Here is a 56150-nt window from a genome sequence, read left to right as displayed (position 1 = left end):
CAAGACGATCGGCTCCTATCAAGCCGTCGCACATCTGCTCGCCGAATCGCAGGCGCTGATCGAAGGTTCGGTCAGTGTGCTGCGCTACGCCGCCTGGGGTGTGGACGAACTGGCGCCCGACGAGGCGGTGCGTGCCGCTCGCATCGCCAAGACCTACTGCGCCCGCGCCGCCCGCACCGTCTGCGAAACCGCCATCCAGGTGCACGGCGGCATCGGCAACACCTGGGAATGCCTGGCGCACCTCTATCTTCGCCGCGTCCTGGTCTCGACCGAACTGTTTCCCGTCCGTCTGGAGGAGATCGCCCGTGGACTTTCGTGACTCACCGGCCGAGGCCGAATTCCGGGATCGGTTGCGCCGCTGGCTGTCCGAGGTCGCGGCCGACTTCCCGACGTCCGGGGACGAATACTGGGCCCGCCAGGGAGAGTGGCATCGCGCGTTGTACCGGGCCGGCTTCTTCGGATCGTCGTGGCCGAAGGAGTTCGGCGGATACGATCTGCCGCCGGTCTACGACGTGATCGTCGACGAGGAACTGGCCCGCGCGGGCGCCCCGCCCCGGCCGAGTCTGGGCTATCTGGTCCAGGGGCTGGGCCGCCACGGCAGCAAGGAACTACAGCAGCGATTCCTGCCCGGCATGATCGACGGCACCGAACGCTGGTGCCAGGGCTTCAGCGAACCGGGCGCCGGATCGGATCTCGCCGCACTCACCACCAGCGCCACCCTCGACGGCGACCACTACGTGATCCACGGCCACAAGATCTGGACCAGCTACTCCGATATCGCGGACTGGTGCCTGCTCCTGGCCCGCACCGATCCGCAAGCACCACGGCACAAAGGGATTTCGGCTTTCATCGTGTCGATGAAGCAGCCGGGTGTGCGGCAGCGGCCGCTGCGCATGATCAGCGGCATCACCACCGAATTCGGGCAGGTCGGTTTCGATGGCGCCACCGTGCCCGCCGACCGCATGGTCGGCGCGCCGGGTGAAGGCTGGAAGCTGGCGATGACCGTGGTCGGTCACGAACGGGAACCGTCGACACTCGGTTATTCGGCGCGCTACGCCAAGACGGTGCGGGTGCTGGCCGACCGCGTCGACGGGCCGGTGCCCGACGAATTGGCCTGGGCGGCGGTGCAATCGGAGATGCTGCGGCTGCATGTGCGGCGGCGTCTGTCCGAACAGCTGGACGGCGTCTCGCACGGCCCCGACGGTTCACTCGACAAACTACTCATGACCTGGGTGGATCAGGCCGTCGGCCATGCCGCGCTGACCGTCGCCGGCACCGACGACGCCGACATGTTCGGCACCTACCTCTACAGCCGTGCCCAGAGCGTCATGGGCGGCACCTCGCAGATTCAGAAGAACATCATCGCCGCCCGCATACTCGGATTGGGAGCCTGACATGTACGACCTGCCCGCCGAAGTCGACGTCCGGGCCGAGGGCCCGATTCGCGTCATCACCTTGAACCGTCCCGACGCGCTCAACGCCGTCGACGACGCGCTGCACACCGCGCTGGCCCGGCTGTGGCCGCGTCTGGGCGAGGATCGGCAGGCCCGCGTCGCGGTGCTCACCGGCGCCGGGCGCGCCTTCTCCGCCGGGGGTGACTTCGCATACCTCGGCGAACTGAGCCGCGACGCCGAGCTGCGCGCGAAAACCATTGCGCACGGCCGCGATATCGTGCTCGGGATGGCGCGATGCCGGGTGCCGATCGTGGCCGCCGTGAACGGGCCCGCCGTCGGCTTGGGCTGCAGCCTGGTCGCCCTCAGCGATATCGTCTACATCGCCGAGCACGCCTATCTGGCCGATCCGCACGTGCAGGTGGGCCTGGTGGCCGCCGACGGCGGCCCGCTGACCTGGCCGCTGCACACCAGCCTGCTGCTGGCCAAGGAGTACGCGCTGACCGGCGACCGGATCACGGCCCTGCGGGCGCGGGAGATGGGCTTGGTCAATCACGTGGTCGCCGATCCGGTCGCCGAGGCACGCGCCTGCGCCGAGCGGATCCTCCGGTTGCCCAGGCAGGCAGTCGAATCCACCAAGCGGATCCTGAACCTGCACCTCGAGCGGGCGGTGCTGGCCACCCTCGATTTCGCCCTCACCGCCGAGGATCTGACCTTCCAATCGGAGGATCTGCGCGCCAATCTGGCCCGGTTGTCGGCGCCGAAGAACGGCGCGAGGAAATAGCCGTGGCAGACGGGGCCGGGGCAGAAATGGGTGGGGCAGAGAAAGATGGGCCGCAGACAGATGGGCCGCAGTGGTACCTGTTCCTCCCGCAGATCCGGCTCGACATGGCCGATATCGTGGCGCGGGCCCGGGCGGCCGAGGCCGGCGGATTCGACGGTATCGCCTTCATCGATCATGTGCGGGCTCCCGGCGCCGAACAGCAGCCGCTGTGGGAGGCGATGACCGTCGCGGCCTGGGTTGCGGCCCGCACCGAACGGTTGCGCATCGGCCACTTGGTGCTCTGCGACGCGCTGCGCCATCCCGCGATGCTGGCCAAACAGGCGGTGGCGCTGCAGGAGGCCAGCGGTGGCCGGTTCGAACTCGGACTCGGTTCGGGGTCGGTGCCGAAGGAGCTGACCGATTTCGACATCAGCCACGAGGACGGCCCCGCCCGCCGGGCCCGGCTGGAACACACCCTGGCGCTGCTGCCGCGGTATTGGGCGGGCGAGGGGGACCTCGCCCTGGCACCCGCGCCGGCCTCCCGGATCCCGATCGTGATCGGAGGGTCCGGTCCCGCCACCATGGCGCTGGTGCGCCGGTACGCGGACTGGTGGAACCTGCCGGCCCATCGACTGGACCGGCTGCCGCGACTGCGAGCGAATGCGGGGGCGGCGCGTGTGTCGACCCAGCAGTTGGTGGGCTTCGCAGGCCGCGGCGCCGATCCTGACCAGGTGCGTGCGCTGAGCCTGCGCCGATTCGGCTATCTGGCACGCGGTGTGGTGTGCGGACATGCCGAGGAGCTGATCGCCCACTTCGCCGCTGCCGTCGATGAGGGCGTCGAACGGTTCTACCTCTGGTTCACCGATTTCGCGCAGCCGGAGACCCTCGCCGAATTCGGTGACGCGGTCATCGGTGGCGTGCGAGCCGCTCGGTCGTAGTGCCGGGAGGGGCGCTACCGTTGTGCCAGTAGCACTTCCGACTGCTGGACCGATCCGGTGATGCCGCTCGCGTCCTGCCCGGCGAGCAACACCGCGGCCTGCGCCATCGTTTCCGGTGGCTCGACCATCTCCGCCGGAATCCGCTGTCCGCCCCCGCCCGCCTGCCATCCTTCGGTGAGAACCACCCGTGCGGGGCACAGGCAGTTCACCGCGATATTGTCGGCACGCAGATCCGCCGCCAATCCCAGATACATGCGTTCCACCGCGGCCTTGGATATCCAGTAGGCGTTGGCGCCGCGGTCGAGCATGCCGACACCGGTGGTCGTGATGGCGATCATCGAACCGCCGCCGCGGGACCGCAGCAGCGGGATCGCGGCCCGGGTGACGTGGAAGACGCCGGTGAGGTTGACGTCCAGGCAGCGCTGCCAGCGCGCGTCCGGGGTGGATTCGATCGGGCTCAGGGCGAGTACCCCGGCATTCGCGACGACGATGTCGACTCCGCCGAATGCGGAAACCGTTGCCGCCAGGGCAGCATCGACCGATTCGGCGTCGGTGACGTCGCAGGCCACCGGCAGGGCCCGGCCGCCGGATGCGGTGATGCGCTGCGCCACCGAGTGGATGGTTCCCGGTAACCGCCCCGGTTCCCGCGAGCGGGCGGCGACGGCCACCTCGGCCCCCGCCGCCGCCAGACCGTGCGCGATCGCGGCGCCGATACCACGGCTGGCACCCGCCACGAACGCGACTCTGCCTGTCAGAGCGGTCATTTGGGCGGGAAGCGCAGCGCGCCGTCGAGGCGGATCACCTCACCGTTGAGGTAGTCGTTCTCCACGATGGACTGCACCAGTTGCGCGTACTCCGGGGAACGGCCCATCCGCTTGGGATGCGGAACCTGTCTGCCCCAATAGGTTTCCAGCTGATCGGCGGCCTTACCGTAGGCCGGGGTGTTGAACGTGCCGGGTGCGATGGTCACCACCCGGATACCCAGCGGCGACAGGTCACGCGCGGCGACCAGGGTCATGCCGACCACGCCGCCCTTGGCCGCCGAATACGGCAACTGCCCGATCTGACCCTCGTAGGCGGCGATCGAGGCGGTATTGACGATGACACCGCGCCGGCCCTCCTCGCCCGGTTCGGACTGCGCGATCGCCGCGGCCGAGAGCCGCAGCACATTGAATACGGCGGTGAGATAGAACTCGATCGTGGTGCGGAACCCGTCCAATGCGAGCGGGCTGCCGTCCTTGCCGACCAATCGGCCACCGCTGGCCGGCCCGCCGTGCGCGTCCACCGAAATGCGCAGCGGGCCCAGCGATTGCGCCTCGGCGATCGCCGCCTGCACCGACTCCTCGCTGGTGGCGTCGGTGTGCACATAGCGGATGCCGAGTTCGGCGGCCAGCTCCTTGCCCTTGTCGTCAGCGACGTCGGCCACCACCACCTTGGCTCCCGCGGCATGCAGCCGTCGCACGGTCGCCTCGCCCAGTCCGCCGGTTCCGCCCACCACGATCGCGGAGCTACCGCTGATCTCCATGACACTGCCCTCTCTTGAAATCAATACTCTCTTCTTGAGAGAATAATGTTCTCATGAACATTAGCATGATCCTCGAGATGGCGGCCTCGGCCGGAAACCGGCCGGTGATCACCGTCGACGGCCGATCCCTCACGGCGGCGCAGCTGCTACGGCGGGCGCGCCGCGCGGCCGCGGACTTCGCCGACAGTTCGGCGGTGCTGTATCTGGGCGCGAACCACCTGGCCTATCCGGTGGCGCTGTTCGGCGCGGTCCTGGCCGCGGTGCCGTTCGTGCCGCTGAACTATCGGCTCGGCGAACATCAGCTGTCGGCACTGCTGGCACGGCATCCGGGTGCGCGGGTGCTGCGCCCCGAGGATCTGGATGCCCTGGTGGAAACCGATGCGGCACAGCCTGATCCGCAACCACGTCCGGCGCCGTGGGACGGGGAGGCGGTGGCCGCGATCATCTACACCAGCGGCACCACCTCCGAACCCAAGGCGGCGTTGCTGCGGCACCGGCATCTGATGGCCTACCTGTTGAACACGATGGAATTCGGCGCGGCCGCGGAATCCGACGCCTCCCTGGTGTCGGTGCCGCCCTATCACATCGCCGGCCTCACCAACCTGCTGTCCAATCTCTACAGCGGCCGCCGGGTGGTGTATCTGCCGGCGTTCGATCCGCAGCGGTGGCTGGACACCGTTCGGGCCGAACGGATCACGCATGCCATGCTGGTGCCGACCATGCTGGCCCGCATCGTCACCGCCGCCGACGGCGCCGAGGCGGACACACCGACACTGACGAGCCTGGCCTACGGCGGTTCGCGGATGCCGCGGCCGGTGCTGGAGCGGGCGCTGGCGATGTTCCCCGGCACCGGCTTCGTCAATGCCTACGGTCTCACCGAAACCGCCTCCTCGGTGGCGGTGCTCGGCCCGGAGGACCATCGTGCCGCGCAGGCGGCGACCGACCCCGCGATCCGCGAGCGGCTCGGCTCCGTCGGCCGCGCGCTGCCCGGCGTCGAATTCGACATCCGCAGCGCCGCCGGGGAATCGCTGCCCATCGGGCAGACCGGCCTCGTATTCGTACGCGGCGAGCAGATCTCGGGGGAGTACGGTGCCCGCACCGCACTCGACGCGGACGGCTGGTTCGGCACCCGCGATCTGGGCAGGCTGGACGACGAGGGCTATCTGTTCATCGAGGGCCGCGCCGACGACACCATCATTCGCGGCGGGGAGAACATCGCACCGGCCGAAATCGAGGACGTGCTCCTGGCCCATCCCGGGATCAGCGAGGCGGCGGTGATCGGGGTGCCCGACCCGGAATGGGGGCAGCGGCTGGTCGCGGTCGTGGTGGGCGCCGGTGATCCCGAAGAGATCAAGCGGTGGGTGCGGGAGCGGATGCGGTCCTCGAAGACCCCCGACACGATCGTGTTCCGCGCCGAACTGCCCAAGACCGAAACCGGAAAACTGTTGCGCCGCAACCTTGTCGCCGAATTGGAGAGTTCCCATGCCTGAAGCCGTCATCGTCTCCGCCCTGCGGACCCCCATCGGCACCGCGCGCAAGGGCACGCTGCGCGACACCGACGCCTTCGACCTCGCCCACCACGTGGTCGCGGCGGTCGCACGCGATATCGACCCGGGCCGGGTGGACGACGTCGTCCTCGGCGAGGGCCGCTACGGCGGCGGGGTGCTGGCTCGCCACGCGGCGGTCACGGCGGGGCTCACCGCGGTCCCGGGACTGGCCGTCAACCGGCACTGCGCGGCGGGAATGGCGGCCGTGCAGAGCGCGGCGGCCGGAATCCGCGCGGGGATGGACGAACTCGTGATCGCCGGGGGCGTGAATTCCGATTCGACCGGGCCGCGGGCGCGGTTCCGGGTCGGTGCCGACGAATGGATCGACCCGTGGGTCTCGCCGTCGCATCCGAACCGCCCGGACGCGCCGAATCTGGACATGTCGATCACCGTCGGCTGGAATACCGCCGTCAAAGCAGGGATTTCGCGCGCGGAGATGGACGCCTGGGCGCTCCGTTCCCACCGCAACGCGATCGCGGCCATCGACGAGGGCCGGTTCAAGGAGGAGATCGTCGCGATCGAGACGCCGCACGGCGAATTCTCCGTCGACGAACATCCACGCCGCGACACCAGCCTGGAACGCCTCGCGGGACTGAAGGTGCTGCATCCGGAGATCGAGGGGTTCTCCGTCACCGCGGGTAACGCCTCGGGATCCAACGACGGCGCCGCCGCGCTGGCCATCGCCTCGGATCGGCTGGGCCTGCCGGCGCTGGGTGTCATTCGCTCGTGGGCCTCGGTGGGAGTCGACCCGGCCGACACCGGCCTGGCGCCGATCGAGGCGATCACCACAGCGGTCGCGCGGGCGGGTATCTCACTGTCGGAGGTGAAACTGATCGAAATCAACGAGGCCTTCGCCTCGGTCCCGCTGGCCGCGGTCAAGGCGCTGGACCTGGATCCCGAGCGGGTGAACTACAGCGGCAGCGGCTGCTCGCTGGGGCATCCCGTGGCCGCCACCGGCGCGCGCATGATCGTCACCCTGGTTCACGAATTGCGCCGTCGCGGTGGCGGATTCGGTATCGCTGCGCTGTGTGCCGGCGGTGGGATGGGGGCGGCGACCGTGGTCGAGGTGCCGGCTCCGTGACCACCGCCGGGCGGGAGGCCAAGCGGCTGCTCGCCGCCGCCCGGGACGGTTCCCTGCGAGCCACCGGGCGGCTGCTGAGCATGGTCGAAAACGGCAGCCGCGACGAGGTTCTCGCGCTGCTCGGTTCGGCCGCCACACCTCGGGTCCTGGGCGTGACCGGGCCGCCTGGCGCCGGAAAGTCGACCACGGTGGCGGCGCTGGTCGGCACGTACCGGGCGCAGGGGGCCAGGGTCGCCGTCCTGGCGGTGGATCCGTCCTCGCCCTACAGCGGCGGCGCCCTGCTCGGTGACCGCATCCGGATGTCGGCCCACGTCGGTGACCCCGGCGTGCTGATCCGCTCGGTGGCCACCCGCGGGCATATCGGCGGCCTGGCCGCGGTGGTGCCGGCCGCGATCCGGCTGCTCACCGACCTCGGCTACGAGCGGATCATCGTCGAGACGGTCGGGGTCGGGCAATCGGAGATCGAGGTCGCCGCGGTCGCCGATCCGACTGTGGTGATTCTGAATCCCGGTGCGGGAGACGCGATTCAAGCCGCCAAGGCCGGGCTGCTGGAGGTCGCCGACATCCTCGTGGTGAACAAGGCCGACCGGCCCGGCGCCGACCGGACGGTGCGGGAGCTGCGCGGCGAATCGTCGGCCCCCATCCTCACACTCGTCGCCGAGAACGGGACCGGGGTGCCCGAACTGGCCCGGGCCATCGACGCGCACCAGCGCAGCGACAACCCGGAACGGCGGATTGCCCGCGCCCGCGTGCAGATCCTGTCGCTGGTGCACACCCGAGTGCGAGCCCACCCGGATCTGGACCGCCTCGCCGCGGACGTCGCCGCCGGGGCATTGGATGCCTATACCGCCGCGCAACGGCTGGTTCCACGCTGCGCCGCCGTTCCGGCGCCGGCCATCCGATGGTGAGCGCGTCGCGGGTGGCTGCTCACCATCGCGGATCGCTGCGGTAGATCGCGCGATACTCCCGATCGAAGCTGCGACGCCCGAGCACCCGCCAGGCCAGGCGTGCCACCGGTGGCATCTCCGCGAGAAGTTTGCGCCGCTGGGATTCGGACGCCGTGAGCATCATGAAGCCGAGAAAGACCAGTTGGCGGTTCCTCGGCATCTGCGCGCGGCCGCGTTCGCCGAGAGCCCGCCACTCCGCGACGGTCATGACCTCCTCGACCACGGGCAGGACCTGGCGTTCCTCGTCGGCCAGGTGCTCGTCCAGCGCGGCGGCGAGCGCCCGCAGTGTTTCGGCGAGCCGATCGCGCACCGAAGCCGCGGCGGCGGTGACGAATTCGCCCGCATCGCGCCGCGCGCGCCGAACCAGCTCCGCGATGCGCTCGTGCTGTTCCTCCATGCGCAGTATCGCGCCGGCATGCGTCGGGGCGCGGTCGAGTAGCAGCGGCCACATCAGCTCGTCCTCGCCGGCGTGATGCTCGTGCAGCCCGGTGCACAGTTCGTCCAGGAATGCCGCGAGCTGCCGGGCGCGCTCGACATCGCCCGCATCGACCTGGGCGACGAGGCCGGGAAGCGCGCGGAAGTGGCTGCGAAAGGCGTTGTGCACGACGAGCATGTCGAAGGTGTCGGGGCGGGTGGACGCGAGGGCGGTGGGCATGGCGGCTCCTGTCGGTGTCGAGAACTGCGACGAGGGTGGCGCCGGCCGCTTGCAGCCGACTCGAGACGCACTTGGTGGCCGCCGTCCTGGACTTTGCGCATCATGATTGACTTTGCGCATCATGATTCGGATTCGGGTCCTCGGCGCGCTGACCGCGTCGGACGAGCACGGTGAACTCGATCTCGGCGGTCCGCGGCAACGCGGCGTGCTGGCCCGGCTGCTGGTCGCCCGGGGCGAGGTGGTGCCGGTCGACCGATTGATCGACGATCTGTGGCGGGGCGAGCCGCCGCCGCGGGCGCTGGGCTCGCTGCAGGCCTACATATCCAATCTGCGGCGGCTGCTGGAGCCGGACCGGGCGCCGCGCGCACCGGCGACAGTATTGGTCAGCCGCGCCCCCGGATACGCGCTGCGGCTCGACACCGAGGCGGTCGATGCCTGGTCGTTCGGCGCGGAGCTGGATCTGGCCGCACGACAGCCCGATCCGCAGCGCCGGCGCCGCGCACTCGAGCAGGCGCTGGCCCGGTGGCAGGGTCCCGCGTACGGAGCCTATGCGCAGGAGGCCTGGGCGACCGCCGAGGCGGCGCGGCTCGAGGAATTGCGACTCAGTGCGCGCGAACAGCTGGCGGAGGCCCTGCTCGATCAGGACGAACCCGCGATGGCGGCGGCCGAAGCAGAAGTCCTGACCCGGGAACATCCGCTGCGTGAGGAGGCCTGGCGGCTCACCGCGCTGGCACGCTATCGGGCCGGACGTCAGGCGGACGCACTGGCCGCCCTGCGGCAAGCGCGCGAGATCCTCGCCGACGAACTCGGCATCGATCCGGGACCTGCCCTGACGCGGTTGGAAGCCGACATTCTCGCGCAGCGAATTCCGGTGCAGGAGAAGGTGATCGCGGAGTCGTTCCCGCCGCGCGACCCGGTTTCGGCGCCCGGGGTGACCGTACTGTTCGGGCGCGACGCCGAACTCGCCGCGCTGCATGCGGCCGCCCGGGGCGACGGACCACGGACGGCGACCGTGGCAGGTGAGGCGGGCAGCGGGAAAACCGCTCTGCTGCACCGTCTTCGCGACGACTTGCGCGACGCCGGATATCTCGTGGTGATCGGTCGCTGCCCGGAAGACGAGGCCGCTCCGTCGGCATGGCCGTGGGTCGAGATCCTGCGTGCCCTGGCCGGCGAACACGATCCCGGGGAACTGGCGCCCGCTCTCGCTCCACTGCTCACCGACGGGGCGGGGCCCGATCGGGCCGACCGCGCGCACGGCCGTTTCCTGCTGCACCGTGCGGTGATCGACTATCTCACCGCTGTCGCGCACGGGCGGCCGCTGGCGATCCTGCTCGACGACGCCCATCGGTGTGATGCGGAGACCGCGGCGCTGCTCGCCGCGGTGGCCACCCAGGCGCCGGTCTTCATGGTGGTCGGCTACCGACCGGACGAGGTGCCGCCCGCGCTGACCGATGCCCTGGCCGGCTCGGCGACCACCGTCCGTTCGCGAACCCGGTTGCGCGGCCTCGGGGTCGCCGACAGCGCCCGGCTCGTCGGCACGCTGATCGGACGCGCACCCGCGGATCCGGTGCTGGCGACATTGCACGATCGCACCGGCGGCAATCCCTTCTACCTCATCGAGATCGCGCGCCTGTTGCAGAGTGAGGGCGAGCTGGTCGCCGCGTCCGAGGTCCCCGACGGCGTACGAGATGTGCTGCGCCGCAGGCTGTCCCGGCTTCCCGAGACGGACGTAGCCGTGTTGCGCCTGGCCGCGGTGATCGGCCGGGAGTTCGACCTCGCGGTTCTGGTGCGGGCCGCGGAGGTGGGGGAGGAGGCGGTGCTGGACGCGGTCGAGGCCGGAGTGGTCGCCGGGCTCCTGAACGAACCCGCCAGCGGGCGGGCGCGTTTCGCCCATGTCCTGGTGCGCGACACACTGCTGGGGGATCTGTCGCGGATCCGCCGCGACCGCTGGCATCGCCGCATCGGCGCCGCGGTCGAGGAGATCGATCCGACAGATCTCACCGCCCTCGCCTACCACTACGGGGAATCGGTGACACCGCAGACCGCGCGGCGAGCCGCCGACTACGCGGTGGCCGCGGCGCAGCGGGCCGAGCGGCGCTTCGCCCACGACATCGCCGCCGCCGGATACGAACGCGCGGCCCGCGCGCTCGAACGCCATCCCGGCGGCGACACCGTCGACGAGCGGGTGGCATTGCTGTGCCGAGCCGGACGCAGCCACCTCGTCTGCGGCGCCGGCCTCGCCGCGCGCGCCGCCCGCGACCGGGCCGCGACGCTGGCCGAGGACGCCGACCGGCCCGACCTGCTGGTGCGGGCGTTCACCGCCTGGGATGCCCCGACGCCCTGGATGAACCGGCGCTACGGTGTCGTCGACCACGCCGTCGTCGCCCGCGTCGAGACCGCGCTGCGGTGTCCCGGGCTGGCACCCGCCGACCGGTGCCGGCTGTCGGTCGCGCTGGTCGAGGAGATCGGTGGCGCCGAACTCGACCGGGCGCGCCGGGTGGCCGGTGACGCCGAGGCCCTCGCCCGCGACCTCGGCGACGACACACTGCTCGCACCGGCGCTGCAGGCCCGGGCTTCGCTCTACGACAGGGCGGATCGCGGTGCGCTCGGCGCCGAACTGATCGAGATCGGGCAGCGCAACGATCACCATGCCTACCTGCTGCTGGGGCACACCATAGCGCTGCAGGCCGCCGTCTTCGCCGGCGATCTCGAGGCGGCCCGCGCACATCTCGAGGCGGCCACGGTGCCGGCCGACCGGTATCAGTGGCGCCAGGCCCAGGCGGCGAACGCGATGGCCCGGGGACTGCTGGCTCTGGTGGGCGGTGACGCCGACGACGCCGAGCGGCGCTATCTGGAGGCCGCCGAATTGCTCTCCCGCACGGGCATTTTCAACGCCGGCACGCTCCCGCTCATGGCGCTGTTCACGGTCCGCCTGTATCAGGGCCGCGCCGGGGAACTGGCCGAGACGATCGCGGAATTCGTCCGAAGCGCGCCGGCGGACACCGCGGACGCGACCGTCGACTTCCACGCGCTCGTGCTGCTCGCCGCCGGTGACCGGGAAGGGGCGGCCCGCGTCCGGCGCCGGGCGCGACCGGTACCGGAAGACCTGTTCCGCTCGCTGTTTCTCACCCTGCGCGCCATGGTGGTCGTGGCGCTGGGCACGGCGGAGGAGGCCGTCGCGATCTACCGGGACCTGCTGCGATATCGCGATCGTCTCGGTGGCGCCGACACCGGGTCGTTCACCGTCGGCCCGGTCGATCTCGTGCTGGGAGACCTGGCGGCGCTGTGCGGCGATCCGCATCTCGCCGCCGAACACCACCGCGCCGCCCTGCGCATCGCAGAGGGCTGCGCGAACCAGGGGTGGATCGACGCCGCACGCGCGCGTCTGGACCGCTGACCGGTCACTGGTCGCTCACAAGCCGGATCCGGATCGTCGGTACCCGACCGCCTGCCGACCCGAGGAGCTCCCCATGCCCGACACCCGCCGTATCGCCACCGACCTGCGCCTGAAGACCGTGACCAGCCTGCACCGCACACTGCTCGACGTCAGCGGTGGTCGCATCGGTACGCGTTTCAAGAACATGCCCACGCTGACCCTGACCACCATCGGCCGACGCAGCGGGCGGCCGCACACCGTGGTACTCACCGTCCCGATCGTGGCCGGCGATCGCTATCTGATCGTGGCGTCGCGGGGCGGCGACTCCGTCTCGCCCGCCTGGTACCACAACCTGTGCGCCGAACCGCGCGTCGAGGTGTCCTTCCGGCACGGGGCGTCACGTCCCATGACCGCGCGCGTACTCGTCCCGGCCGAACGCGAGGTGTGGTGGCCGCAGGTCGTGCGGGCCTATCCGGGCTACGCGGACTATCAGAGGCGCACGGCCCGGCGGATTCCGCTGATCGAGTTGTCCCCGTGCGGCGAGTGATCCCGCCCCCGTGCCGTGAGCCGGATGTGCTGTGCGGCACTGTATTCGGTCTCAGGGGAATCGCACCATGGCTTCCTGGGCGAAGGAGGCGACCAGTGAACCGTTCTCGGTGAACACGTCTCCGCGGCCGAAGCAGCGGCCCTGCGCCATCACCGGGCTGTGCTGGCGCAGCAACAGCCACTCGTCGGTGCGGAACGTCCGGTGGAACCAGAGGGTGTGGCTGGTGACCGCGGAGCGGAACGCGGTGCCGTTGCCGCGCTGGCACACTCCCTCGAGCGGGCGCAGTGCGGTGCCGATGAGCGTGAGGTCGGTGGCGTAGCCGGTCAACGCCGGCGCGAGCGTGGCGTCGGCGGCCGGTGTTCGCATCCACATCTCGAATTCGGGTGCGGCCGAACCGGTGTCGTCGAGGTCGACGTTCGTGCGTGTCTCCCACGGGATGATGTGGAATCCCGCCTTGTGCTCGGCCGACAGCAGCGGCCCGATCGGTGCGGTCGCCTGCTGTTCGGGACCGTCGTCAGCGGCGTGCAGTGAAATCGCCGCGGTGGCAACGATTCCCGAGGCCTGCTCGGCCAGCACCGTTACCGAGGCGAAGGTCCGCCCCTGATGCTCGACCCGCACGCGGTATCGCAGCGCCTCGTCCGGTTCACCCTCTCGGGGAAACAGCGCGTGCAGCGATTTGACGGACTTGTCCGGACAGGTCAGCTGCGCGGCGCGTACGAATTGCGCCAGCAACTGGCCGCCGAAGATCCGGTAGTACCCCAGGGTCTGGTTGGGGCCGGAGAACACCGCGGTATCGCGGTCGTCGCCGGGCGGAACCGAACGCAGGTCGAGACAAGCGAGAAGGTCGCTCCACTGATCGGGCATGAGTCCGAGTGTAAGCGACCTTCTCTAATGTGAGAATTAAATTCTCAGTCGTGAGCGAAGCCGTGGGCGCAGAAGTTCCAGACTTCCTCGGCGGTGATCGGGTGGGTGGTCTCCTCGTCGGTGCCGCCGGTGGACTGCGCGGTGAACATCACCGTCTGCATGACCATCGCCGCGGTCCGGCGCGCGTTGAGTTCCTTGCGCAACCGGCCCTGCTCCTGGGCCTTCTCCATCAACTCCGTGATCAGGCTCAGCAGCGGCGCATGCGCCACCTTCACCTGCGCGGGGTGTGAAACCAGCAGCTGCGGAGCGAAATCCGTGAACAGCGGCCGCTGCGCGGTCGGATCCGGACGGCTCAGCTCGAACAGCAGCTCGATGGTCACTCGCAGCTGGTCGATCGGATCGTCCTGCCCGTCGGCGGCCGCGCGGAGCTGGTCCGCGGTGCGGCTGAGCGCATCCTCGAACAGGGCCAGCAGCAGTTCGTGTTTACCGTCGAACTGCAGGTAGAAGCTGCGCAGCGATTGTTTGGAGCGGTCCACCACTTCCTGCACGGTGAAATCGGTGGTGCCCTTTTCGGTGATGATGGCCTGGGCCGCGTCGAGGAAGCGCTGTACTCGCTGTTCGGCACGCAATTTCGCGGTCCGGATCGAGCGCTCGACGGCGCGTTGCTTCCAGGCGGGCTCTTCGCTGGGGCTGCTCACGGTCGGCTCGGTCCTTGGTTATGTGTGCAGAACATGAATGCACTGTACCGGAGAATGTCATGTTCCCGGGCACCGAGGGCGCGTGTTCGGGAACGACATGAGAGACTGTTACTTTCTGTTATTGAGAATGCTATTCTCGCGTCGGTAGGCAGTCTAGTGGCCAGAGAGGCGGTCCGGGATGCTTGTGGAGTTCGACTCCGAACAAAGACTCTGGCGCGACACCGTGCGCGAGGCGGTCGGCAAACAATGCCCGGTGACGCTGATCCGCGAGATCGCCGACAAGGGCGGCGACCCGATGCCGTTGTGGCGCACCTACATCGAGCTGGGCTGGACCGAACTGACCGGCGACGCGGCCGCCGTCGAGCTGGCGATCGTCCTCGAGGAACAGGGCCGGGCCACCGATCCCACACCGTATCTGGCCACGATGACCCAATTCGCCCCGCTGGCACCGGAATTCACGGATCCCGCGGCGGCCGGCACGGCCGTGTACGACGGTGTGGACGCGGTCCTCGACGCCGACGGCTGGGTGCTCGGCGGCACCGCCCACCACGTCCTCGACGGCGACCGCGCCGAACGGTTCGCGGTGGTGACCAGGGCGGGCGTGTTCGTGGTGCCGGCGGCCGAGGTACAGGTGCGCCGCAGCGCGGTCTTCGATCCGGTGCTGCACCTCGCCGAGGTGCGCTTCGACGGGGTACGCGCCGGACACGATCGGCGCAGCACCGTGGATGTGGCGCGGGCGCGCCAGTTCGCCGCCACCGGGATGGCTCTGACCGTCGTCGGCGCCTGCCAGCGGATTCTGGACCTGGTGCTCGACCACGTGCGCACCCGCCACCAGTTCGGCGTGCCGATCGGCTCGCTGCAGGCGGTCAAACACAAGGTCGCCGATATGCATGTGGCGATCCAGCGGGCCCGGGCGCTGGCCTACTTCGCGGCGCTCACCATCGCCGAGGACGACCCGCGCCGGGCGCTGGCGGCATCGATGGCGAAGGCCGGCGCGGGAGAGTGCCAGAACGTGGTGTTCCGCAACGGTTTACAGCTGTTCGGAGCCATGGGTTTCACCTGGGAGAACGACCTGCAGTTCGCGCTCAAACGAGCCCAGGCCGGCGAGCTGATGCTCGGCGGTGCGGCCGAACACCGGGCGCTGATCGCCGAGGAGTGCCGTGCAACTGAGATTTGACGACGACGTCGAGGAATTCCGGGCCGAATTCGTGGCCTTCCTCGACGCCCATCTGCCCGATGCGGCCACCGCGAGCCGGCGGCGGTCGCATTCCAGTGCCGACGTGCCCGAGTGGGCGCGCGACTGGCAGCGCCTGCAGTTCGATCACGGCTGGCTGCTGCCCGGCAATCCGCCCGAATTCGGCGGGCGCAATGCCACCATCCTGCAGCAGTACGTGCATCTGCAGGAGTTGTCGAACCGGCGCATCTATCACAGCTTCAATCCGCAGGGCGTCGGAATCGTCGCCGCCTCGCTGCTGTCGTTCGGCAGCGACGAGCAGAAGACCCGCTGGGCGAGAAGGATTCTGCGCGCGGAGATCACCGCCGCACTCGGCATGAGCGAACCCGGCGCGGGATCGGATCTGGCCGGTCTGCGCACCCGGGCCGTGCGCGACGGCGACGAATTCGTCGTCGACGGGCAGAAGGTGTGGACCTCCGGCGCCCACGACGCCGATGTGCTGCTGACCTTCGTGCGCACCGACCCGGACGCGCCGAAACACAAGGGCATCAGTGTGCTGCTGATTCCCACCGATACCCCCGGCGTGACACGACGACCGTTCGCCTCGGTCTGCGGACCGCACGATCTGGATTTCAACGAGGTGTTCTTCGAAGGCGTGCGGGTGCCGGCGGAGAATCTGGTCGGGCCGCTGCACGGCGGATGGGGTGTGGCCAACGGTTCACTCGGACACGAACGCACACTGCTGTGGTTGTCCTACGCCGACCGGCTCGCGGAACTCGCGGCCGATTTCGCCCCGGAGACGGTGCTCGATCGCGATCACTACGCCACATTGATCATGGACAGCTATGCCCTGCGGCTGCTCGGTTCGGCGGCGCTGGCCCGCGCCGCGCGCGGAGAACAGGATGTGGCGGCGCTGTCGGTGCTGAAGGTTCTCGGCTCCGAGGCGGTGCAGACCGCCTCCGGACACGCGCTGCGCGCGCAGGGAGCCGGCGGCCTGACCCATCCGGCGCGGACCACGCCGTTCAACCCGCTGAATCTGGATGCCTTCGGCGCCAGCTGGTTCGAACGCTATACCCGCAGTTTCGCCGGGACGATCGCCGGCGGCACATCCGAAATCCAGCGCAACATCATCGCCGAGCGCGTGCTCGGCCTGCCCCGAGGCTGAGGAATCGCCATGTCCTACATCGAATACGAGGTCGCCGACAAGATCGCGACCATCTCGCTCAACCGCCCGGAGGCCGCCAACGCCCAGAACGGGCAATTACTGGAAGAACTGGATGCCGCCTGGCAGAAGGCGGGCGCGGACGACGATGTCGCGGTGATCGTGTTGCGCGCCAACGGGAAACACTTCTCCGCCGGGCACGATCTCAAGGATCGATCGTGGCCGGACCCGTCGACGATCACCCTGGAACGCATCTACGCCCTCGAATCGAGGAAGTACCTCGAGTTCTCGCTGCGCTGGCGCAACATCCCGAAGCCGTCCATCGCCGCGGTGCAGGGCCGCTGCATCGCGGGCGGTCTGCTGCTCTGCTGGCCGTGCGATCTGATCGTCGCCGCCGAGGACGCCCAGTTCTCCGATCCGGTGGTGATGATGGGGATCGGAGGCGTCGAATACCACGGGCACACCTGGGAACTCGGGCCGCGCAAGGCCAAGGAGATCCTGTTCACCGGGCGGGCGGTCACCGCCCGCGAGGCCGAACAGATCGGCATGGTCAACAGTGTCGTCCCGCGCGACGAACTGGACTCCCGCTCCCGGGCACTGGCCGCACGCATCGCCGCGATGCCACCGTTCGGTCTGCGCCAGGCCAAGCGCGCGGTCAATCAGACCCTCGATGTGCAGGGCTTCTACGCGGCCATCCAGTCGGTGTTCGACGTGCACCAGACCGGGCACGGCAATGCGCTCAGCGTCAGCGGTTATCCGATTCTGGTGAACCTGGACGAGATGAAACAGAAAATCGAGTGAAGGGCATATCCATGCGCAACAAGATGATTCGCGGCGCGGCGGGTCTGTGCGGTATCGCGGTGATCGCGGCGGCGACCGTCACCGGCTGTAGTGACGACGAGTCCGACAGCACCGCCGCCTCCTCCACCAGCACAGCCGCCGCGGCGACGACCTCGGCCGCGGCGCCCGCCGCGGGATCGTCGGCGGCCGACCCGGCGACCACCAAGGCGGTCACCGACGCCTATGTGCTGTTCTTCGACGCCGAACAGCCTGCCGACAAACGCGCCGCCGCGGTGGAGAAGGGCGACGTGTTCGCGCCGGTGCTCGCCGCTCAGGCCGGCAACCCGCAGGCACAAGGCACCTCCGCGACGGTCTCGAAGGTCACCACCACCGACGCCGATCATGCCGCTGTGACCTACACGCTGCTGATGGGTGGCAACCCGGTGCTGCCGGATCAGGCCGGGCAGGCCGTGCAGGAGAACGGGCAGTGGAAGGTCGCCGCCGTCACCTTCTGTGCTCTGCTGAAATTGCAGGGCGGCACCGCACCCGCCTGCTGATCGGCTGCTCCCGGCCCCCTGAGCGACCCGCAGCGGCAGGGGGCACGCCGCCGCAGCCGCACCCGGCTGGCACACTGCAAGGGTCCCGCCGATCACCGCGGGGCAATGCGAGCGCCGGCCCGAACGCCGGCGCGCCAGGGTGCGCCCGGTCGGCGTCGGTTCGCCGTCCGGCGGGAGAGTGAGAACCGAATATGGACGACCACGCGGTGGCCGCCGAGCTCGCCCGGGAAGCCGGTGAGCTCCTGCTCGAGATTCGTGACCAGGGTGGTGCGGTCGGGGACCGGCGTTCCGACGAATTGCTGCTGAAGCGGCTGGCGGAGCTGCGGCCCGACGACGCGGTTCTCTCGGAGGAGAGCACCGACGATCCGATTCGCCTGTCCCGCAGCCGGGTGTGGATCGTCGACCCGCTCGACGGCACGCGCGAATACGGGCAGCCCCCGCGCGCGGATTGGGCCGTGCACGTGGCGCTGGCGGTGGACGGCCGCGCCGAGATCGGTGCCGTCGCGCTCCCGGTTCCCGGGCTGGTGCTGGAAACCGGTGCGCCGCCGGTACTCCCGCCCGCCCACGACGGCCCGCCGCGCATCGTCGTCTCCCGCAGCCGGCCACCCGCCTGCGTGCACCACCTCACCGCCGCGCTCGGTGCCGAGACCATCCCGATGGGTTCGGCCGGCGCCAAGGCCATGGCGGTCGTGCGCGGCGAAGCCGACATCTACGCCCACTCCGGCGGCCAGTACGAGTGGGACTCCTGCGCTCCTGTCGCGGTGGCCGCCGCCGCGGGCCTGCACACCTCGCGTCTGGACGGCTCACCGCTGATCTACAACCAGCCCGACCCCTACCTCCCGGATCTGCTCATCTGCCGGCCCGAGCTGGCGGACGAAGTCCTGGAAGCCTTGCGAGACTTCGGCATCTGAGTGGTGGCGGCCCGGCGCTGCCGGCCGGCGCAGGGGCCGTGGCCACTGCGCGGTGCTCGAAGTCATTCGCCCGCGCGCATCCGGGCCAGGGTCCAGCTGTTCCAGGTCTCGTCGTGGAGTCGGTGCGTGAGCCGCTGCCGCACGTCGAGGCGGATCGGTGCCGGGAGACGGTCGAGGACGGGGACGATATCGGCCGACAGCCCGGACAGATAGTCGACATCGAGTTCTCCACCGCGCTGCCAGCGGTCGATGTTCTCCGACGCGACCAGCGCCTCGGGATTCGCGACGGCGAGTATCAGCAGCGCGGCCACCGCGGTCGCGAGGGTGGTGCGCGGCAGCCACGCCGTTTCCAGGCGCAGGACCGCGACGATCACCAGCAGGTACACGACGCCGAGCCAGAGTTCACAGGTTCCGACCAGCAGACGCAGCACGGTGAATCCGTATGCCTGCTGATAGGTCCACATGCGACCGAACGCGGAGGCGATGATCACCAGGGTGAGCCCGCTGATGGTGCAGAGCAGGCCGCGCAGCCAGATGCGGTCGGTCGCCGAATCCCTGGTGGCCCGGTGCAGTACGGGCAGGACATGACGTCGAGAACCACCAGATCCGGCTCGAACGTCTGCGCGGACGCCACCGCCGCCGGCCCGTCGGGCGCCGTGGCGACCGTGAACCCTTCGGCCCGCAGCCGCGCCGCAACCGATTCCGCGATCGTGGATTCGTCGTCCACGACCAGGATCCGCCGCGCCGGGGTGCCCTCCACCAGTGGGTTCTGTTCCATGCTCCGGGAGCCTAGCGATCTCGTGTGGAGAGAACCGGTATCAGTTGTGGAGATTCCGTGTGGTCGGTCGGGGTATCAGTCGCGGCAGCGCAGATACTCCAGTAACTCGTTGTGCAGCAATCCGTTCGACGCGACCGCACCCCCGCTGAGGGGGCCGGGGGTGCCGTCGAAGCCGGTGACGGTGCCGCCGGCCTCGGTGACGATGACCGCGTTGGCGGCCAGATCGCTCGGGGACAGGCGGGGATCGGCGCAGCTGTCGATCGCGCCCTCGGCGAGCATCATGTAGGACCAGAATTCGCCGTAGGCGCGGGTGCGCCAGACGTCGCGGGACAGGGCGAGGAAGCTGTTCAGCCGGCCGTCCTCTTCCCAGGCGGTGACGGTGGAGTACGCGAACGAGGCGTCGGTGAGGTTGGAGACGCCGGAGACTCGCAGGCGGGAGGCCGAGGTCAGGCTGCGGCCGGTGAAGGCGCCGTGGTCTTTCGCGGCCCACCAGCGGCGGGCGAGGGCGGGCGCGGAGACGACGCCGACGATGGGGCGATATCCGCCCGCGGATACTTCGAGCAGGCAGATCTGCGTGGCCCACACCGGAACCCCGCGCACATAGTTCTCGAGTCCGGTAATGGCATCGACCACCCAGCAGCGCGGACCGCCACCCTCCAGTCCGTCACCCGCACCCAGGACCGCGTCGCGCGGACGGGATCGGCGCAACTGGCCGCGGACGAGTTTCTCCACGGCATTCTCGGCGTCGGTCACCGCGGTCAGATCCGGTCTCGCCCACATCGAGAGGTCGAGGCCCTTGAACCGGTCCATATTCACCGCGTCGGCGGAATCGGCGAGGACATGGGCGAAACGGAGATCGTCGTCGAGGTGGTCGTGCACCACTGCAAGCTATCCGCAGCCGATGAACACTGCCACCGCCTCGAGTCGGCTCATGCTGAACCCGGCGGCAAACCTCGTGGCATTGCGCGGTTTTCCGCATTGCTTGTCGCGGTTTGCACGATCTGCTCGGCCCCGGGCACCGCAAGCGCCGGGCGAACGGCGCCGGCCGAAGACATCTCACAACTGCGCGAGCCGCGGGGCGGTGCCGCGCGTGCGCACCCAGGCGCCCGCTTCGCGCGTCAGTTCCGCTGCGCTGCCGAGCAATCCGTCGAGGACCAGGGCCCGGCGAGCGTGCCGGTGAAAGTCGTGTTCGGCGGTGAACCCGATACCGCCCAGGACCTGCTGGCAGTGGCGGGCGGCGATCCGGGCGGCATGGCCGGCGGCCGCCTTGGCCAGCAGCGCGCCGAGATCGGTGTCGGCGGTGGCGAGGGTCGCCTCGGCGCCCTCGATGGCTACCAGGGTTTCGGCCAGGCGGTGCCGGACCGCCTGATGAGCGGCCAGCGGCCGGCCGAACTGGACCCGGTCGAGGGCGTGACGGCGGGCGAGGTTCAGCATCGCGCGGCTCGTTCCCACCAGCCACCAGGAGAGCGCGCGGCGGCCCTCGGCCAGCGGAAGCGTCTCGCCGGCGGAAACTCGGCGCAGCGGTAGCTCGGGGTCGAGCGCCGGTAGCGCGGAAAAGTGTTGTACAGCAACCGAATCGGAATTACCGCGCACGGCGCCGGAGTCGAGGTCGGCACCCGTGGCCGACCGGTCTGTCGGGTCCATCGCATCGGGCCGGGGTCCGCCCGGCGCGCCGCCGACGATTGATTCAGCCTCCGGATCGACAGCGGCCCGGATGGAGGCAGCGGGAGCGGATGGAGCTACGCCGGTTCGCTCCCACATGATCCAGCGGCCACCGGTAAAGGGAAGCGCGACGCCGGCCGGCAGGTCGCGGCCGGCGGCGTGTGCGATGACGTCGTTGAGCACGGGCGCGTGGACGCCGGTCTCGCCGAGCAGCCGGAAGACCAGAGGGATTGCTACGTCGGGGGATTCGGTCAGCAGATCGAGCCATCCGAGGTCGAGGAGTGCGTGATCCAGTGCGTCACCCGTGCTGCCGGTCATGGTGGCGCGCAGGCTGTCGGTCAGCAGAGCGATCTCAGCGGCGTCCATGATCATCCGTTCGAAACTCGTTGCGGTGCGGGAGAACCGGGGTGGTGGCACAACGACGATCCGACCAGGACGCCTCGCGTGCCCCCGAGTCGAGATTCGGACCGGGCATACCCACCCTTCCGGCTCATTCCCGCCCCAAATCGAGCAGGCGGCGGGCGATGATATTGCGCTGGATCTCGGCCGTCCCGCCGTAGATCGTGGCCGCCCGCGAATACAGGTATTCGGTACGCCATTCCTCGTCGTCGAATTCGACTGCGCCCGGGAGCATGTCGCGTGCGGTATCGAACAGCTGCTGTTCGGCGGTGGCCAGCAGCACCTTGTCGATCGAGGTCTCCGGTCCGAGCCGCCGTCCGTCCGCCAGCCGCCGCTGGGTGGCGTGCGAGCGGCAGCGCACGGTGTGCAGCGCGAGAAAGGCAGCGCCCAAGGCGGCGTCGTCGCGCAGATCCGTGTCCGCGATCAAGGCGTCCAATCGGGTGTACAGGTAGGCGATGCGGTGCCAGAAGCAGGTGGACCGCTCGTGCGGCAGCAGATCCATCGCCACCCGCCAGCCGTCCCCGGGCCGGCCCAGCATGCGATCGTCGGGCACCACCACGTCGTCGAAATACACTTCGGCGAACTCGTCGACGCCGTGCATGGTCCGCAGTGGGCGCACGGTGATACCGGGGGAGTCCATATCGACGAAGAACGCGGTGATGCCACCGTGGCCGGTCGCGGTGCGGGTCAGCAGCACACAGCGGGCGGAGTACTGTGCCAAGCTGGTCCAGACCTTCTGGCCGCTGACGATCCAGTTGTCGCCGTCGGCAACGGCTTTGGTGCTCAGCGACGCCAGATCGCTGCCGGAACCCGGTTCGGAGAACCCCTGGCACCACTGTTCGCGCCCGGACAGCAGCGCCGGCACCATCGCGGCGGCCAGTTCCGGCCGGGCATAGGAGATCATCGTGGGCGCCAGCACTTCCACCATCGAGTAGATGCCGGGTTCGGCCAGGCCACGGGTGGCGACTTCCTCACCGAGTACCGCCCGCAGCACCGCCGGCCCGCCGAGCCCGCCGACCGGTTCGGGCCAGCCGTAGCGCATCCAGCCGGCGTCGAAGAGGGCGCGCCGCACCCTGGCCAGCTGGGCGACCTGGCCGTCGAGGGTGCGGTCCGGGCCCGGCGTGAGGTCGTGGGCTGCCAGCCACCGGCGCAGCTCGTCCCGAAACGTCGCGATTTCCGTGATACCCATGTCGGTGTTTGCCTCGATCACTGTGTGCGAACGCCACTGTCGGGCCGGGGCCGCTCAGACGGCGGGACGATTGAACGCGTGCGGAATACCGGAATCGTGGTCGCCGCTGCGCCGGATGAAGGTCATCGTGCGGGTTTCGATCCGCCAGCCGTCCTCGGTGCGGACATAGGTGTCGCTGTAGTAGCCGATCCGCATGTCGTGGGTGGAGTGCTCGACGAAACACAATGTCTGGGTGCCGGAGGCCTTGTCGCCGTCGAGTTCGAGCACCGGTGTGCCGGTCATGAACAGGCCCTTGGGCGCTGCGGCCACCAGCTCGGGGAAGACATCGAGGGTGTAGGTGTCGCCGAAGGCACTGTAGGTGCCGTCGGATGCGAAAACCCTGACCAGTCCGTCGATATCGCCCTTCGTGATGGTGACCGCGTAGCGCGCCAGCAGCTGTTGGATTTCGAGCAGATCGTCATTTCCGGACATACACTTTTCCGCCTTTCATCACGAATCGCACGTCCTGGGTCACGGTGATGTCGTCGACGGGATCGCCCGGCACACCGATGATGTCGGCGAGCAGGCCGGGGGCGATCCGGCCGCGGTCGTCGGCGTCGATGAGTTCGGCGGCGTTGATCGTGCCCGCCCGCAACACGTCGATGGGTTTCAGTCCGCGTTCGACCAGTGCCACCAGTTCGTCGGCGTTGCGGCCGTGCGGGATGGCCGGCGCATCGGTGCCGACCGCGATGCGCACCCCGGCGTCGTAGGCGGCCTTGACCGAGAGGCGCGCCTTCGGAAACATTTCCGCGGCCTTGGCCTGCAGCGCCGGATCGGCCTCGGAGACGTCCATGGCGTCGGCCAGGCGGGTGGTGGGCACCAGCCAGGTGCGGGCGGCGACCATCTGCGCGATGGTTTCGTCGTCGATCAGGAAACCGTGTTCGATGCAGTCGATGCCGGCGGCGATGGCGTGCCGGACCGCCTCCGCGCCGTGGGTGTGTGCGGCGACCTTGAGTCCGCGCCGATGCGCCTCGTCCACGATCGCGCGCAGTTCCTCGTCCGAATAGTGTTGTGCGCCAGGGGCTCCGGTGAGCGACATGACGCCACCGGAGACGCAGATCTTGATCAGCTGGGCGCCGTACTTGATCTGGTAGCGCACCGCCCGGCGCACCTCGTCGACACCGTTGGCGATGCCCTCCTCGATGGTGAGGTGCAGGACGTCGGGCATGAACGCGGAGAACATGGTCGGATCCAGATGACCGCCGGTGGGGGTGATGGCGTGCCCGGCCGGCACGATCCTGGGACCGTCCACCCATCCCTTGTCGATCGCCCTGCCCAGCGCCACATCCAGCAGATAGCCACCGGTTTTGACGAACAGGCCCAGATTGCGCACGGTGGTGAACCCCGCCCGCAGGGTGCGGCGGGCATTACCCACCGCGCGCAGCACCCGCGTGGCCGGATCGTCGGTGACGCTGGAGGCCAGTCCGGTTTCCCCGCGCCCGCCCATGAGCAGGTTGACTTCCATATCCATCAGGCCGGGCAGGAGCACCAGATCGCCGAGATCGACGATCTCGCCCTCGGGTTCGCCGCCGACGCCGACGATGCGGTCGTCTGCCACCCGGACCACGCCGGGGCGGATGATCTCACCGGAATCGATGTCGAGCACACCGGCGGCCTTCAGCGTCAGCATCGGTCTACACCACCGTCTCACGCACGAGATTCAGATAGGCCGCGCCCGAATCGGGCACCCGCGGCTGCTTCCACACCTCGACAGGGAACGACACCATGATCAGCGACTGCATCAGATGCGTCAGATAGCGTGCGTCGTCGGGCATTTCGTCGATCGGGAACTGGTCCAGATAGTCGAGCGCCTCCTCGAGCCGGGGGAATGCGGCGTCGTAGAACGCTTGCATCTGCGCCATATCGGAGGCGAGCCGCTTGCGATAGCGTTCGGGCTCGGTGTCGATGATCCAGTCGGAGAACTTTTCCAGTTCGGCGAATTCCCCGGGCAGTTTCTTCGTCTCAGACGTCGGCATCGCGGTACTCCTGAACTTTTCGCTGCGCGACATGATGCAGATGCCGCAGCAGGACTTCCTGGTCGTTGAGCGGGAATTCCTTGACGACGCTGGTTTCCAGCATCGTCTGGGTGGCCTCGAGTGTGTTGGCGTCCTGCAACGCGTATTCCTTGAACGTCACGCCGGTCAATTCCTGGCGCAGCCGTTCGCGGGCGTTCTTGGGCGGGGTGAAATACAGATTCGCCTCGAAGATGTGCGTGCGCACCGAGGTGGGCCACCAGTTGTAGGTGAGGAACCAGCCCGGCGCCCACACCAGAATCGCGAAATTGGGGAACACGTCGAATTCGTCCACGCCCCAGGCGCGATGGCCGGACGGATTGATACCGGCGGGCATGGGATCCAGCCCCTCGATATCGGGCCGATCCCACGGTCCGAACAGGCCCGAGCGCAGCACCCGCTCGATCGGCTTGACCATGTCGAGGTCCTTCGGCGGTGCCATACCGCCCCACGAGGACACCATGGAATGGGGAGTGTCGATCTGGTAGTGCAATGCCTCGAAGCCGACGTCGGCGAGTTTGTCGGCCTCGTCCTTCACGGCTTGCTTCATATGCAGGATCGGCGCGTGATAGAACTCGGCGAACGCGTCGATGAACAGTTTCCAGTTGCTGCCCACCTCGGCCTTGTAGCTGTAGACCTCGGTGAATTCGTGGAAGGGAAATCCCTCGAGTCCCTTCACCATCGGGCCGAGATAATCCTGCAGCGGTGGGGCCTCGGGGTCGACATTGACGAAGATGAACCCCTCCCACACTTCGCAGCGCACATCGGCGAGGCCGTAGTCGGCCTTGTCCATGCCGAAGAATTCCTTCTCCTGCTGGACGAAAGTGCAGGTGCCGTCGAGGTTGTAACGCCAGGCGTGGTACTTGCAGGTGAACTGCCGGCAGGTGCCGGAGGTCTCCTCGTTCGGGAAGTCGTCCCACACGAGTTTGTTGCCGCGGTGGCGGCAGATGTTGTGGAAGGCGCGGATCACGTCGTCGGTGCCGCGCACGATGATCAGCGAAGTCCCGATGCAGGCCAGTTCCTTGGTGAAGTAGCTGCCCTTGCGCGGCAGCAGTACGTCGCGGCCGACGCACAGCCAGCTCTTGCGGAAGATGGCGTTGCGCTCGTCCTCGTAGAACTGCGGGTCGATCGAGTCGGTGTAGTCGACGGTGCCGGTCCCCAATTCGGGATAGTTCTCGGTCCAGCTTCCGGCGGCTGGTTTGCTGAAGTGCGGCAAGGGATTACCTCTCGTGATCGGGCTGGATGCCGAACGTGTTGAAGGCCATCGCGACCATGGCGTAGCCGCCGACGGTGAAGACCAGATCCATGCGCTGGCGTTCGTCGAGGTAGTCGCTCAACGCGGCCCAGGTGGTGTCCGACAGCTGCGAGTTCTCGTCGAGTTCGTCGACCGCCGCCAGCAGCAGCTGATCGAACTCGCCGGTGAGCCGTCCGTCGCGGATCCCGTCGACATCGGCGTCGGACAGACCGGTCGAGTCGGCCATCGCGACATGGTGGGCCCATTCGTAGGCGCACTGGCGGCGGTGCGCGATGCGCAGGATCGCGATCTCGCGCACGCGCGGCGGCAAGGAGGATCGGAACAGCAGGTAGACGCCGAAGCCGAGATACGCCTCGGCCAAGTCCGGGTGTCTGGCCAGAGCCGACATCGCGGGTCCGGCGCCGTCGGGATTGCGCCGAGCACGTGGCAGCAGAGCGGCCAGGGCGCCGCGGGTCCGATCGTCCCATTGATCGGCCGGCAGGGGCGGCAGGCGCATCCTCTCCTCCTCTCATTCACGAGAATGACATTCTCCTCAACGGACCAATAGATTTTCACGTGAGGGGCCGACTCGTCAACGTTCAGCGCGAGCCCTGGGAAACCCGCTGATCAGAGCTGGTCCGCTCGAAGCTTGCGGAGTGTCGGGCGGTTGCCGTCGTCGTCGGCGCCACTCGTTCGACAAGACGGGCATCCGCGGGCGACAGGCGATCCCATCGCGGAAGTAGAAGGTTGATTCTCCAAATATGAGAAGATAGTTTTCTAGTGGATAGTCCAGGAAAGAGGAGTCGAGAGCATGGCAGCCCTGCGTCCCGGTGAACAGCTCGCCAGCACCGTCTGCGGCACCAAAGTGGTGGTGGTGCGCGCGCCCGCCGATGCCGATCCCGTGGTGACCTGCGGCGGAAGCCCTCTGGTTCCGGCCGCGAGCGCGCCACCGGTCGCCCCCGCCGCGGGGGAACCGGTGACATTGATCGGCAAGCGCTACGTCGACGCCGCCGACACCGTCGAATTGCTCTGCACCAGTTCGGGTTCCGGCGAACTCAGCTGCGACGGCGCCCCGATGACGATCAAGGCGGCCAAAGCGCTGCCCGCCTCGGACTGAGCGGGTGTGGTGACCGGAGAGCGGGAGTGCGCATGTCCGCCGGAATGACCTTCGAGCCGACCGAGGATCAGCAGCTGATCCGCTCGGCGGTGGCCGAACTGTGCCGCACATTCGACGACCGCTACTGGATGCGGAAGGATCAGGACCACGAATTCCCCACGGAGTTCTACCAGGCGATCGCCGCCGGCGGCTGGCTCGGCATCACCATCCCCGAGGAGTACGGCGGCCACGGGCTGGGATTGACCGAGGCGACCATCCTCGCCGAGGAGGTCGCCCGCTCGGGTGGCGGGATGAACGCCGCCACCGCGATCCACCTGTCCATCTTCGGCATGCAGCCGGTGGTCAAATATGGCTCCGAGGAACTCAAGCGGCGGACACTGCCGCGGGTGGCGACGGGAGACCTGCACGTCTGCTTCGGCGTCACCGAGCCGGGCGCGGGCCTGGACACCAGCCGGATCACGACCTTCGCCCGCCGCGACGGCGACCACTACATCGTCAACGGCCGCAAGGTGTGGATCTCCAAGGCGCTGGAGTCGGAGAAGATCCTGCTGCTGACCCGGACCACCGGCTATGACCAAGTGACGCGCAAAACCGACGGAATGACCCTGTTCCTCACCGATATCGACCGCGCGCACATCGACATCCGCCCGATCACCAAGATGGGCCGCAACGCGGTCTCCTCCAACGAGGTGTTCATCGATGATCTGCGGATTCCGGTGGAGGACCGGGTGGGTGAGGAGGGAGAGGGTTTTCGCTATCTGCTCGACGGACTGAATCCGGAGCGGATGCTCATCGCCGCCGAGGCGCTCGGCATCGGCCGCGTCGCGCTGGACCGGGCGGTCAAATACGCCGGTGAGCGTGTGGTCTTCGACCGGCCGATCGGCATGAATCAGGGCATCCAGTTCCCGCTCGCCGATTCGCTGGCCCATCTGGATGCCGCGGAACTGGTGCTGCGCAAGGCGACCTGGCTCTACGACCACGGCAAACCCTGTGGCCGCGAGGCGAATACGGCCAAATATCTGTGCGCCGACGCCGGCTTCACCGCCGCCGACCGCGCCATGCAGACCCACGGCGGGATGGGATACGCCGAGGAATACCACGTGGCTCGCTACTTCCGCGAGGCGCGCGTCATGCGCATCGCCCCCGTCAGCCAGGAAATGATCTTGAACTACCTGGGTTCGCACACATTGGGATTGCCGAGGAGCTACTGATGCCGGCACGAGGACTTTTCGATCTGACCGGCCGCGCGGCCATGGTCACCGGCGCCGCGGGCGGCATCGGATCGGCGGTGGCGCAGGCGCTCGCGACCGCGGGCGCCGCGGTACTGGTCACCGATATCGACGCCGCCGCCGCGGCGGCGGTCGCCGACAAGATCGTCGGCGCCGGTGGGCGCGCGGCGAGTCGCGCACTGGACGTATCCGACCGCGGCGCAGCCGATTCCGCGGCCGAGCAGGGCGCGGACCTGGCCGCCGGCACGCTGCACATCGTGGTCAACAACGCCGGTGTGACGGCGCCCGCGATGTTCGGCGCCACCACCGTGGAGTCGATGCGCCGCCTCTACGACATTCACGCGCTGGGCACCTTCAACTGCGCACAGGCGGCGCTGCCGTACCTGCCCACCGACGGCACCGGCCGCATCATCAACGTCACCTCGTCGGCCGGATTGACCGGAACTCTGGGGCAGGTGAACTATTCGGCCGCCAAGGCCGCGATCGTGGGCATCACCAAATCGCTGGCCCGGGAGTTGGCCCGCAAGAACATCCTGGTGAACGCGCTGGCGCCGCTGGCGGCCACCCCGATGACCACCACCATCCGCACCGACGAGAAATTCGCCGCGCAGATGCTGAATCGAATCCCGTTGCGCCGCTGGGCCGAACCGGACGAGGTGGCCGGTGCGTTCGTCTTCCTGGCCTCCGACGCCGCCTCGTTCGTCACCGGGCAGGTGCTGCCGGTGGACGGCGGCATGGTGATGTGATGATCATCGATCCGCAGGCGGCGGGCCCGCTCGCCGGGGTGACGGTGGTGGCGCTGGAACAGGCGGTGTCCGCGCCGATGTGCACGCGCACCCTCGCCGACTTCGGGGCCCGGGTGATCAAGGTGGAGAACCCGGACGGCGGTGATTTCGCGCGCTATTACGACGATGTGGTCGAGGGGCAGGCCGCGCATTTCGTCTGGGTCAACCGCGGTAAGGAATCGGTCACGCTGGACCTGAAATCGGTTGCGGGCGTGGATCTTCTCCATCGCCTGCTGGACCGCGCCGATGTGCTGGTCGCCAATCTCGCACCCGGCGCCCTCGACCGGCTGGGATTGTCGACGGCGGAGTTGGAGAGCCGGCACCCGGATCTGATCTCGCTGACCATCGACGGCTTCGGCGCGGGCGGACCACTGTCGCACAAACGCGCCTACGACCTGCTGGTCCAGGCCGAGGCCGGAGTGTGCGCGGTGACCGGCACGGCCGGCGCGCCCGCCAAACCCGGGCCGCCGGTAGCCGATGTCACCACGGGACTGTATGCGGCGCTGTCGATCGTGGCGTCGCTGTGCGGGCGGCTGCGGCGCGGGCCGGGCCCCGGCACCGCGATATCGGTGAGCCTGTTCGACACCATGGCCGAGATGATGGGCTATCACCTCACCTACGCCCGGCACAGCGGCACCGACCAGCAGCCGCTCGGCATGAGCTCACCCGCCGTGGCGCCCTACGGCGCATATGCCACCGCCGACGGGCAGACCGTGGTGCTGGGGACGACGAACGACCGGGAATGGCAGCGGCTGGCCCGCGACATTCTCGAACGCCCCGATCTCGCCGCCGACGACCGTTTCCGCACCAATCCCGGCCGTGTCGCCCATCGCGGCGAACTCGACGAGGCGATCGGGACCTGGTGTGCACGACACGATCTGGCAGCAATCCAAGCGGCCGCCGACACCGCCGGAATCGGCAACGCGCGCTACAACCGGCCGAGCGAGGTCCTGGCCCACCCGCAACTGTCCGAACGCGACCGCTGGCGCGGTATCGACACCCCGGCCGGACCGATTCCCTCCCTGCTGCCCCCGGCCGTGATCGAGGGCTTCCACCCGCCGATGGGCGCGGTGCCCGGACTGGGGGAGCACACCGACGCCGTGCTCACGGAAATCGGCTGCAGCGCAGACGATATCGATCGATGGCGAGCGGCGGGCGCGATCGGCTCCCGGTATGCGGGAGCGGCTGCGGCTCATGTGCGCTGACCCGCCCGGCGACCGTGCCTCGGTCCTCCGCTGCGCCGATCACGCGGGCGTGCGGACGCTGACCATGAATCGGCCGCATCACAAGAACGCGATCGACGCCGAACTGTGGGCGGCGCTGCAGGACGTGCTGCGCGCCACCGCGACCGACCTCGATGTGCGCGTGCTGGTTCTCACCGGCGCGGGTGGTGCTTTCTGTTCCGGCGCCGATATCTCCACGCCCGACAACACCCACCCGACCTATCGGATGCGGGCACTGACCGAGGTGGCCCTGGCCCTGCACGAACTGCCGATGCCGACCGTGGCGAAGGTGCGCGGCGTGGCCGTCGGTGCCGGGTGGAATCTCGCCCTCGGCTGCGACTTCGTCGTGGCGACCCCGCAGGCCCGGTTCTCACAGATCTTCGCCCGGCGCGGGCTGTCGCCGGATCTGGGCGGCACCTGGCTGCTGCCCAAGATCGTCGGTCTGCAACAGGCGAAAAGGCTTGCGCTGCTGGGCGAGACGATCGACGGCGAGCAGGCGCGCGAGCTGAACCTCGTGACGTGGCTGTGCGACGACGACGAGATCGACGCGTTCGTCGACGACCTGGCGGCACGGCTGGCGGCGGGACCGCCGGTGGCGCTGGCCCAGACCAAGGCCCTGCTCAACGAGGGCGCCGACCGCAGTCTGCGGGAGTCGCTGGCCGGGGAGGCGCGGGCACAGGGCATCAATTTCGCCACCGCCGACGCACCGGAGGCCTTCGCCGCCTTCGCCGAGAAACGCCAACCCCGGTTCACCGGCCGCTGGACGGTGACCAGGCCGCCGATCCGCCGTACGGACCGGCCCGACAAGGAAAGTCGAACAGATGCGTGAGGTAGTCATCGCCGCGGCGGTACGCACCCCGATCGGCAAACGCCACGGCGGCCTGGCCGGCATCCACCCCGCGGACCTGTCCGCGCTGGTGCTGACCACGCTGGCCGCGCGCACCGGTCTGGATCCGGCCCTCGTCGACGACGTCATCTGGGGATGTGTCTCCCAGATCGGTGACCAGTCCTCGAATATCGGCCGCTACGCGGTACTGGCCGCGGGCTGGCCGGACACCGTTCCCGGCACCACGATCAACCGCGCGTGCGGATCCGGCCAGCAGGCAGTCGATTTCGCCGCCGCCGTGGTCGGCTCGGGACAGCAGGACCTGGTGATCGCCGGCGGTGTGGAAGTGATGAGCCGGGTTCCGCTGGGCTCGGCCCGCGCCACCGGCATGCCGTACGGGCCGCAAGCCCGTGCCCGCTATCACGACTTCTCCTTCGACCAGGGGATCTCGGCCGAACTGATCGCCGAGAAATGGGGTTTCAGCCGTACTGGTCTCGACGACTACGCCGCGCGCTCACACGAGCTGGCGGCGGCGGCCGTCGACCGCGGAGCCTTCGACGATCAGATCGTCGACGTGCCCGCCGGTTCCGCCACGATCGCCGCCGACGAGGGCATCCGCCGCGGCACATCCGCCGAGACGCTGGCCCGGCTGAAACCGGCCTTCCGGGCCGACGGCGTGATCCACGCCGGCAATTCGTCGCAGATCTCCGACGGTGCGGCCGCGGTGCTGGTCACCACCCCGGACCGGGCACGTGAGCTGGGCCTGACACCGCTGGTCCGCTACCGTGCCGGCGCGGTCACCGGCGCCGATCCGGTGCTGATGCTCACCGGCCCGATCCCGGCGACGGCGAAGGTGTTGCACCGGGCGGGACTGTCGCTCGCCGAGATCGGCGTGTTCGAGGTGAACGAGGCGTTCGCGCCGGTGCCGCTGGCCTGGCTGGCCGACACCGGCGCCGACCTCGATCGGGTGAATCCGCTGGGTGGAGCGATCGCACTCGGCCACCCGCTCGGAGCCTCGGGCGCGGTACTGCTGACCCGCATGATCCATCACATGCGCGACAACGGCATTCGCTACGGCCTGCAAACCATGTGTGAGGGCGGCGGTACCGCCAACGCCACCGTCGTCGAACTGCTGAACTGATCGGAGAACCGGCGTGCGCCGAGAACTGTTCACCGCCGACCACGAATCGTTCCGGGCACTGGCCCGCGAATTCATCGAGAAACACGTGGTCGAGAACTACCCGGACTGGGAACGCGCCGGCCGGATGCCGCGCGAAATCTTCACGCGGCTGGGCGAATCGGGTCTGCTCGGCATCGCGATCCCCGAGGAGTACGGGGGAGCGGGGTTGCGCGACTACCGCTACAACGTGGTGCTGCAGGAGGAGGCCGCGCGGGCGCTGGTCACGCTGTCGACCGTGCGCACCCAGTTGGACGTGATCCTGCCGTACTTCCTCGATTACGCCGACGCCGGCCAGCGCGAGCGCTGGTTTCCCGGCCTGGCCTCGGGGCAGCTGCTGACCGCCGTCGCCATGACCGAACCGGGCACCGGGTCGGATCTGGCCGGGGTGCGGACCACCGCCGTCCGCGACGGTGACCACTACGTTCTGAGCGGGGCCAAGACGTTCATCACCGGTGGGCTGCTGGCCGATCTGGTGATCGTGGTGTGCCGGACCTCCACCGATCCGGACAATCGCCGGCACGGGCTGACGCTGCTGGTCGTGGAGGACGGCATGCCCGGCTTCGCTCGCGGCCGAGTGCTGGAGAAGATGGGCTGCAAGGTGCAGGACACCGTCGAGCTGTCGTTCGACGAGGTGCGGGTGCCGGCGGCGAATCGGCTCGGCGAGGAGGGCGCGGCCTTCGGCTACCTCGGCCAGAATCTGCCCCAGGAACGGCTGACCGTCGCCGTCGGCTCGGTGGCGCAATCGCGCGCCGCGCTCACCGCGACCGTCGATTATGTGAAGGAGCGCACGGCATTCGGCACGCCGGTCGCCTCGTTCCAGAACACGAAATTCGAAGTGGCGGCCATGTCCGCCGAGATCGAGGCGGCCCAGACCATGCTGGACCGGGCGGTCGCCGACCTGGTCGACGGGGTGCTCACCGGTGCCGACGCCGCCCGCGTGAAGCTGTTCTGCACGGAGGTACAGGCCCGGGTGGTCGATCGCTGCCTGCAGCTGTTCGGCGGCTACGGCTACATGATGGAATATCCGATCGCGCGGCTCTACACCGATGCCCGGGTGGCGCGCATCTACGCCGGAACCAGCGAGGTGATGAAGACGATCATCGCCAAATCGCTGGCGTTGTAAGCGCTTTCGACACACGAACACCCGGCCGCGATCGCTCGGCGGCCGGGTGCTGTGCCGGCGTCAGTCCCCTTCGGGGATATCGGTGTAGCGCTGCAGATAGAGCTGCTCGCCCAGCGCGCCCAGCAGTTCGATCTCGGTTTCGAGGTAGTCGACGTGGCTCTCCTCGTCCTCGAGGATCGACTCGAAGATGCGGGCGGAGGTGACGTCGCCGCGCGAGCGCATCAGCTCGATACCGCCGCGCAGCCGGGTCACCGCCTCCATCTCGATCTCCAGGTCGGCCCGCAGCTGTTCCGGGACGGTCTGGCCGATCCGCAGCGGATTCAGCTTCTGGTAGTTCGGCAGACCTTCGAGGAACAGGATCCGATCGGTGAGGACCTCGGCGTGCTTCATCTCATCGATGGATTCGTGACGCGTGTGCCTGGCCAGCTTGGGGTAGCCCCAGTTCTCCTGCATCTTGGCGTGCAGAAAGTACTGGTTGATCGCCGTGAGTTCGGCCGTCAACTGCTCGTTGAGCAGCGCGATGATTTCCGTGTCGCCTTCCATGACGTGTGATCGTGGCACAGATCACAGGTCAGGGGAATGAGCGGGGTGCGTGTCGGTGTCAGGCAGCAGTGGGCTCGGCCGGTGCGTCGGTGCGCGCCCGGCCTATCGCCTCGGCCAATCGGGCGGTGCACGAGCCGCAACCCGGCTTCCAGCCACAGGCCTTCTTGACTTGTCTGGTCGAACAGGCGCCGGCGGCGACGCAGGTGTGCACGTCTGCCTCGGAGACGGCGTTGCAGATGCAGATGTACACGGTCGGCCTCGGATTGCTCTGTACGACAATTACGGGTCGCTTCGGGAGGTAAGCCTCGCCTAAACAGGTAACCCTTGCCTAAGGTAGCACCCGGGCAGCGGGGGTTGTCAATGGGTCGGCGCGAGTCGCGGACATGCTGCTTGCCGGGCGCGGCTCACCGCGCGACCGGCCGATCTTGCTCCGACCTCGGCTGCCGGAACGTCTTGCGATAGGCGATCGGCGCGACGCCGAGCTGGGTGCGCAGGTGATGGCGCAGTGAGGCGGCGGTCCCCATACCGGACGCGCGGGCGACCTCGTCCACGGTGAGCGCGGTCGTTTCCAGCAGATGACGTGCGTGGCGCATCCGCTGGTGCAGGATCCAGGCGCCGGGCGCCGTGCCGGTCTCGGCCTTGAAGCGGCGGGTGAACGTGCGCACGCTCATCCGGGCGTGTGCGGCGAGGGTGGTGAGATCCAGATCCTCGTGCAGTCGCGCGAGCGCCCACTCCCGGGTCGCTGCGGTGCTTTCCGCGCCCGGATCGGGGACCTGCTGTTCGATGAACTGTGACTGCCCGCCTTCGCGCCACGGCGGTACGACGCAGTAGCGCGCGGCCCGGTTCGCGGCCGCGCTGCCGTGATCGGAGCGCACCAGATGCAGGCACAGATCCACCCCGGCCGCCAGACCCGCCGCGGTGCAGACAGAGCCGTCCTCGACGAACAGCAGATCCTCGTCGAGCAGTACAGCGGGAAACAGGGTGCGAAATTCCGCCGCGTACTTCCAGTGCGTGGTGGCGCGGCGGCCGTCGAGGAGGCCGGCGGCGCCCAGGACGAACGCGCCGGTACAGATCGAGACGACGCGCGCATCGGGCCGGATCGACGCCAGCGCGGCCGTGACTTGGGGTGACAGGACGCCCTCGCGACGGGGGCCCGGCATGGCCGTACCCGGCACGATCACGGTGTCGGCGCGGCTCAGCAGCTCGGCGCCGTACTCCGGGGTGATGGTGTAACCGCTGGTGGACGGGATCGGGGAGCGGTCCAGACCGCAGATCCGCACGTCGTAGAGGGCGGTGCCGTCGTCGGCGGTGGCCGCGCCGAGCACGGTCGGTGGGATGGTCAGATCGAAGCCGACGATGGGCGCCAAGGCCAGTACGGCCACCAGATGCGGATCCGGCACGGTCGCCTCCTCGTCGTGGACACCGGGAATGGCTGAATCTTTACGCATTATGGCATTCAGGCCACTCGTCGGCGACCGCGTGATTCGGCACGCTCTTCCGGTGACCGATATTCGCCTCACCGACCCCGTCCCTTCACTACCGCCCGAGCGGCCCACGACGCGATTCGCGCACCGTCCGCATCCGGCGTGGACCGTCGCCGCCGTCGGCTTCGTCGCGCTGCTGGGCGCGGCCGCGTTCCGCTCGGTGCCCAGCGTGCTGATGGATCCGCTGCACGAGGAATTCGGCTGGTCGCACGGCACCATCGGCGCCGCGGTATCGGTGAATATGCTGCTGTACGGGTGATTTCGCCGTTCGCCGCCGCTTTGATGGACCGGTTCGGCATCCGGCTGGTGGTGGCGTGCGCATTGCTGCTCGTCGCCGCCGGCAGCGGGCTCACGGTCTTCATGACCCAGCCGTGGCAGTTGATGGCGACATGGGGGCTGCTGGTCGGCGTCGGCGTGGGCTCGATGTCGATGCCGTTCGTCGCCACCATCACCGGCCGCTGGTTCGTCCGGCATCGCGGCCTGGTCACCGGGGTACTGACCGCGGCCGGCGCCACCGGACAGCTGGTGTTCCTGCCGCTCGTCTCGATGCTGGCCCGCGATCACGGCTGGCGGGCCCCGGCACTGGTCGTCGCCGCGACCGCCCTGGCGGTGGTGCCACTGGTGTTGCTGTTCATCCGCGACTTTCCCAGCGACATCGGGCGCACCGCCTACGGCGCCGGTCCCGGCAGCGACGCGGGCCTGCGCACCGCGGCGGCGGGCGGCGCGACGCGGGCTCTGACCGTCCTGGCAACGATCGTGCGCCGGCCCGTATTCTGGTTGCTGGCAGGCGGTTTCGCGATCTGCGGGGCCTCCACCAACGGATTGGTGGGAACCCATTTCGTGAGCGCGGCACACGATCACGGCATGCCACCCACCACCGCGGCCGGGCTGCTGGCCACTGTCGGCATCTTCGACGTCGCGGGCACCATCGCCTCGGGCTGGCTCACCGACCGTATCGGCTCGCGGTACCTGCTGACGATGTACTACGCGCTGCGCGGCCTCTCGCTGGTGATCCTGCCGATGCTGTTCGCTCCCGATGTGCGGCCGAGCATGTGGGTGTTCGTCATCTTCTACGGCCTGGACTGGATCGCGACGGTGCCGCCCACGGTCGCGCTGTGCCGCGAACACTTCGGCGCCGACGGGCCGATCGCCTTCGGCTGGGTGTTCGCTTCACATCAGATCGGCGCCGCGATCGCCGCTTCCGGTGCCGGCGTCATCCGGGACGTCCAGGGCAGCTACCAGCTCGCCTGGTTCATCGCCGGAGGTCTGTGCGCGGTAGCGGCGGTGATGTCGCTGAGCATTCGCCAACCGCGTCCGCGAGAGGCGCTGGCGCAGTAGAGTTTCAATCCCGGCTCCACCGTTCCCGATGAGGGAGGTCGTGCAGTGCCAGTGGTTTCCGTGCCGATCCGGCCCCGGCTGATTGCCGTAGCGCTGACCGGCGTCGCAGTTCTGTTCGTCGCGTGCGGATGCGGATCGTCGTCGAAACCCGCGCCCGCGAGCACCTCGTCCGCCGCCGCGACCACCTCGCCGGCGCCGGCCGTCCATCCGCTCGACGAGCCCACCCTGCGCGGCATCGTCGAGTCGGTGGCGCGTCCGGCGTCGGTGCCGGGAGTCGTGGCCTTCGTCCGCACCGCCGCCGGCGAGGTCGGCACCTCCTACGGCACCCGGACCTTCGGCGGCGGCCCGGCGGTCACCGCGGCCGACCACGTGCGCATCGGATCGGTCACCAAGACCTGGACCGGCACCGTGATCCTGCAACAGGTCCAGGAACGCAAACTGGCCCTCGACGATCCGGTCTCGAAGTACCGGACCGATGTGCCCGGTGGCGGGGCGATCACCATCGCCCAGCTGCTCGATATGCGCAGCGGCCTCTACAACTACAGCGAGACCCGCGAACTGGCCGAGGCCATGGACGCCGACCCGGGCCGGGTGTGGCAGCCCGACGAACTGCTCGCCATGGCCTACGCGCACCCGCCGTATTTTCCACCGGGACAGGGCTATCACTACTCGAACACCAACACGATCCTGCTCGGGCTGATCGCCGAACAGCTGGACGGCAAACCGCTCGAGCAGATCATGCGGGACCGGCTCTTCGGTCCGCTCGGCCTGACCCAGAGCTCCTTCCCGGCGCGCACATCCGCGGCCATACCCGACCCGCACCCGCAGGGCTACATGTACGGCACCAACGTCTTGACCATGGGGACGCCGCCGGCGCTGCCGCCCGAGATGCAGGCCGAGGCCAAGGCGGGCAGGCTGCTGCCCGGTGATCGCACCGCGGACAATCCCTCCTGGGCGTGGGCCGCGGGCGCCGGAATCTCCACGGTCGGGGACCTGGCCACCTGGGCCGAGGCGCTCACCGAGGGCAAGGTCCTCGATGTCGACATGCAGAGCAAGCGCATGGGAAGTCTGCAAGCGACCGATCCGGCCAACCCGCCGGAGGCACCGCAATACGGCCTCGCCCTGGCGAAATTCGGTGCGCTGTACGGACATACGGGCGAACTGCCAGGCTTCAACACCTTCGCCGGATCCGATCCGGCCCACAAGGTGACCGTGGTGGTGTGGGCGAATCTGGAACCCACCGCCGACGGGAACGCGGCGGCGAGTGCGATCGCCAAGCAGATCATCGAGCATCTGTACGGGACGGGCGCACTGCCCGCCGGATCGGCGACCGTCTCGCCCGGCGCGACGAGTGCGGCCACCTCCACCGCCCCCGCTGCCACAACCCCGGCCACACCGACCTCGCTGTCACCGACCGTCGTGCCGACGCCCCCTAGGTGAGTCGATCGACACGCATGCAGCAACAGTTCGGCATCCGATGCCCGTATGTGTGCCTGCCGGTGCTGATGTCCAGTACCGTCGACGTGGTTACGAGTCGGCAAACACTGCGGCCGCTATTCGCGCGGCCCGTGCGCCCGTCGAACAGTGCGGGGTAACGAAGGAGGATCGAAGTGCTGCACACCGACATCCCGACCCGCCGCGAGATCGAAACCCTCGCCGAATGGACCGGCCCCTGGTCGGTGTCGATCTACCTGCCCACCGAGGCCGCCACCCCGAATCCGGAGGCGAACCGGATCGCCTTCTCCAATCAGATCCGGGAGGCGGTCGACCTGGTCACCGACAGCGACAGTCGCGCGGCCATCGCCGAACAGCTCGACGATCTGGCCGACGACGAGGACTTCTGGCGCTTCCAGTCACACACCCTGGTGGTGCACGTATCCCCGCAGCGCATGTGGACCTTCCGGATCCCGAACCGCCTCGGCGCGGCGGTCACCGTCGCGGACCGGTTTCTGCTCAAACCGTTGCTGCGGGCCGTCACCTTCCCGCAGACCGCGTTCGTGCTGGCGTTGGCCGAGGGGTCGGCACGGCTGGTCGAGGTGACCCCGGACCGGCCGGCCGAGGATGTCCGGGTGCCCGACATGCCGGGTAACGCCGCGGATTTCGCGCGGAAGGCCTCGATCGGCGATCGTTCGGCCAAGCGGCGGCTGACCGGCAGCGAAGGGAAGAAGGTACTGGTCCGCCAGTACGCGCGCGGTGTCGACCGCGCATTGCGCGACATTCTGTCCGGGCGCGACACCCCGCTGATCCTGGCGGCACCCGAGCCGATCGACGCGATCTACCGCTCGGTCGCCACCTACGCGGAACTACTCGAGGACGGAATACCCGGCAACCCGGAACATTTGTCGGATCAAGAGCTCGCCGACAAGGCCCGCCACATCCTCGACGGTCACTACGCGGCGCAACTGGCCGATCTGCGCCAGTTGTTCGACAAGCGCCGTGGCGAGGCGCGCGCCACCGCCGACCTCGCCGATATCGCTCGCGCGGCCTCCTTCGGCATCGTGCAGACGTTGCTGGTCGATATCGACACCGCCGTGCCCGGCTCGGTCGCTCCGGACACCGGCGCGATCGAATTCGGTCCCGCCTCCGAGACCGAGATACCGGGGATCCTCGACGAGATCGCCCGCCGCGCACTGCTTTCGGGCGCGCGGGTGCTGGCGGTGCGCGGGGCCGATATCCCGGACGAGGCCTCGGCCGCCGCCATCCTGCGCTATTCGATGTGAGCGTTCGTCACGCCAGAAACGGTGTGACCAGTTCCAGCAGCGCTTCGGGGCCGTCCAGTGGGACGATATGACCGCAATCCGGAATCACGTGCCCGACTACATCTTTCGCGATCGGCCTCAGCTGGCGATGCAGCGCGTCGCCGACCGAGCCCGCGCCCAGGGCGAGTGTCGGCACCGTCAGGCGCGCCGCCGCGGTCGCCTCGGCCAGCTGCCGGGCCGTCCGGGGAAGGGCACGGTAGTACTCGAAGCCGGCCCGCAACGCGTCCGCGCCGGTATAGGCGTTCAGAATGTGTGCTCGCAGAACGGGATCGATCGGCTCGTGCGGGACGCCGATCCGGAGGAACCAGTCGATGTAGTCGGGCTCGTGGCCGAGCAGGACGGTTTCGGCCAGGCCCGGCACCGAGTGGAAACCGAACCACCACGGCGGCCCGGCGGCCAGGAAATCCTCGGCGCCGGGAAGCGTGCCGAGCAGCGACTCCATCACCACCAGGCGGTCGACCCGATCGGGCCGGCGCAGGGCGGTCAGTACCGCGGCCGGCACCGAGGCGTCCACTGCCATGATCGAGGCGCGCTCGACGCCCACGTGGTCGAGCAGGCTCACGATATCGGCGGAGACGGTGGCGGCGTCGTACCCGCCGGCGGGGCGCTCGCTCTCACCGAGCCCGCGCAGATCCGGCGCGATGAGCCGGTGGGACCGCGCCAGCGCCGGTGCCACGCGATGCCAGATCGCGCGGGTGTGCGGCCAGCCGTGCAGCAGCACCAGCGGCGCGCCGGCTCCGGCGTCGGTCACCGCCAGTTCGACGGAATCGGTGGCGACGCGGACGGTTTCGGCGTTGAGCCACTGATCGTCGGACATGCGTGGGCTCCTTCGGTGACTGCCGGTGACAAGATCAACCGTAGGAGGTGGAGCGGCGGCCCGCCACCGGCACGGCTCGGACGGGCGTGCGATCGCCGAAGGAGTTGCGCGAGAACCTAGCCGTCGTGGGCTGTCGCCGTCATGGCGAGGTCGTCGATCGCCGCGATGAGGTGGCGGCGACTGTCGGCGGCGAGGGTCTGGAGTTGCTCGTCGCCGAGTGCGCGGGCCCAGATCGTCGGATCGACGGCTTCGACGACGACGGTCTCGCAGCGCTCACGCACGACCACCGGATGCGGCACGATCATGTCGGCCCGGTCGTCGTCCGCGAGTTCGGCCACGAGCAGGTTGCGACGGCAGACCTCCAGGATGGTGTGGTGTGCCAGGCGCCGGGTGCGGCCGTCGTACCGCGCGGTGTTCAGGTCCACCTCCGCGAGGATGGTGAAGCCGTTGGAGCGCAACGCGTTCCGGGTCCGATTCAGCGCCGTATCGAAGTCGGAGAGCACTCGGGTGACGATCGTCGGCGAGGGAGCCACGGGGAGCCGGATCTCGGTGACGAGCTGGCGCGGATCGCTCACCTCGTCGGGGCCGACGAGGTAGACCTCGGTCGGCGGGCCGACGACGCGGTAGGCGTTGCGATCCACCCACTCGGCCAGGCTCCGATAGGCGGCGCCGAGATCGCGGTATCCGCCGTGGTGGCAGGCGCGGGCCACCGTCGCGCCGGGGGTCACGAGCACTTCGGCACCCGAGGCCAGACTCAACTGCGCGGCGGGCTCGACCGGTACCCGGAAGTCGACGCTCGTCGCGCCCGCCGATCGTTCGGTGTCGGTGTAGGTGATCGCGGTCGGGCCGCTGGCGGTGAGGCCGGATCGGGCGACGGTCGCGAACAGTTCGCGCATACCGGCGGTGATGTCCTCACCGGGCCGATCCGCCCGGATCGCGCGAGGTAGTCGCAACAGGGCCTGCGGCGGCACTTCGCACACGTCCACCCGGTAGTCCATGTCGTCCTCTTTCTCGGTGTCTGCCTCGACAATGCCCGCGGCCACGCCGATGCGCGAGGGACCAAGGGCCTGTCCTGCCGGGACGAACGCGCGGTCTTCGCTCCGGTGGCGGGCCGCGGACGAAGGCGGCCCGTGGTAGCGACTTTCGGCCCTAGCTGGACGGTGACCGCAGCCGGACGATCGGAGCAGGCTCGGCAGCAGGAGGCGGCGATGAGCAGAGACCACAGGACCGAGCCGACGATCGTCGCGGCGGTCGACGGATCCGGTACCGCGCTGCAGGCGGTGCGGTGGGCGGCGGCCGAAGCGGCCGTGCGCCGGTGGGGATTGCGGATCCTGCTCTCCTCCGCCTCGGCGCCGCGCACCGGACTCAGCGCGATGGAGATCGTCGGCGGCCGGGAATGGTTGTACTGGAACGGCGAGGGCGTGTTGTCGGAGGCCGCGGCCATGGCCCGGCATGTGGCCGACGGCGTGGAGGTCACGACCGAACTGACCGCTGACCCGGTGATCGACACGCTGGTGGAGCGTTCGGCGCGCACGCCGATGATCGTGGTCGGCAGCCATGGCCGCGGAGCGGTCCGGCGGGCGCTGCTGGGCTCGGTCAGCTCAGCGGTCACCCGGCATGCCCGGTGCCCGGTCGCGGTCGTCCACCGCGAAAGCCTGTTCACCGTGGGCGAGGACGGGCGGCCGGTGGTGGTCGGCGTCGACGAGGAGGGCACCGCGGTCGGCTGTGCCTTCGAGGAGGCGGCGTTGCGCGGGGTCGGCCTGCAAGCGGTCCGGTGCTGCGATGACGACATCGGCGGGTTCGTCCTGGACGGGGAACTCCAGCAGTTCCGTGCGGACGAGACGCGGGCGCTGGACCGGCAATTGGATCCGTGGCACCGGAAGTATCCGGACGTCGCGCTGGAGTCGGAGGTCATGTTCGGCGGTCCCGCGCAGGTCCTGCTGGAACGAGCGGGCGACGCCCAGTTGCTGGTAGTGGGCCGGCACCGCTGGACCGGCCTGGTCGGAACCACGATGCGGTCCACGCGCGCCGCGGTCCTGCATCGCGCCCACTGCCCGACACTCGTGGTGCCGGAGCACGTGGTGCCGGAGTAGGTCCGTTCGCGATGCGTTTCCCGCTCCTAATCAACTGTGGGGCAACAACACTCGAAGCCCACGGCGTCGTTTCAGGCGGTCCGTCCGGAGTGCTGTCTCGCCGATCGGCGTGCGCGCTCGCCCGACGCTGAGCGCGACGCTCGCCGCTGTACCCGTCGACCGGTCCGTGGCGGGCGGGCCGGCGGCGCGTTCGGCGCGAAACTCGTTCACCGCCCCCAACCCGACCGACACCAGCCGGATGATCCCGATGACGACCGCCGATAGGGCCGGGGACCGGTGGCGGTGTGGGTGAGGACTTGTGTACCTTGCCGAGGCCCGCACGCGGGCGGAGGCTGGGGGAGTGCACCCTGACAAACCGGTGGCCGGGCCGGTGATCGACGCGCGTCGCTACGACGCGGTGATCTTCGATATGGACGGCGTGGTCACCGACACGGCGTCGATCCACGCCGCCGCGTGGACACAGGTCTTCGACGGATTCCTCGCCGCCCGCGAACCCGGGCCCGGCGAGAACTGCGCCCCGTTCACCGCCTCCGACTACCAGGACTACGTCGACGGCAAACCGCGCTACGACGGTGTCGCGGATTTCCTTGCCTCCCGGGCGATCTCACTGCCGCGAGGCGAGCCGTCGGATACGGCGGCCGACGGCACGATCTGCGGACTCGGAAACGGCAAGGACGAAATGTTCCTCGCCCGGATCGCCGAATCGGGAGTACCGGTGTTCTCCACCACGGTGGCCCTCGTCCGCCGCCTGCGCGCGGCGGGTGTGCGAACCGCGGTGTTCTCGGCCAGCCGCAATGCGGCCCAGGTGCTCGACGCCGCGGCGCTCGGGGACCTCTTCGCCGTCCGGGTGGACGGTGTCGTGGCCGAAGAACTCGAGCTGCCGGGGAAGCCGGATCCGGCCACCATGGTGCTGGCCACGCAGCGGCTGGGCGCCGAACCCGAGCGGACGGTCGTCGTCGAGGATGCCGAGGCCGGGGTGAGCGCCGGGCGGCGCGGCGGTTTCGGACTGGTGGTCGGCATCGAGCGCGCCGGAGATCCGGACCGGCTGCTGTGCACCGGAGCCGACGTGGTGGTCGCCGACGCCGAGGAGATTCGGGTGCGCAGTGGTTTTCGCCGCCTGTCGGAGATCGCGGACGCGCTGGCGTACTGGACGTCGATCGCCGACGCCGTCGAGGACGAGCACATCGCGGTGCTGCTGGATTTCGACGGCACGATCTCGGAGATCGTGCCCGATCCCGATGCGGCGATCCCGATCGAGGGTGTGCGCGCCACCTTGGCCACGCTGGCCGCGCGGTGTCCGGTCGCCGTGATCAGCGGTCGCGGACTCGACGATCTGCGCACGCGCGTGGGTGTGGCGGGCATCTGGTACGCCGGTAGCCACGGCTTCGAACTGATGGCGCCCGACGGCACCGAACACGTCCACGAGGGCGGTCCCAAGGCCGAACGCGCGCTGGTGCAGGCGGCAGCCGAACTCGCCGACCGGCTGAGCCGGATTCCCGGAGTGCTGATCGAGCCGAAGCGATTCGCGGTCGCCGTCCATCACCGCAGGGTCGCCGCCGATGCCGTGTCGACGGTCGTGGCCACCGTGCACGACATCGCCCGCGAGCAGGGACTGCGCGTGACCTCCGGCCGCAGGGTCACCGAATTGCGCCCCGACGTGGACTGGGACAAGGGGCGGGCCCTGCACTGGGTGCTGGATCTGGTGGGCCGCCCGGCGATGCCGGTGTACCTCGGCGACGATCTGACCGACGAGGACGCCTTCGACGCGATCCAGGTCACCGGGGTGCCGCTGGTGGTTCGCCACGGCGACACCGGCGACCGGCGCACCGCGGCGCGGTTCGCCCTCGACAGTCCCGTGCGCGCCGGCGAATTCCTGCAGCGGATGGCCGAATTGCTGACCGGGGAGAGCGACTGGGCGGTGGGACGCTCGTGGCTGCTCACCTACGACGGCTACGACCCCGACGCCGAGCGGCTGCGCGAAGCGTTGTGCGCGGTGGGCAACGGCTACCTCGTCACCCGCGCGGCGGCGCCGGAGACGCGCGCGGGAATCCACCACTATCCCGGCACCTATGTCGCGGGAATCTACAACCGGCTCGGCGACGATATCGGCGGGCGGCACGTCGAGAACGAGAGCCTGGTGAATCTGCCGAACTGGCTTCCCCTGACGTGGCGCATCGCCGACGACGCATGGTTCGATCTCGACGATGCCGAATTACTGGATTACACACAGCAATTCGATCTGCGCCAAGCGGTGCTCACCCGCCGGCTGCGCTGCCGCGACGCCGCCGGCCGGATCACGGCGGTGGTTCAGCGGCGTTTCGCGTCGATGGACTCACCCCACGCGTGCGCGATGCGAACCACCGTGACGCCCGAGAATTGGAGCGGGCCGCTCACCGTCCGGTCGGGTATCGACACATCGGTCCGCAACGCCGGAGTCGAGCGGTACCGCGACCTGTCCGGGACCCACCTGAGCGAGCTGCGCATCGATACCCCGGACGCCCACACCGCATCGACGCTGATGCGAACCACGCAGTCGCTGATCCCCGTGGCGGTGGCCACTCGGACCACGGTGACGTCGCAAGGGCAGCAGGTGGCCGGCTCGCCGCTCGCCGACGGTACGGCCGCCCACGATTTCGTCGTGCGCGCCGAGTCCGGGCATGACATCGTCGTCGACAAGACAGCGGCGGTGTTCACCGGCCGCGACCGCGCCATCTCCGCACCCGACGAGGCTGCCCTGCGCCTGCTCGACGAGGCGCCGGACCACGACGCGCTCCGCTCCGCGCACGCCGATGCCTGGGAGCATGTGTGGCGGCGGCTGCGCATCGATCTGGACGCCAGTGAGGAATCGGTGCGCGCGCTGCGACTGCACGTCCTGCAGGTGGCGCAGACACTGTCGCGCCATACCGCCGACCTCGACGCCGGGGTGCCCGCACGGGGTCTGCACGGCGAGGCCTACCGCGGGCACGTGTTCTGGGACGAGCTGTTCGTCCTGCCGGTGGTGAGCCTGCGCGATCCGGCGCTGACGCGAGAACTGTTGCGGTACCGCTACCGCCGCCTGCCGCAGGCGCGGGCCGCGGCACGCGCACAGGGCTGCCGCGGCGCCCTGTTCCCGTGGCAATCCGGCAGCGACGGCCGGGAGGAGAGTCAGCGCCTGCATCTGAATCCCCGTTCGGGACATTGGAATCCGGACGCCAGCGCTCGCGCGCAACATGCCGGTCCGGCGGTGGCCTACAACGTGTGGCACTACTACCAGGCCACCGGAGATCGGGCGTTTCTCGCCGAGTTCGGTGCCGAACTACTGGTGGAGATCGCCCGATTCTGGTCCGATCGGGCTACCTACGATCCCGCCGACGATCGGTATCACATCCGCGGTGTCATCGGACCCGACGAATTTCATTCCGGCTATCCCGGGCAGCCGTACGAGGGCATCGACGACAACGCCTACACCAATGTCATGGCCGTGTGGGTCATCCGGCGTGCCCTGGACGCGGTCGAACTGCTGCCGCCGCGGGTGCGGTCGGAACTGCTCGACCGCCTCGCGGTGCCTGCCGCCGAACCGGAACGCTGGGCCGAGGTCGCCGATCGGATGTTCGTACCCTTCCACGAGGGAGTGATCAGCCAGTTCGCCGGATACGACCGGCTCGCCGAACTGGACTGGGACGACTACCGGCGCCGCTACGGCGATACGAGCCGGCTCGACCGCATCCTCGAGGCCGAAGGTGACGACGTCGACCGGTATCGGGTGGCGAAACAGGCCGACGTGCTGATGCTGTTCTATCTGTTCTCGGCCGACGAACTGGGGCGGCTGTTCGCCGGGCTCGGCTACGACTTCGGTGGCCCGGACATTCCACGTACGGTCGACTACTACCTGGCCCGCACCTCGCACGGCTCGACCCTGAGCGCCGTCGTCCATGCCTGGGTGCTGGCCCGGGCGAACCGGGACCGCGCGATGGAATTCTTCGGCAGCGTGCTGGAATCCGATATCGCCGACATCCAGGGCGGCACCACGGCCGAGGGGATCCACCTGGGCGCGATGGCGGGCAGTATCGACCTGGTCCAGCGTTGCTTCACCGGACTCGAAACCCGCGACGACCGCCTGATCTTCGCGCCGTGCTGGCCACTTCAGCTGGGCACGCTGACCTTCGCGATCATCTACCACGGCCACCGCCTGACCGTGCGCATCGACGCCCGGCACCTCGAGGTCAGCTCCGATACGGACGGAGCGCGGTCGATCACGATCGAATGCCGCGGTCACACCGTCGTGCTGTCGACCGGGGAGAGCGTCACATTACCGGCGATCGACGAGCACTGACCGCACGCGGACACCGAACCGCCCGTGCGGAGGGTTAGGTGTGCAGTACTCGAATTATGCTGCGGTGGACTGGAACTCGGTGACCCGCCACCAATCGGTGCCACCTGCGGCGGCACCGGTCGCCGTCACCGGCAGATCGCGGCGGCGCAGGCCGGGCAGCACCCGATAATCGATCGACCCCGGGACACTGACGAGGGCCAGCACCCGCCACAGGGCGCGGGCGTAGGCGTCGGCGGACGCCGCCCCGTCCCATTCGTAGAGCCCGCGGTACGCGCCGCGTTGATCGTGCGCCAGCCACAATTTGGTGATCAGGCCCGGGAATCCGGCGAAGAGCACGGTATTGAGGATGCTTTCGCGACGGAACCACGCATGCCCGCGTCCGTGGACGCCTCGCAACTCGAAACGCACCAGCAGCACACACGGTTCGGGCGACGGGATCCGATCGATCGCGGTTTCCCGGTACACGTAGGCCGAGGTTCCGTCACCGAAACTCAGCCACGCTCCCACATTCCGCGACGGGCAGCGAATGCGGTGCCGGGCCAGCAGGCCGGCGGTCGTGACCACGCACCGGGCGACCGCGCGGAATGCCGTCGCGCTCGGCAGTGGTGTCGGGGTGCCGGTGGTGGTCACGGTGCCTTGCCCCCGATCGGGACGGGCTCGGCGACACGGTGAGCTTCGGCGCGTTCCTTGATGCCGCGCAACATCTTCTGCTCCATCACCAGACTGCCCGGTTCCAGGAAGAACGTGTCGAACAGCCGCAGCACGGGCGAGGCGCCGGGCGTCGCGATCCGGTTGCGGCTGACCAGCCGAGTGCCTTCCGGGCACGGATACAGTCCGAACGCCCAGACCCAGTTGCTGTCGTCGGTGCGGAATACCAGCGCTCGTTCGGGTTCGAGCACCGCGACCCGGGCCGGGGTGCTGTCGGAATTCACGGTGATGGCGTCACCGACGGCGAGTTGTCGGAACTGCGGCAGGATGGACCGGGCGCTGTGCACGTCGATGCCCAGGAGCCGGTCGATCCAGTCGTAGCTGTAGATTCCGCCGCGTTGCGGCCCGAACTGCACGAGCCAGGGCCAGACCGCGGCGGGTTCGGCCTCGATCGTGATCGCTCGCGTCGAGAGCATGTCGGGAAGCAGGAGCAGGTCGTCGCCCGGCATGCGCCGGCGCACCTCCTCCGCCGTCGCGCCCCAGCTCAGACACCACCGGCGGGCGAAGAGCCGGTAGCCGGTGGCGAGCCCGCCCAGAAACGATGCGATACCGACCGCGGCAGCGGCACCCCGACGAGCCGCCGAATGTTCAGTCCTTGTCATCGTCCTGCTTCCCCTCGGCCGAGCGCACCACCATGACGGGGCATTTCGCATGCTGGACAAGGGAATTGGACACCGATCCCAGCAGCAGCCCGCGGAAGCTGCCGCGGCCGTGGCTGCCGACGACGATGAGCTGCGCGGATTCGCTCCACCGCTGCAGATGGGCAGCGGGCTCGGCCATGCTGATGTGGCGGCGCACCCGGACATCCGGATACTTCTCCTGCCAGCCGGCCAGTCGTTCCGCGAGGATCGCTTCCTCGTTCACCTCGATATCCGACATCGGGAACCAGGTGTACGGGTCGCCGACGAACGAGCCGAACGTCAGATCGCTCCACGCGTGCACGGCGACCAGTTCGGCGCCGCGTTCGGCGGCTTCCTCGAATGCGGCGGCCACCGCGGCCTCGCTGAGCGGGCTGCCGTCGACGCCGACCACGACCGGGCCGGTGTCGCGCGGTCGTGGCTGCCCCTCGGACTCGGTGCGTACCACCACGACCGGGCCCTCGGCGTGACTGGTGACCGACAGCAGGATCGAACCGATATGGGTGCCGAAGCCGCCGGCGCCCTCTGCGCCCAGCGCGACCAGATATCCGGTGGCGCTGTGCCGCAACAGCATTCGCGCCGGATGCTCCGAGGACACCTCCGTGCTGACCTGGACCTCGGGCAGAGTGCCGCGCACGGCCAGAGCCTCGCGGGCGACCAGTGCGGCGCCATGGGCGCGCAGGCGCTCCAGCACCGCCGGCTCGGACAGGTCGTAATTGTTGAACACCCGGCTCGCGCTGGGCACGTCCAGTCCGTAGGCGATGCGCAGGTCGCGTCCTCGATCGCGGGCGACCTCGGCCGCCCACAGCAGCGCGGTGCGGGCACCGGCCGACCCGTCGACACCGACCACGATCGGGGCGGAGGCGAGATGGTGCGCGTCGTCCGCGTACCGAGAGCTCATCGGTATGTCCTTTCACCCGGATCGATCCGCCGCGCGGATGCGCCGCTCATGATTCGATCTCCTCGGTTTTGATATGCAGTCCCAATGCCGCCACGGCGATGCCGAGGACGAGATACAGCGGCTGCGCCCAGTTCAGGGCGTGAAGCACGGCCATCTCGGCGAGCAGCCAGCAGATCAGCAGCAAGCCGCTGATCACCGCGGCCGTGGCGACGCGCCGATCACCGGTGAGGGCTCCGCCCGCGGTGACCGCCATCGGTATACCGACGACCAGCGCGAAGGCCACCGCACCCGCGGCCACTCCGGGCCAGGCCGGTGCGCTGTGGAGCGACGTGCTCACCCGCAGACCGGCGATCAGCGCGACCGCGAGCGTGAAAACGCTCGCCGCGACCGCGCCGGCGGACGCGGCCAGCAGCACGTGCCAGCGCCCGACGCCGTCGCCACGAGTGATTCCTGCCATACCCCGACTTTTCCCGACACCGGGGAAGCGCCACCAGGGCCTTTGGTCCCGCACTGCCGTCACGAGGGTCCACCGGAGCCGGCGGGCTCGGCGACCGGCCGACCACCACGGCGACTGCCGACCGTCACGACTGTCCGAAGACTCGGCGTTCCGGTGACTTTCGGCCGTGCCCCGCCGGCCGCCCGGGGCGCGATGCTGAGTGCGATACCGCACCAGCGAAAGGGCGACAGACCATGGGCACGTTCAGCGGTCGCAGTGCGATCGTCACCGGCGGCGCACGGGGCATCGGTGCCGCCGTCGCGGCCGAACTCGCCAAGGAGGGGCTCGGCGTGGTGATCGCCGATCTCCTCGAACGCGACGGCACCGCCACGGCCACGGCCTTGGGCGCCGGCGCGATCTTCCGCCGCCTCGACGTCGCCGACGAGGATGCCTGGCAACGGGTGATCGCCGACGCGGAGGCCACGTTCGGTCCGCTGGCGGTCCTGGTGAACAACGCCGGCATCGTCGATTTCGGCGGCGTGGACACCGAGCCGCCGACGATGTTCCGCCACGTTCTGGACGTCAATTTGTACGGCTCGTGGCTGGGCATGCACCTGGCCGGTCCGCGCCTGCGGGAAGCCGGAGGCGGAGTGGTGGTCAACATCTCCTCGACCGCCGGCCTGATGGGGTACGCGGGCCTGGGCGCCTACGTCGCCAGCAAATGGGGGTTACGCGGACTGACCAAGGCGGCGGCTCTCGAATGGGGACCGTCGAACATCCGGGTCTGCTCGGTGCATCCCGGCCCGATCCGCACAGCGATGACCGCCGACATGGACGAAACCGTGACCGCCGCACAACCCCTGGCGCGTTTCGGAGAACCCGAAGAGGTCGCCGCCATGGTCCGGTTCATCGTCGCCGAGGCGACGTTCTCCACCGGATCGGAATTCGTGGTGGACGGCGGCGCCACGACGGGTCAAGTGCTGAATCTGCCTGCCGCGGTAAAAGATCGATGATCATGACGAGACATCCGGACTACGACACCCTGATGACGGCGGTGGGCCTGGCGGTGCGCGCGCCGTCGGTGCACAACAGTCAGCCATGGTTGTGGCGCATCGGGGACGACGCCGTCCAGCTCTACGCCGACACCACCCGGCAACTGCCGCAGACCGACCCCGACCAGCGCGATCTGATCGTGAGTTGCGGTGCGGCACTGCATCATCTGCGGGTCGCGGCCGCGGCGCTGGGCTGGGCGACGGTGGTGCACCGGGTGCCGAACCCGGCGGTGCCGGAGCACCTGGCGGCCGTGGAATTCCGGCCTGCCCCCACGACGGCCGAAGCGGTCGGCCTCTCCCGCGCGATCCCGCTGCGCCACAGCGACCGCCGCCACTACACCTCCTGGGAGGTACCCGACATCCACATCGGCGCCTTGACGGCCGCCGCGGCGGCGAACGGTGTGCTGGTCCGCGATGTGGTCGCCGACGGTGACCGGGTGCGGTTGCTGCACGCCTTCGAACGCGCCGCTGCGGTGCACAACGCCGACGCCGCCTACCGCGCCGAATTGGCGCGCTGGAGCGGTCATCACGCGACTCCCGACGGTGTTCCGGCCCGGAGTGCGGTCGCCGCGACCGATGCGTCGTCCCGCCCGTTCGGCGATCCCCGGCTACCGGAGGCGGTCGTCCGCGATATCGCCGACGCCGATCACATGCTCGTGCTCTACACCGCGGGAGACGACCGGGTGAGCCGGCTGCGCGCCGGGGAGGCGACCAGCGCGATCCTGCTGGCCGCGACCACATTCGGATTGGCGACCTGCCCGCTCAGCGAGCCGCTCGAAATCCCCGAGGTGCGCACGGACCTGCGTACCGACCTGCTCGACGACAGCGGATATCCGCAGATGATCATCCGAACCGGCTGGGCCGCAACCAGTTCCCCGCTGTCACCGACACCGCGACGCGCGCTCGACGACGTCGTGACCCGGCTGTGAGGAGATGACGTCATGACGCGGTATCCGTCGTTGGCTCTGCGCGCGTGGCGCACCGGTCCCTGGGCGGCGAATCGGCTGATGCGGCCGTCGGACCGGATCGAGGCCGTCATCCGGATCCTGGCCGTCGTCGTGGTTCTCGCCGCGGTGCCGATCTGCGCGGCGATGGGTACGGCCCGTTACACCGATGCCGCCGTGCAGATTCGCGGCGAGAACGCCGCGAAGACGGCGGTTATTGCCACGATCGTCACCGATCCGGTCCGTACGACGGCGACATCGATGGACGTGTCCGCCGATCGCTACGAAGCCACCGTTCGGTGGACACACGACGGGCGATCCGGCGAAGCCACGACCACCGTGGCCGCGGTGGCACATCCCGGGCAGCGGCTGACCATGTGGCTGGCCCCCGACGGCCGCCCGACCGCCGCGCCGCTGCCCGCCGACACCGCCGCCATGCGCGGCGTCGGGCTGGGAATGGCCACGTTCGTCGAAATCTGTTTCGCCACAGCGGCACTGGTATGGCTGACGGGCTGGGCCTTCGGCGTGCGGCGTCGCGGCGACTGGGGCAGGGAATGGCGAAAGATCAGCCGCCCCATAGGAACTCCGTAAACACACGATTCACGAGGAGAACATCATGACCGAGCATCCCGCCGTACCGCAGCGGCACATCGATCGGCCGATCGTCGCCGCGGTCGACGGCTCGGCCGTCGGTTATCACGCGGCCGCCTGGGCCGCCGCCGATGCCGCACTGCGCGACTGCCGCCTGCATCTGGTCACTTCGATCTCGGTGGCGGGCGGGCTTGGGCCCGCCCCGATCCTCACCGAGGACGATATGAGCTGGCTGCGCGTGGACGCGGAACGCGTCCTCGTCGAGGCCGCCCGCATCGCCCGCGCCGCGACACCGGACCGTACGCCGGTGATCACCACCGAGATCACCACCGAAGCCGTGATCGGGCATCTGATCGCACAGTCGGATCATGCGGAGGGGATTGTGGTGGGCAGCCGTGGCCTGGGCGCCATCCGGCGTGGTCTGCTGGGGTCGGTGTCCTCGGCGATCATCCGGCACGCGAATTGCCCGGTGACCGTGGTGCATTCGATGTCGGCGACCGATGCCGTCACCGCGGTGAAGCCGGTTCTGGTCGGCGTCGACGGCACGGCGAACAGCGTGCCCGCGCTCGAACTCGCCTTCGAGGAGGCCTCACGGCGCACTGTCGGATTGGTGGTGCTGCACGCGTGGAGCGACCGCAGCAGCGGCCTCGATCCGGCGATCGTCGGCTGGGACGCGATCCGGGAATCCGAGGACGCGGTGCTGGCCGAGAATCTGGCCGGATACTCCGAACGGTATCCGGAGGTGAAGGTGCGTCGCGAAATGGTGCTCGACCGGCCGGTGCGCTCCCTGCTCGACGCGTCGGAGAACGCGCAGCTGGTGGTCGTCGGCAGCCACGGCCGCGGCGGATTCACCGGAATGCTCCTCGGCTCCACCAGCGCGGCATTGGTGCAGTCGGTGGAATGCCCCATCACCGTGGTGCGGCAACCGGCCGAATAGATTGCGTCGCACCGGGTTCGGTGGCAGTCGGCGGGAGTGGTCAGCTCAGCGGAGCCGACCACTCCAGACGAGTACCCGGCGGCTGCGAACCCGCCGCGCCGGCCTCGGTGCGGAAGGTCCCGCCCAGCGACCGCGCGCGCTCGGCGAGATTGGTCAGGCCGCTGGGGGTGATGTTGTCGCCGATACCGCAGCCGTCGTCGGTGACGGTGATCGTCAGGTCGTCGCCGACGCCGATCACGACCTCGAGCGTCGTGGCGCCGGCGTAGCGGACCGCGTTGCTGACCGCTTCGCGCACAACGGCTTCCGCGTGGTCGGCAAGCTGCGAACCCACCACCGACAGCGGTCCGGCCACCCGCAGCGAGCTGCGGATCGGGGTGTCGCCGCACTGCTGGCGGATCGCCTCCTCGAGGCGCTGGCGCAAGCGCGTGCTGGTGCCGCCGTGCAGATCGAAGATGGAGGTGCGAATCTCCTGCACCACATCCTGTAGGCCGTCGATCGCTTCGGTGAGCCGGACCTTGACCTCGGGAACGCGGGTGCGCGGCACCGCTCCCTGCAGCGACAGGCCGATCGCGAACAATCGCTGGATGACGTGATCATGGAGATCTCGGGCGATCCGGTCCCGGTCGGCGAGTACGTCGAGTTCACGGACGCGCTGCTGGGTTGTCGCCAGCTGCATGGCCAGCGCGGCCTGGTCGGCGAAAGCGGCCGCCAACTCCAGCATCTCGTCGTCGTAGGGCGCGGTGTCCTTCGCGCGGACGGCGATGAGAATCCCCTGCGGGGTATCGCGCGTGTGCAGGGGGACCAGCAGCACGGGCCCGCCGGTGGGGAACAATGCGGCGAAGTCGAGGTCGCTCACGTCGTCGAACCGCAGCGGCTTGCGGTCGGTGAAGGCCGCGCCGATCGTGCCGGTGACGTCGAGGGAACGTCCTGCGGCGTCGGTTCGTTCGCCCGAGGACTGCTCGACGATGAGTTCGGTGACCTCTTCGGCAGGTACGTCGGTGTCGGTGACCGTGGCGAGCAGCACCCATTCCGAGCCGGTCAGCACCCGCACATGGTCGACCAGATGCGCCAGCACGCTGTCCGGCTCGTCGGCGGCGAGAAATTCGGTGGTCAGATCGCGGGTGGCCTCGATCCATGCCTGCCGGTTGCGGGCGGCCTCGTAGAGCCGCGCGTTCTCGATGGCGATACCCGCGGCGGCGGCGAGCGCTTGCACGATCAGCTCGTCGTCCTCGGTGAATTGCTGACCGCCGGCCTTCTCGGTGAGGTACAGGTTGCCGAAGGTCTCGTTGCGGATATGTACCGGAACGCCGAGGAAGGTGCGCATCGGAGGATGGTGGGCCGGGAAGCCGACCGAGGACGGATGACGAGCGAGATCCTCGAGCCGGATCGGTGTCTGCTGGGTGAACAGCATGCCCAGCACGCCGTGTCCCTCGGGCAGATCGCCGATGAGCCGGCGGGTCGGCTCATCGATGCCCTCGTAGACGAACTGTTGCAGGTGCTCGTCGTGGCCGCGCACCCCGAGTGCGCCGTATTGCGCATCGACCAGGCTGATCGCCGCGTGCACGATGGTGCGCAGGGTCTCGGCCAGGTCGAGTCCCGCGGTGACCGACAACATGGCCTCGACCAGACCATCCATCCGATCCCGCGAATCCATGATCTCGTCGACGCGGTCGCGCACCTCGGCGAGCAGCTCGCGCAGCCGAAGCTGTGAGAGCGTATCGCGCACCGAGTAGGAACCGGTTCGCTCGTCGTCGGGCATGTCGTCAGTCCTGCTCTCCACCGTCCGAATGCGCGAAACGTCGGTGTTTACGCTTGTTGAGAGCCTACCGCTCCGGTTGCGGGGTGCGACAGGGAACAGCGGGCCGGGCAGTGACTCGCCCGGTCGCCCGGCGGTCGGCCCGCGACGGGGCCGATGTCGTGCCGCGGCACTCACCGTCGCGACCGGGGCCGGACCGATACGGCGGTTACGGCGATGTGGTGGTGCTGGGTGAGGGCGGTACGTCGCCGTGCCGATGGACCGCCTGCTGGATCCGGGATCGCGGCGGGCGGCCGACACGGCAGGCAGCGTCACCGGCCGATGAACGTCAGCACCTCGTCGACGCCGCGGCGCGGGGTCGAAGGCGGGATCGGCTCGTCCGTCGGAGAATTGCCGATGCGGACCAGGACCTGCGGGAAGTCGTGATGCGGGAGCAGCGCGGCCAGGGCTCGACGACCCGCCGGCACCTCCGTGAGGTGGGTGACCGGGCAGGTTCCCAGTCCCGTGGCGGTGCATTCGAGCAGTACCGCGGACAGTGCCTCCCCGGTGCGGAGCCAGTACTGCCGCGCATCCTCCGGCGAGCTGATCGCGACCAGCCGGGCGTGATCGAGGCGTCCCGCGCGGCGCTGCGAATGCGGCGCCGACGGGAATGCTCGGGCGACGTCGACTCGCGAGAGTTCGGCGTCGGAGATCAGACCGCTGGCGGGGATGCCTTCGGAGGCGTCGAAATGACCTGCCCACCAGTGCAATTCATCCTGATACATCCAGTCGTCACGGCGAGCCGCCGCGGCGGCGCGCGAGATCGCGGCGACCCGGGGGCGGATGTCGTCGGCGAATTCGTCGAAGTCGAGGTCGTGCGGGGTGACGAGAGCGCGCAGCCTCGGCGCCACTTGCTCCCAGTGCCGGGGCGCGTCCATCGGCAGCCGGTCGGCATATCGGTGGGTGATGGCCGCCGCGCGATGCGGGATTCCGTTCGGCGGGTCGCCCCACGGCCGGAATTCGAGGACCGCCATGAGGCCGGGCCGCTGCGGATCGGGCATCCGCACGATATCGGTATGCCAGTCCCGGGCGGCGAAGGCGGTGCGGGCGTGATGCAGTACCGTGCCGCAGCTGATCACCTGCTCGCGGC

The 56150-nt window shown here is 69.3% G+C and carries 54 protein-coding genes and 2 pseudogenes (2 of these 56 cut by a window edge); 30 read left to right on the top strand and 26 right to left on the bottom strand.

The genetic code is table 11. The features are described 5' to 3' along the window. The 4 genes in view from NMI01S_RS29935 to NMI01S_RS29920 are tightly spaced (at most 26 nt apart) and all read left to right on the top strand, a layout consistent with a single transcriptional unit that may run on beyond the window. Positions 1 to 319, top strand: partial view of an acyl-CoA dehydrogenase family protein gene (locus NMI01S_RS29935; protein ID WP_063002048.1) — the 3' portion only. Its footprint begins 587 nt before the window's first position; 319 of the gene's 906 nt are visible here — the last part of the coding sequence; its start codon lies off the left edge, out of view; its stop codon occupies positions 317 to 319. Further along, entirely contained in the window at positions 306 to 1394 is a 1089-nt protein-coding gene (locus NMI01S_RS29930) for an acyl-CoA dehydrogenase family protein (RefSeq protein ID WP_063002047.1), read from the top strand. The genes NMI01S_RS29935 and NMI01S_RS29930 overlap by 14 nt, the downstream gene beginning before the upstream one ends. 1 nt (position 1395) lies before the next feature. Further along, positions 1396 to 2175 carry an enoyl-CoA hydratase/isomerase family protein gene (locus NMI01S_RS29925; RefSeq protein WP_063002046.1) on the top strand — a complete coding sequence of 260 codons (780 nt, stop codon included), beginning with the start codon at positions 1396 to 1398 and terminating at the stop codon, positions 2173 to 2175. A 26-nt stretch (positions 2176 to 2201) separates the two neighbouring features. After that, positions 2202 to 3092, top strand: a complete 891-nt coding sequence (locus tag NMI01S_RS29920) for an LLM class flavin-dependent oxidoreductase (RefSeq protein WP_063002045.1) — start codon at positions 2202 to 2204, stop codon at positions 3090 to 3092. 14 nt (positions 3093 to 3106) lie between these two features. Here the strand turns inward: NMI01S_RS29920 and NMI01S_RS29915 are convergent, their stop codons facing one another. Next, positions 3107 to 3856: an SDR family NAD(P)-dependent oxidoreductase gene (locus NMI01S_RS29915; RefSeq protein ID WP_063002044.1), complete on the bottom strand. Its 750-nt coding sequence runs from the start codon at positions 3854 to 3856 to the stop codon at positions 3107 to 3109. After that, entirely contained in the window at positions 3853 to 4617 is a 765-nt protein-coding gene (locus NMI01S_RS29910) for an SDR family NAD(P)-dependent oxidoreductase (RefSeq protein WP_063002043.1), read from the bottom strand. Before NMI01S_RS29910 ends, NMI01S_RS29915 begins: the two co-directional genes overlap by 4 nt. Positions 4618 to 4670: 53 nt before the next feature. On the opposite strand from NMI01S_RS29910, the gene NMI01S_RS29905 reads away from it, so the two are divergent. Genes NMI01S_RS29905 through NMI01S_RS29895 form a run of 3 tightly spaced genes read left to right on the top strand, consistent with a single transcriptional unit; the run spans position 4671 to position 8153 of the window. Continuing rightward, entirely contained in the window at positions 4671 to 6107 is a 1437-nt protein-coding gene (locus NMI01S_RS29905) for a class I adenylate-forming enzyme family protein (protein ID WP_063002042.1), read from the top strand. Continuing rightward, positions 6100 to 7245: a thiolase family protein gene (locus NMI01S_RS29900; RefSeq protein WP_063002041.1), complete on the top strand. Its 1146-nt coding sequence runs from the start codon at positions 6100 to 6102 to the stop codon at positions 7243 to 7245. The genes NMI01S_RS29905 and NMI01S_RS29900 overlap by 8 nt, the downstream gene beginning before the upstream one ends. Further along, entirely contained in the window at positions 7242 to 8153 is a 912-nt protein-coding gene (locus NMI01S_RS29895; protein WP_063002040.1) for an ArgK/MeaB family GTPase, read from the top strand. Before NMI01S_RS29900 ends, NMI01S_RS29895 begins: the two co-directional genes overlap by 4 nt. A 19-nt stretch (positions 8154 to 8172) precedes the next feature. On the opposite strand, the gene NMI01S_RS29890 is transcribed toward NMI01S_RS29895, so the two are convergent. Beyond that, entirely contained in the window at positions 8173 to 8847 is a 675-nt protein-coding gene (locus NMI01S_RS29890; RefSeq protein ID WP_174554582.1) for a hemerythrin domain-containing protein, read from the bottom strand. Positions 8848 to 8968: 121 nt separating this feature from the next. On the opposite strand from NMI01S_RS29890, the gene NMI01S_RS29885 reads away from it, so the two are divergent. Beyond that, positions 8969 to 12244 (top strand): ATP-binding protein, encoded by a 3276-nt coding sequence (locus tag NMI01S_RS29885; RefSeq protein WP_063002039.1) that lies wholly within the window; start codon positions 8969 to 8971, stop codon positions 12242 to 12244. A gap of 73 nt (positions 12245 to 12317) precedes the next feature. Beyond that, complete coding sequence (locus tag NMI01S_RS29880) at positions 12318 to 12770, top strand: nitroreductase/quinone reductase family protein (protein ID WP_157126435.1); 453 nt, start codon at positions 12318 to 12320, stop codon at positions 12768 to 12770. Positions 12771 to 12821: 51 nt separating this feature from the next. Here the strand turns inward: NMI01S_RS29880 and NMI01S_RS29875 are convergent, their stop codons facing one another. Together NMI01S_RS29875 and NMI01S_RS29870 are read right to left on the bottom strand one after the other, a co-directional pair. After that, positions 12822 to 13634 carry an acyl-CoA thioesterase gene (locus tag NMI01S_RS29875; RefSeq protein ID WP_063002038.1) on the bottom strand — a complete coding sequence of 271 codons (813 nt, stop codon included), beginning with the start codon at positions 13632 to 13634 and terminating at the stop codon, positions 12822 to 12824. Between the two features lie 44 nt (positions 13635 to 13678). Then, on the bottom strand, positions 13679 to 14332 hold the full coding sequence (locus tag NMI01S_RS29870; protein ID WP_063002037.1) for a TetR/AcrR family transcriptional regulator: 654 nt from the start codon (positions 14330 to 14332) through the stop codon (positions 13679 to 13681). A 178-nt stretch (positions 14333 to 14510) separates the two neighbouring features. Here NMI01S_RS29870 and NMI01S_RS29865 point away from each other — a divergent pair, with 178 nt between their 5' ends. From NMI01S_RS29865 to NMI01S_RS29845, 5 genes are all read left to right on the top strand, one after another. Then, the gene (locus tag NMI01S_RS29865; protein WP_063002036.1) at positions 14511 to 15509 is read left to right on the top strand and encodes an acyl-CoA dehydrogenase family protein; all 999 of its coding nucleotides are present in this window, start codon (positions 14511 to 14513) and stop codon (positions 15507 to 15509) included. Continuing rightward, complete coding sequence (locus NMI01S_RS29860; protein ID WP_063002035.1) at positions 15493 to 16671, top strand: acyl-CoA dehydrogenase family protein; 1179 nt, start codon at positions 15493 to 15495, stop codon at positions 16669 to 16671. The genes NMI01S_RS29865 and NMI01S_RS29860 overlap by 17 nt, the downstream gene beginning before the upstream one ends. 9 nt (positions 16672 to 16680) lie before the next feature. Further along, positions 16681 to 17469 carry an enoyl-CoA hydratase gene (locus tag NMI01S_RS29855; protein ID WP_063002034.1) on the top strand — a complete coding sequence of 263 codons (789 nt, stop codon included), beginning with the start codon at positions 16681 to 16683 and terminating at the stop codon, positions 17467 to 17469. An 11-nt stretch (positions 17470 to 17480) separates the two neighbouring features. Further along, positions 17481 to 18005 carry an MTB12 C-terminal domain-containing protein gene (locus NMI01S_RS29850; protein ID WP_063920905.1) on the top strand — a complete coding sequence of 175 codons (525 nt, stop codon included), beginning with the start codon at positions 17481 to 17483 and terminating at the stop codon, positions 18003 to 18005. Between the two features lie 191 nt (positions 18006 to 18196). Next, a complete protein-coding gene (locus tag NMI01S_RS29845) occupies positions 18197 to 18916 on the top strand; it encodes a 3'(2'),5'-bisphosphate nucleotidase CysQ (RefSeq protein ID WP_063002033.1) in 720 nt (239 codons plus the stop codon). A gap of 62 nt (positions 18917 to 18978) precedes the next feature. On the opposite strand, the gene NMI01S_RS29840 is transcribed toward NMI01S_RS29845, so the two are convergent. From NMI01S_RS29840 to NMI01S_RS29795, 10 genes and pseudogenes are all read right to left on the bottom strand, one after another. Further along, entirely contained in the window at positions 18979 to 19437 is a 459-nt protein-coding gene (locus NMI01S_RS29840) for a DUF4153 domain-containing protein (protein WP_245717087.1), read from the bottom strand. Between the two features lie 62 nt (positions 19438 to 19499). After that, a pseudogene (locus NMI01S_RS29835) lies at positions 19500 to 19694 on the bottom strand (response regulator); the annotation flags it as partial. A 75-nt stretch (positions 19695 to 19769) separates the two neighbouring features. Next, positions 19770 to 20504 carry an inositol monophosphatase family protein gene (locus NMI01S_RS29830; RefSeq protein ID WP_369689941.1) on the bottom strand — a complete coding sequence of 245 codons (735 nt, stop codon included), beginning with the start codon at positions 20502 to 20504 and terminating at the stop codon, positions 19770 to 19772. 246 nt (positions 20505 to 20750) lie between these two features. After that, on the bottom strand, positions 20751 to 21722 hold the full coding sequence (locus tag NMI01S_RS34505; protein ID WP_063002123.1) for an acyl-CoA dehydrogenase family protein: 972 nt from the start codon (positions 21720 to 21722) through the stop codon (positions 20751 to 20753). A gap of 124 nt (positions 21723 to 21846) precedes the next feature. Then, positions 21847 to 22944 carry an acyl-CoA dehydrogenase family protein gene (locus NMI01S_RS29820; protein ID WP_063002030.1) on the bottom strand — a complete coding sequence of 366 codons (1098 nt, stop codon included), beginning with the start codon at positions 22942 to 22944 and terminating at the stop codon, positions 21847 to 21849. A gap of 54 nt (positions 22945 to 22998) precedes the next feature. Further along, on the bottom strand, positions 22999 to 23415 hold the full coding sequence (locus NMI01S_RS29815; RefSeq protein WP_063002029.1) for a nuclear transport factor 2 family protein: 417 nt from the start codon (positions 23413 to 23415) through the stop codon (positions 22999 to 23001). After that, positions 23402 to 24613, bottom strand: a complete 1212-nt coding sequence (locus NMI01S_RS29810) for a metal-dependent hydrolase family protein (protein WP_063002028.1) — start codon at positions 24611 to 24613, stop codon at positions 23402 to 23404. Before NMI01S_RS29810 ends, NMI01S_RS29815 begins: the two co-directional genes overlap by 14 nt. A 4-nt stretch (positions 24614 to 24617) precedes the next feature. Further along, on the bottom strand, positions 24618 to 24959 hold the full coding sequence (locus NMI01S_RS29805) for a hypothetical protein (RefSeq protein ID WP_063002027.1): 342 nt from the start codon (positions 24957 to 24959) through the stop codon (positions 24618 to 24620). Next, positions 24946 to 26211, bottom strand: coding sequence for an aromatic ring-hydroxylating oxygenase subunit alpha (locus NMI01S_RS29800; protein ID WP_063002026.1), 1266 nt, complete (start codon positions 26209 to 26211; stop codon positions 24946 to 24948). The genes NMI01S_RS29805 and NMI01S_RS29800 overlap by 14 nt, the downstream gene beginning before the upstream one ends. Before the next feature lie 4 nt (positions 26212 to 26215). Continuing rightward, positions 26216 to 26746, bottom strand: coding sequence for a carboxymuconolactone decarboxylase family protein (locus NMI01S_RS29795; protein ID WP_063002025.1), 531 nt, complete (start codon positions 26744 to 26746; stop codon positions 26216 to 26218). 294 nt (positions 26747 to 27040) lie between these two features. Between NMI01S_RS29795 and NMI01S_RS29790 the strand changes: the two genes are divergently transcribed. The 7 genes from NMI01S_RS29790 to NMI01S_RS29760 are packed head-to-tail and all read left to right on the top strand — an operon-like array spanning position 27041 to position 33712. Beyond that, a complete protein-coding gene (locus NMI01S_RS29790; protein ID WP_036510142.1) occupies positions 27041 to 27346 on the top strand; it encodes a hypothetical protein in 306 nt (101 codons plus the stop codon). A gap of 32 nt (positions 27347 to 27378) precedes the next feature. Then, entirely contained in the window at positions 27379 to 28557 is a 1179-nt protein-coding gene (locus NMI01S_RS29785) for an acyl-CoA dehydrogenase family protein (protein WP_218021153.1), read from the top strand. Beyond that, positions 28557 to 29321, top strand: coding sequence for an SDR family NAD(P)-dependent oxidoreductase (locus NMI01S_RS29780; RefSeq protein WP_063002024.1), 765 nt, complete (start codon positions 28557 to 28559; stop codon positions 29319 to 29321). The genes NMI01S_RS29785 and NMI01S_RS29780 overlap by 1 nt, the downstream gene beginning before the upstream one ends. Then, positions 29321 to 30565 (top strand): CaiB/BaiF CoA transferase family protein, encoded by a 1245-nt coding sequence (locus NMI01S_RS29775; protein ID WP_063002023.1) that lies wholly within the window; start codon positions 29321 to 29323, stop codon positions 30563 to 30565. The genes NMI01S_RS29780 and NMI01S_RS29775 overlap by 1 nt, the downstream gene beginning before the upstream one ends. Continuing rightward, a complete protein-coding gene (locus NMI01S_RS29770) occupies positions 30555 to 31412 on the top strand; it encodes an enoyl-CoA hydratase/isomerase family protein (RefSeq protein WP_063002119.1) in 858 nt (285 codons plus the stop codon). The genes NMI01S_RS29775 and NMI01S_RS29770 overlap by 11 nt, the downstream gene beginning before the upstream one ends. Beyond that, a complete protein-coding gene (locus tag NMI01S_RS29765) occupies positions 31405 to 32550 on the top strand; it encodes a thiolase family protein (protein ID WP_063002022.1) in 1146 nt (381 codons plus the stop codon). Before NMI01S_RS29770 ends, NMI01S_RS29765 begins: the two co-directional genes overlap by 8 nt. Positions 32551 to 32563: 13 nt before the next feature. Then, the gene (locus NMI01S_RS29760) at positions 32564 to 33712 is read left to right on the top strand and encodes an acyl-CoA dehydrogenase family protein (RefSeq protein WP_063002021.1); all 1149 of its coding nucleotides are present in this window, start codon (positions 32564 to 32566) and stop codon (positions 33710 to 33712) included. A gap of 60 nt (positions 33713 to 33772) precedes the next feature. On the opposite strand, the gene bfr is transcribed toward NMI01S_RS29760, so the two are convergent. The 3 genes from bfr to NMI01S_RS29745 all read right to left on the bottom strand — a co-directional run bounded on the left by bfr (position 33773) and on the right by NMI01S_RS29745 (position 35703). Then, complete coding sequence (gene bfr, locus NMI01S_RS29755) at positions 33773 to 34255, bottom strand: bacterioferritin (RefSeq protein ID WP_063002020.1); 483 nt, start codon at positions 34253 to 34255, stop codon at positions 33773 to 33775. Positions 34256 to 34313: 58 nt separating this feature from the next. Then, positions 34314 to 34505: a (2Fe-2S)-binding protein gene (locus NMI01S_RS34500; protein WP_083904347.1), complete on the bottom strand. Its 192-nt coding sequence runs from the start codon at positions 34503 to 34505 to the stop codon at positions 34314 to 34316. 154 nt (positions 34506 to 34659) lie between these two features. Continuing rightward, a complete protein-coding gene (locus NMI01S_RS29745; protein ID WP_063002018.1) occupies positions 34660 to 35703 on the bottom strand; it encodes a GlxA family transcriptional regulator in 1044 nt (347 codons plus the stop codon). Positions 35704 to 35755: 52 nt separating this feature from the next. Here NMI01S_RS29745 and NMI01S_RS29740 point away from each other — a divergent pair. The 3 genes and pseudogenes from NMI01S_RS29740 (at position 35756) to NMI01S_RS29730 (ending at position 39797) form a co-directional block, all read left to right on the top strand. Then, a pseudogene (locus NMI01S_RS29740) lies at positions 35756 to 37077 on the top strand (MFS transporter). Positions 37078 to 37122: 45 nt separating this feature from the next. Continuing rightward, the gene (locus tag NMI01S_RS29735) at positions 37123 to 38517 is read left to right on the top strand and encodes a serine hydrolase domain-containing protein (RefSeq protein ID WP_084513380.1); all 1395 of its coding nucleotides are present in this window, start codon (positions 37123 to 37125) and stop codon (positions 38515 to 38517) included. Positions 38518 to 38687: 170 nt separating this feature from the next. Beyond that, positions 38688 to 39797 (top strand): baeRF11 domain-containing protein, encoded by a 1110-nt coding sequence (locus NMI01S_RS29730; protein WP_063002017.1) that lies wholly within the window; start codon positions 38688 to 38690, stop codon positions 39795 to 39797. 7 nt (positions 39798 to 39804) lie between these two features. On the opposite strand, the gene NMI01S_RS29725 is transcribed toward NMI01S_RS29730, so the two are convergent. Beyond that, a complete protein-coding gene (locus tag NMI01S_RS29725; protein ID WP_063002016.1) occupies positions 39805 to 40653 on the bottom strand; it encodes an alpha/beta fold hydrolase in 849 nt (282 codons plus the stop codon). 116 nt (positions 40654 to 40769) lie between these two features. After that, positions 40770 to 41651 carry a DUF302 domain-containing protein gene (locus tag NMI01S_RS29720; RefSeq protein ID WP_157126433.1) on the bottom strand — a complete coding sequence of 294 codons (882 nt, stop codon included), beginning with the start codon at positions 41649 to 41651 and terminating at the stop codon, positions 40770 to 40772. A gap of 210 nt (positions 41652 to 41861) precedes the next feature. Here NMI01S_RS29720 and NMI01S_RS29715 point away from each other — a divergent pair, with 210 nt between their 5' ends. Both NMI01S_RS29715 and otsB read left to right on the top strand, forming a co-directional pair. Then, entirely contained in the window at positions 41862 to 42746 is an 885-nt protein-coding gene (locus NMI01S_RS29715) for a universal stress protein (RefSeq protein WP_063920907.1), read from the top strand. Positions 42747 to 43086: 340 nt separating this feature from the next. Beyond that, positions 43087 to 47058 carry a trehalose-phosphatase gene (otsB, locus tag NMI01S_RS29710; protein ID WP_281186785.1) on the top strand — a complete coding sequence of 1324 codons (3972 nt, stop codon included), beginning with the start codon at positions 43087 to 43089 and terminating at the stop codon, positions 47056 to 47058. A gap of 54 nt (positions 47059 to 47112) precedes the next feature. Here otsB and NMI01S_RS29705 read toward each other — a convergent pair whose 3' ends face one another. From NMI01S_RS29705 to NMI01S_RS29690, 4 genes are read right to left on the bottom strand one after another with little or no spacing between them, the layout of a single operon-like run. After that, a complete protein-coding gene (locus tag NMI01S_RS29705; RefSeq protein ID WP_063002013.1) occupies positions 47113 to 47688 on the bottom strand; it encodes a hypothetical protein in 576 nt (191 codons plus the stop codon). Then, positions 47685 to 48368, bottom strand: coding sequence for a hypothetical protein (locus NMI01S_RS29700; protein WP_063002012.1), 684 nt, complete (start codon positions 48366 to 48368; stop codon positions 47685 to 47687). The genes NMI01S_RS29705 and NMI01S_RS29700 overlap by 4 nt, the downstream gene beginning before the upstream one ends. After that, positions 48355 to 49305 (bottom strand): universal stress protein, encoded by a 951-nt coding sequence (locus NMI01S_RS29695; RefSeq protein WP_063002011.1) that lies wholly within the window; start codon positions 49303 to 49305, stop codon positions 48355 to 48357. Before NMI01S_RS29695 ends, NMI01S_RS29700 begins: the two co-directional genes overlap by 14 nt. A gap of 46 nt (positions 49306 to 49351) precedes the next feature. Continuing rightward, positions 49352 to 49762, bottom strand: a complete 411-nt coding sequence (locus NMI01S_RS29690) for a hypothetical protein (RefSeq protein ID WP_063002010.1) — start codon at positions 49760 to 49762, stop codon at positions 49352 to 49354. A 233-nt stretch (positions 49763 to 49995) separates the two neighbouring features. On the opposite strand from NMI01S_RS29690, the gene NMI01S_RS29685 reads away from it, so the two are divergent. The 4 genes from NMI01S_RS29685 to NMI01S_RS29670 are packed head-to-tail and all read left to right on the top strand — an operon-like array spanning position 49996 to position 53265. Continuing rightward, a complete protein-coding gene (locus NMI01S_RS29685; RefSeq protein WP_063002009.1) occupies positions 49996 to 50754 on the top strand; it encodes an SDR family NAD(P)-dependent oxidoreductase in 759 nt (252 codons plus the stop codon). A gap of 2 nt (positions 50755 to 50756) precedes the next feature. Further along, the gene (locus tag NMI01S_RS29680) at positions 50757 to 51722 is read left to right on the top strand and encodes an Acg family FMN-binding oxidoreductase (protein WP_063002008.1); all 966 of its coding nucleotides are present in this window, start codon (positions 50757 to 50759) and stop codon (positions 51720 to 51722) included. Positions 51723 to 51734: 12 nt separating this feature from the next. Then, complete coding sequence (locus NMI01S_RS29675) at positions 51735 to 52328, top strand: Rv1733c family protein (protein ID WP_063002007.1); 594 nt, start codon at positions 51735 to 51737, stop codon at positions 52326 to 52328. Between the two features lie 25 nt (positions 52329 to 52353). After that, the gene (locus tag NMI01S_RS29670) at positions 52354 to 53265 is read left to right on the top strand and encodes a universal stress protein (RefSeq protein WP_063002006.1); all 912 of its coding nucleotides are present in this window, start codon (positions 52354 to 52356) and stop codon (positions 53263 to 53265) included. Between the two features lie 40 nt (positions 53266 to 53305). Here NMI01S_RS29670 and NMI01S_RS29665 read toward each other — a convergent pair whose 3' ends face one another. Together NMI01S_RS29665 and NMI01S_RS29660 are read right to left on the bottom strand one after the other, a co-directional pair. Beyond that, entirely contained in the window at positions 53306 to 55024 is a 1719-nt protein-coding gene (locus tag NMI01S_RS29665) for a GAF domain-containing sensor histidine kinase (RefSeq protein ID WP_063002005.1), read from the bottom strand. 308 nt (positions 55025 to 55332) lie between these two features. Then, positions 55333 to 56150: the 3' portion of an Acg family FMN-binding oxidoreductase gene (locus NMI01S_RS29660; RefSeq protein WP_063002004.1), read on the bottom strand. Its footprint extends 187 nt past the window's final position; the window shows 818 of its 1005 coding nt (coding positions 188-1005); its start codon lies off the right edge, out of view; its stop codon occupies positions 55333 to 55335.

Origin of the sequence: Nocardia mikamii NBRC 108933 (assembly GCF_001613505.1) — a bacterium.
GTDB lineage: Bacteria > Actinomycetota > Actinomycetes > Mycobacteriales > Mycobacteriaceae > Nocardia > Nocardia mikamii.
Note: the sequence above shows the minus strand (reverse complement) of the source record. Positions and strands in the feature narration are given on the sequence as shown.

What these genes read in the sequence shown, in the direction of transcription:
- NMI01S_RS29925 (WP_063002046.1), top strand. Translation starts at nt 1,396, where the DNA reads ATGTACGACCTGCCCGCCGAAGTCGACGTCCGGGCCGAGGGCCCGATT.
- NMI01S_RS29920 (WP_063002045.1), top strand. Translation starts at nt 2,202, where the DNA reads ATGGGTGGGGCAGAGAAAGATGGGCCGCAGACAGATGGGCCGCAGTGG.
- NMI01S_RS29915 (WP_063002044.1), bottom strand. Translation starts at nt 3,856, where the DNA reads ATGACCGCTCTGACAGGCAGAGTCGCGTTCGTGGCGGGTGCCAGCCGT.
- NMI01S_RS29910 (WP_063002043.1), bottom strand. Translation starts at nt 4,617, where the DNA reads ATGGAGATCAGCGGTAGCTCCGCGATCGTGGTGGGCGGAACCGGCGGA.
- NMI01S_RS29905 (WP_063002042.1), top strand. Translation starts at nt 4,671, where the DNA reads ATGAACATTAGCATGATCCTCGAGATGGCGGCCTCGGCCGGAAACCGG.
- NMI01S_RS29900 (WP_063002041.1), top strand. Translation starts at nt 6,100, where the DNA reads ATGCCTGAAGCCGTCATCGTCTCCGCCCTGCGGACCCCCATCGGCACC.
- NMI01S_RS29890 (WP_174554582.1), bottom strand. Translation starts at nt 8,847, where the DNA reads ATGCCCACCGCCCTCGCGTCCACCCGCCCCGACACCTTCGACATGCTC.
- NMI01S_RS29885 (WP_063002039.1), top strand. Translation starts at nt 8,969, where the DNA reads ATGATTCGGATTCGGGTCCTCGGCGCGCTGACCGCGTCGGACGAGCAC.
- NMI01S_RS29880 (WP_157126435.1), top strand. Translation starts at nt 12,318, where the DNA reads ATGCCCGACACCCGCCGTATCGCCACCGACCTGCGCCTGAAGACCGTG.
- NMI01S_RS29875 (WP_063002038.1), bottom strand. Translation starts at nt 13,634, where the DNA reads ATGCCCGATCAGTGGAGCGACCTTCTCGCTTGTCTCGACCTGCGTTCG.
- NMI01S_RS29865 (WP_063002036.1), top strand. Translation starts at nt 14,511, where the DNA reads ATGCTTGTGGAGTTCGACTCCGAACAAAGACTCTGGCGCGACACCGTG.
- NMI01S_RS29855 (WP_063002034.1), top strand. Translation starts at nt 16,681, where the DNA reads ATGTCCTACATCGAATACGAGGTCGCCGACAAGATCGCGACCATCTCG.
- NMI01S_RS29850 (WP_063920905.1), top strand. Translation starts at nt 17,481, where the DNA reads ATGCGCAACAAGATGATTCGCGGCGCGGCGGGTCTGTGCGGTATCGCG.
- NMI01S_RS29845 (WP_063002033.1), top strand. Translation starts at nt 18,197, where the DNA reads ATGGACGACCACGCGGTGGCCGCCGAGCTCGCCCGGGAAGCCGGTGAG.
- NMI01S_RS29830 (WP_369689941.1), bottom strand. Translation starts at nt 20,504, where the DNA reads ATGGACCGGTTCAAGGGCCTCGACCTCTCGATGTGGGCGAGACCGGAT.
- NMI01S_RS34505 (WP_063002123.1), bottom strand. Translation starts at nt 21,722, where the DNA reads ATGGACGCCGCTGAGATCGCTCTGCTGACCGACAGCCTGCGCGCCACC.
- NMI01S_RS29820 (WP_063002030.1), bottom strand. Translation starts at nt 22,944, where the DNA reads ATGGGTATCACGGAAATCGCGACGTTTCGGGACGAGCTGCGCCGGTGG.
- NMI01S_RS29815 (WP_063002029.1), bottom strand. Translation starts at nt 23,415, where the DNA reads ATGTCCGGAAATGACGATCTGCTCGAAATCCAACAGCTGCTGGCGCGC.
- NMI01S_RS29810 (WP_063002028.1), bottom strand. Translation starts at nt 24,613, where the DNA reads ATGCTGACGCTGAAGGCCGCCGGTGTGCTCGACATCGATTCCGGTGAG.
- NMI01S_RS29805 (WP_063002027.1), bottom strand. Translation starts at nt 24,959, where the DNA reads ATGCCGACGTCTGAGACGAAGAAACTGCCCGGGGAATTCGCCGAACTG.
- NMI01S_RS29795 (WP_063002025.1), bottom strand. Translation starts at nt 26,746, where the DNA reads ATGCGCCTGCCGCCCCTGCCGGCCGATCAATGGGACGATCGGACCCGC.
- NMI01S_RS29790 (WP_036510142.1), top strand. Translation starts at nt 27,041, where the DNA reads ATGGCAGCCCTGCGTCCCGGTGAACAGCTCGCCAGCACCGTCTGCGGC.
- NMI01S_RS29785 (WP_218021153.1), top strand. Translation starts at nt 27,379, where the DNA reads ATGTCCGCCGGAATGACCTTCGAGCCGACCGAGGATCAGCAGCTGATC.
- NMI01S_RS29780 (WP_063002024.1), top strand. Translation starts at nt 28,557, where the DNA reads ATGCCGGCACGAGGACTTTTCGATCTGACCGGCCGCGCGGCCATGGTC.
- NMI01S_RS29775 (WP_063002023.1), top strand. Translation starts at nt 29,321, where the DNA reads ATGATCATCGATCCGCAGGCGGCGGGCCCGCTCGCCGGGGTGACGGTG.
- NMI01S_RS29770 (WP_063002119.1), top strand. Translation starts at nt 30,555, where the DNA reads ATGTGCGCTGACCCGCCCGGCGACCGTGCCTCGGTCCTCCGCTGCGCC.
- NMI01S_RS29765 (WP_063002022.1), top strand. Translation starts at nt 31,405, where the DNA reads ATGCGTGAGGTAGTCATCGCCGCGGCGGTACGCACCCCGATCGGCAAA.
- bfr (WP_063002020.1), bottom strand. Translation starts at nt 34,255, where the DNA reads ATGGAAGGCGACACGGAAATCATCGCGCTGCTCAACGAGCAGTTGACG.
- NMI01S_RS29745 (WP_063002018.1), bottom strand. Translation starts at nt 35,703, where the DNA reads ATGCGTAAAGATTCAGCCATTCCCGGTGTCCACGACGAGGAGGCGACC.
- NMI01S_RS29725 (WP_063002016.1), bottom strand. Translation starts at nt 40,653, where the DNA reads ATGTCCGACGATCAGTGGCTCAACGCCGAAACCGTCCGCGTCGCCACC.
- NMI01S_RS29720 (WP_157126433.1), bottom strand. Translation starts at nt 41,651, where the DNA reads ATGGACTACCGGGTGGACGTGTGCGAAGTGCCGCCGCAGGCCCTGTTG.
- NMI01S_RS29715 (WP_063920907.1), top strand. Translation starts at nt 41,862, where the DNA reads ATGAGCAGAGACCACAGGACCGAGCCGACGATCGTCGCGGCGGTCGAC.
- NMI01S_RS29700 (WP_063002012.1), bottom strand. Translation starts at nt 48,368, where the DNA reads ATGACAAGGACTGAACATTCGGCGGCTCGTCGGGGTGCCGCTGCCGCG.
- NMI01S_RS29695 (WP_063002011.1), bottom strand. Translation starts at nt 49,305, where the DNA reads ATGAGCTCTCGGTACGCGGACGACGCGCACCATCTCGCCTCCGCCCCG.
- NMI01S_RS29690 (WP_063002010.1), bottom strand. Translation starts at nt 49,762, where the DNA reads ATGGCAGGAATCACTCGTGGCGACGGCGTCGGGCGCTGGCACGTGCTG.
- NMI01S_RS29685 (WP_063002009.1), top strand. Translation starts at nt 49,996, where the DNA reads ATGGGCACGTTCAGCGGTCGCAGTGCGATCGTCACCGGCGGCGCACGG.
- NMI01S_RS29680 (WP_063002008.1), top strand. Translation starts at nt 50,757, where the DNA reads ATGACGAGACATCCGGACTACGACACCCTGATGACGGCGGTGGGCCTG.
- NMI01S_RS29675 (WP_063002007.1), top strand. Translation starts at nt 51,735, where the DNA reads ATGACGCGGTATCCGTCGTTGGCTCTGCGCGCGTGGCGCACCGGTCCC.
- NMI01S_RS29670 (WP_063002006.1), top strand. Translation starts at nt 52,354, where the DNA reads ATGACCGAGCATCCCGCCGTACCGCAGCGGCACATCGATCGGCCGATC.
- NMI01S_RS29665 (WP_063002005.1), bottom strand. Translation starts at nt 55,024, where the DNA reads ATGCCCGACGACGAGCGAACCGGTTCCTACTCGGTGCGCGATACGCTC.